The 55,534-nt window shown below is 66.4% G+C and carries 56 protein-coding genes and 2 tRNA genes (1 of these 58 running past the window's edge); 42 read left to right on the top strand and 16 right to left on the bottom strand.

The genetic code is table 11. From position 1 onward, the window contains the following. Positions 1-38 precede the first annotated feature (38 nt). Positions 39-245: a hypothetical protein gene (locus tag ACQR0U_RS13100; protein WP_434843276.1), complete on the top strand. Its 207-nt coding sequence runs from the start codon at positions 39-41 to the stop codon at positions 243-245. A 14-nt stretch (positions 246-259) separates the two neighbouring features. On the opposite strand, the gene ACQR0U_RS13105 is transcribed toward ACQR0U_RS13100, so the two are convergent. Next, positions 260-334: transfer RNA gene (locus ACQR0U_RS13105), tRNA-Thr, on the bottom strand. A 351-nt stretch (positions 335-685) separates the two neighbouring features. Between ACQR0U_RS13105 and ACQR0U_RS13110 the strand changes: the two genes are divergently transcribed. The 14 genes from ACQR0U_RS13110 (at position 686) to ACQR0U_RS13175 (ending at position 12,473) form a co-directional block, all read left to right on the top strand. Further along, on the top strand, positions 686-868 hold the full coding sequence (locus ACQR0U_RS13110; protein ID WP_316165560.1) for a hypothetical protein: 183 nt from the start codon (positions 686-688) through the stop codon (positions 866-868). A 43-nt stretch (positions 869-911) separates the two neighbouring features. After that, positions 912-2,612, top strand: a complete 1,701-nt coding sequence (locus ACQR0U_RS13115) for an FAD-dependent oxidoreductase (protein WP_410052261.1) — start codon at positions 912-914, stop codon at positions 2,610-2,612. Between the two features lie 149 nt (positions 2,613-2,761). Then, positions 2,762-4,051 (top strand): UDP-N-acetylglucosamine 1-carboxyvinyltransferase, encoded by a 1,290-nt coding sequence (gene murA, locus ACQR0U_RS13120; protein WP_316201998.1) that lies wholly within the window; start codon positions 2,762-2,764, stop codon positions 4,049-4,051. A gap of 24 nt (positions 4,052-4,075) precedes the next feature. Next, positions 4,076-4,525: a DUF2948 family protein gene (locus ACQR0U_RS13125; RefSeq protein ID WP_316201999.1), complete on the top strand. Its 450-nt coding sequence runs from the start codon at positions 4,076-4,078 to the stop codon at positions 4,523-4,525. A gap of 87 nt (positions 4,526-4,612) precedes the next feature. After that, positions 4,613-5,908, top strand: coding sequence for a histidinol dehydrogenase (hisD, locus tag ACQR0U_RS13130; RefSeq protein ID WP_316202000.1), 1,296 nt, complete (start codon positions 4,613-4,615; stop codon positions 5,906-5,908). Further along, positions 5,905-6,411: a UPF0262 family protein gene (locus ACQR0U_RS13135; RefSeq protein ID WP_315717869.1), complete on the top strand. Its 507-nt coding sequence runs from the start codon at positions 5,905-5,907 to the stop codon at positions 6,409-6,411. The genes hisD and ACQR0U_RS13135 overlap by 4 nt, the downstream gene beginning before the upstream one ends. A 54-nt stretch (positions 6,412-6,465) precedes the next feature. Then, complete coding sequence (locus tag ACQR0U_RS13140; protein ID WP_315717868.1) at positions 6,466-6,936, top strand: low molecular weight phosphatase family protein; 471 nt, start codon at positions 6,466-6,468, stop codon at positions 6,934-6,936. Positions 6,937-7,117: 181 nt separating this feature from the next. Further along, complete coding sequence (locus tag ACQR0U_RS13145; RefSeq protein ID WP_006613056.1) at positions 7,118-7,747, top strand: Maf-like protein; 630 nt, start codon at positions 7,118-7,120, stop codon at positions 7,745-7,747. Positions 7,748-7,798: 51 nt separating this feature from the next. Next, on the top strand, positions 7,799-8,005 hold the full coding sequence (gene yacG, locus ACQR0U_RS13150) for a DNA gyrase inhibitor YacG (protein WP_315751356.1): 207 nt from the start codon (positions 7,799-7,801) through the stop codon (positions 8,003-8,005). A 174-nt stretch (positions 8,006-8,179) separates the two neighbouring features. After that, positions 8,180-8,255: transfer RNA gene (locus tag ACQR0U_RS13155), tRNA-Phe, on the top strand. Between the two features lie 772 nt (positions 8,256-9,027). Then, positions 9,028-9,309, top strand: a complete 282-nt coding sequence (locus ACQR0U_RS13160) for a type II toxin-antitoxin system RelE/ParE family toxin (RefSeq protein WP_315751358.1) — start codon at positions 9,028-9,030, stop codon at positions 9,307-9,309. Between the two features lie 11 nt (positions 9,310-9,320). Then, the gene (locus tag ACQR0U_RS13165) at positions 9,321-9,626 is read left to right on the top strand and encodes a HigA family addiction module antitoxin (RefSeq protein WP_315751360.1); all 306 of its coding nucleotides are present in this window, start codon (positions 9,321-9,323) and stop codon (positions 9,624-9,626) included. A 1,255-nt stretch (positions 9,627-10,881) separates the two neighbouring features. Beyond that, positions 10,882-11,634 carry an aquaporin Z gene (aqpZ, locus tag ACQR0U_RS13170; RefSeq protein ID WP_434843275.1) on the top strand — a complete coding sequence of 251 codons (753 nt, stop codon included), beginning with the start codon at positions 10,882-10,884 and terminating at the stop codon, positions 11,632-11,634. A gap of 134 nt (positions 11,635-11,768) precedes the next feature. Continuing rightward, the gene (locus ACQR0U_RS13175) at positions 11,769-12,473 is read left to right on the top strand and encodes a hypothetical protein (protein WP_434843274.1); all 705 of its coding nucleotides are present in this window, start codon (positions 11,769-11,771) and stop codon (positions 12,471-12,473) included. 27 nt (positions 12,474-12,500) lie between these two features. Here ACQR0U_RS13175 and ACQR0U_RS13180 read toward each other — a convergent pair whose 3' ends face one another. After that, positions 12,501-12,911 (bottom strand): flagellar basal body rod protein FlgC, encoded by a 411-nt coding sequence (locus ACQR0U_RS13180; RefSeq protein ID WP_315716344.1) that lies wholly within the window; start codon positions 12,909-12,911, stop codon positions 12,501-12,503. Positions 12,912-13,027: 116 nt separating this feature from the next. Then, positions 13,028-13,261, bottom strand: a complete 234-nt coding sequence (locus tag ACQR0U_RS13185; protein ID WP_434843273.1) for a hypothetical protein — start codon at positions 13,259-13,261, stop codon at positions 13,028-13,030. A 388-nt stretch (positions 13,262-13,649) separates the two neighbouring features. On the opposite strand from ACQR0U_RS13185, the gene ACQR0U_RS13190 reads away from it, so the two are divergent. The 10 genes from ACQR0U_RS13190 to glgA all read left to right on the top strand — a co-directional run bounded on the left by ACQR0U_RS13190 (position 13,650) and on the right by glgA (position 25,444). Next, positions 13,650-14,597, top strand: a complete 948-nt coding sequence (locus ACQR0U_RS13190) for a sugar-binding transcriptional regulator (RefSeq protein ID WP_315826532.1) — start codon at positions 13,650-13,652, stop codon at positions 14,595-14,597. A gap of 163 nt (positions 14,598-14,760) precedes the next feature. Beyond that, positions 14,761-16,092, top strand: coding sequence for an ABC transporter substrate-binding protein (locus ACQR0U_RS13195; RefSeq protein WP_434843272.1), 1,332 nt, complete (start codon positions 14,761-14,763; stop codon positions 16,090-16,092). Between the two features lie 304 nt (positions 16,093-16,396). Continuing rightward, entirely contained in the window at positions 16,397-17,269 is an 873-nt protein-coding gene (locus ACQR0U_RS13200) for a carbohydrate ABC transporter permease (protein WP_315716340.1), read from the top strand. A gap of 2 nt (positions 17,270-17,271) precedes the next feature. Continuing rightward, a complete protein-coding gene (locus ACQR0U_RS13205) occupies positions 17,272-18,102 on the top strand; it encodes a carbohydrate ABC transporter permease (RefSeq protein WP_434843271.1) in 831 nt (276 codons plus the stop codon). A 14-nt stretch (positions 18,103-18,116) separates the two neighbouring features. After that, positions 18,117-19,124, top strand: coding sequence for an ABC transporter ATP-binding protein (locus ACQR0U_RS13210; RefSeq protein WP_434843270.1), 1,008 nt, complete (start codon positions 18,117-18,119; stop codon positions 19,122-19,124). Positions 19,125-19,171: 47 nt separating this feature from the next. Then, positions 19,172-19,945 carry an SDR family NAD(P)-dependent oxidoreductase gene (locus tag ACQR0U_RS13215; RefSeq protein ID WP_315826535.1) on the top strand — a complete coding sequence of 258 codons (774 nt, stop codon included), beginning with the start codon at positions 19,172-19,174 and terminating at the stop codon, positions 19,943-19,945. 29 nt (positions 19,946-19,974) lie between these two features. Continuing rightward, on the top strand, positions 19,975-21,624 hold the full coding sequence (locus tag ACQR0U_RS13220; protein WP_434843269.1) for an FGGY-family carbohydrate kinase: 1,650 nt from the start codon (positions 19,975-19,977) through the stop codon (positions 21,622-21,624). Further along, complete coding sequence (locus ACQR0U_RS13225) at positions 21,624-22,571, top strand: carbohydrate kinase family protein (protein WP_434843268.1); 948 nt, start codon at positions 21,624-21,626, stop codon at positions 22,569-22,571. Before ACQR0U_RS13220 ends, ACQR0U_RS13225 begins: the two co-directional genes overlap by 1 nt. Positions 22,572-22,715: 144 nt before the next feature. Next, entirely contained in the window at positions 22,716-23,981 is a 1,266-nt protein-coding gene (gene glgC, locus ACQR0U_RS13230; protein ID WP_315751380.1) for a glucose-1-phosphate adenylyltransferase, read from the top strand. Then, positions 23,978-25,444 carry a glycogen synthase GlgA gene (gene glgA, locus ACQR0U_RS13235; RefSeq protein ID WP_434843267.1) on the top strand — a complete coding sequence of 489 codons (1,467 nt, stop codon included), beginning with the start codon at positions 23,978-23,980 and terminating at the stop codon, positions 25,442-25,444. Before glgC ends, glgA begins: the two co-directional genes overlap by 4 nt. A gap of 26 nt (positions 25,445-25,470) precedes the next feature. Here the strand turns inward: glgA and ACQR0U_RS13240 are convergent, their stop codons facing one another. Further along, positions 25,471-26,508 (bottom strand): zinc-dependent alcohol dehydrogenase family protein, encoded by a 1,038-nt coding sequence (locus ACQR0U_RS13240; protein ID WP_316226667.1) that lies wholly within the window; start codon positions 26,506-26,508, stop codon positions 25,471-25,473. A 255-nt stretch (positions 26,509-26,763) separates the two neighbouring features. Here ACQR0U_RS13240 and ACQR0U_RS13245 point away from each other — a divergent pair, with 255 nt between their 5' ends. Then, positions 26,764-28,236: an N-acyl-D-amino-acid deacylase family protein gene (locus tag ACQR0U_RS13245; RefSeq protein WP_316165547.1), complete on the top strand. Its 1,473-nt coding sequence runs from the start codon at positions 26,764-26,766 to the stop codon at positions 28,234-28,236. A gap of 5 nt (positions 28,237-28,241) precedes the next feature. Here ACQR0U_RS13245 and ACQR0U_RS13250 read toward each other — a convergent pair whose 3' ends face one another. The 4 genes from ACQR0U_RS13250 to ACQR0U_RS13265 form a co-directional block, all read right to left on the bottom strand. Beyond that, positions 28,242-29,120 (bottom strand): caspase family protein, encoded by an 879-nt coding sequence (locus tag ACQR0U_RS13250; protein WP_315751388.1) that lies wholly within the window; start codon positions 29,118-29,120, stop codon positions 28,242-28,244. Between the two features lie 32 nt (positions 29,121-29,152). Then, complete coding sequence (locus ACQR0U_RS13255) at positions 29,153-29,581, bottom strand: hypothetical protein (protein ID WP_315716329.1); 429 nt, start codon at positions 29,579-29,581, stop codon at positions 29,153-29,155. A 94-nt stretch (positions 29,582-29,675) separates the two neighbouring features. Continuing rightward, positions 29,676-30,146: a hypothetical protein gene (locus ACQR0U_RS13260; protein WP_315716328.1), complete on the bottom strand. Its 471-nt coding sequence runs from the start codon at positions 30,144-30,146 to the stop codon at positions 29,676-29,678. Positions 30,147-30,165: 19 nt separating this feature from the next. Next, positions 30,166-30,627 (bottom strand): DUF1843 domain-containing protein, encoded by a 462-nt coding sequence (locus ACQR0U_RS13265; RefSeq protein WP_315716327.1) that lies wholly within the window; start codon positions 30,625-30,627, stop codon positions 30,166-30,168. A 79-nt stretch (positions 30,628-30,706) separates the two neighbouring features. Here ACQR0U_RS13265 and ACQR0U_RS13270 point away from each other — a divergent pair, with 79 nt between their 5' ends. Together ACQR0U_RS13270 and ACQR0U_RS13275 are read left to right on the top strand one after the other, a co-directional pair. After that, positions 30,707-32,179 (top strand): radical SAM protein, encoded by a 1,473-nt coding sequence (locus ACQR0U_RS13270; RefSeq protein ID WP_434843266.1) that lies wholly within the window; start codon positions 30,707-30,709, stop codon positions 32,177-32,179. A gap of 112 nt (positions 32,180-32,291) precedes the next feature. Next, positions 32,292-32,750, top strand: coding sequence for a hypothetical protein (locus ACQR0U_RS13275; protein WP_315716325.1), 459 nt, complete (start codon positions 32,292-32,294; stop codon positions 32,748-32,750). 360 nt (positions 32,751-33,110) lie between these two features. Here ACQR0U_RS13275 and ACQR0U_RS13280 read toward each other — a convergent pair whose 3' ends face one another. From ACQR0U_RS13280 to ACQR0U_RS13290, 3 genes are read right to left on the bottom strand one after another with little or no spacing between them, the layout of a single operon-like run. Next, the gene (locus tag ACQR0U_RS13280; RefSeq protein ID WP_315716324.1) at positions 33,111-33,860 is read right to left on the bottom strand and encodes a CoA-transferase; all 750 of its coding nucleotides are present in this window, start codon (positions 33,858-33,860) and stop codon (positions 33,111-33,113) included. Further along, entirely contained in the window at positions 33,857-34,675 is an 819-nt protein-coding gene (locus ACQR0U_RS13285; RefSeq protein ID WP_315716323.1) for a CoA transferase subunit A, read from the bottom strand. Before ACQR0U_RS13285 ends, ACQR0U_RS13280 begins: the two co-directional genes overlap by 4 nt. Positions 34,676-34,732: 57 nt before the next feature. Beyond that, positions 34,733-35,794: a LacI family DNA-binding transcriptional regulator gene (locus ACQR0U_RS13290; RefSeq protein ID WP_315716322.1), complete on the bottom strand. Its 1,062-nt coding sequence runs from the start codon at positions 35,792-35,794 to the stop codon at positions 34,733-34,735. A gap of 122 nt (positions 35,795-35,916) precedes the next feature. On the opposite strand from ACQR0U_RS13290, the gene ACQR0U_RS13295 reads away from it, so the two are divergent. Continuing rightward, positions 35,917-37,218, top strand: a complete 1,302-nt coding sequence (locus ACQR0U_RS13295) for a M24 family metallopeptidase (protein ID WP_315826546.1) — start codon at positions 35,917-35,919, stop codon at positions 37,216-37,218. Positions 37,219-37,373: 155 nt separating this feature from the next. Beyond that, positions 37,374-38,339, top strand: coding sequence for an NAD(P)-dependent oxidoreductase (locus ACQR0U_RS13300; protein WP_315716320.1), 966 nt, complete (start codon positions 37,374-37,376; stop codon positions 38,337-38,339). Between the two features lie 6 nt (positions 38,340-38,345). Here the strand turns inward: ACQR0U_RS13300 and ACQR0U_RS13305 are convergent, their stop codons facing one another. The 3 genes from ACQR0U_RS13305 to ACQR0U_RS13315 all read right to left on the bottom strand — a co-directional run bounded on the left by ACQR0U_RS13305 (position 38,346) and on the right by ACQR0U_RS13315 (position 41,286). Continuing rightward, positions 38,346-39,659, bottom strand: a complete 1,314-nt coding sequence (locus ACQR0U_RS13305) for a tetratricopeptide repeat protein (RefSeq protein ID WP_316204435.1) — start codon at positions 39,657-39,659, stop codon at positions 38,346-38,348. Between the two features lie 2 nt (positions 39,660-39,661). Beyond that, entirely contained in the window at positions 39,662-40,672 is a 1,011-nt protein-coding gene (locus ACQR0U_RS13310) for an aldo/keto reductase (protein ID WP_434843265.1), read from the bottom strand. Positions 40,673-40,863: 191 nt separating this feature from the next. Next, positions 40,864-41,286: a PaaI family thioesterase gene (locus ACQR0U_RS13315; protein WP_315716316.1), complete on the bottom strand. Its 423-nt coding sequence runs from the start codon at positions 41,284-41,286 to the stop codon at positions 40,864-40,866. 80 nt (positions 41,287-41,366) lie between these two features. Between ACQR0U_RS13315 and ACQR0U_RS13320 the strand changes: the two genes are divergently transcribed. Continuing rightward, the gene (locus tag ACQR0U_RS13320; RefSeq protein WP_315751410.1) at positions 41,367-41,996 is read left to right on the top strand and encodes an NUDIX hydrolase; all 630 of its coding nucleotides are present in this window, start codon (positions 41,367-41,369) and stop codon (positions 41,994-41,996) included. A 25-nt stretch (positions 41,997-42,021) separates the two neighbouring features. Then, positions 42,022-43,203: a hypothetical protein gene (locus ACQR0U_RS13325; RefSeq protein ID WP_316165807.1), complete on the top strand. Its 1,182-nt coding sequence runs from the start codon at positions 42,022-42,024 to the stop codon at positions 43,201-43,203. An 18-nt stretch (positions 43,204-43,221) separates the two neighbouring features. On the opposite strand, the gene ACQR0U_RS13330 is transcribed toward ACQR0U_RS13325, so the two are convergent. Beyond that, on the bottom strand, positions 43,222-43,524 hold the full coding sequence (locus ACQR0U_RS13330; protein ID WP_315716313.1) for a hypothetical protein: 303 nt from the start codon (positions 43,522-43,524) through the stop codon (positions 43,222-43,224). A 173-nt stretch (positions 43,525-43,697) separates the two neighbouring features. On the opposite strand from ACQR0U_RS13330, the gene ACQR0U_RS13335 reads away from it, so the two are divergent. The 5 genes from ACQR0U_RS13335 to ACQR0U_RS13355 all read left to right on the top strand — a co-directional run bounded on the left by ACQR0U_RS13335 (position 43,698) and on the right by ACQR0U_RS13355 (position 48,790). Continuing rightward, positions 43,698-44,174 (top strand): hypothetical protein, encoded by a 477-nt coding sequence (locus ACQR0U_RS13335; RefSeq protein WP_315716312.1) that lies wholly within the window; start codon positions 43,698-43,700, stop codon positions 44,172-44,174. Positions 44,175-44,382: 208 nt separating this feature from the next. Then, on the top strand, positions 44,383-45,345 hold the full coding sequence (locus ACQR0U_RS13340; protein WP_315716311.1) for a TAXI family TRAP transporter solute-binding subunit: 963 nt from the start codon (positions 44,383-44,385) through the stop codon (positions 45,343-45,345). Between the two features lie 156 nt (positions 45,346-45,501). Next, complete coding sequence (locus ACQR0U_RS13345) at positions 45,502-47,595, top strand: TRAP transporter permease (RefSeq protein ID WP_434843348.1); 2,094 nt, start codon at positions 45,502-45,504, stop codon at positions 47,593-47,595. Continuing rightward, the gene (locus tag ACQR0U_RS13350) at positions 47,592-47,966 is read left to right on the top strand and encodes a DUF1850 domain-containing protein (protein ID WP_316170774.1); all 375 of its coding nucleotides are present in this window, start codon (positions 47,592-47,594) and stop codon (positions 47,964-47,966) included. Before ACQR0U_RS13345 ends, ACQR0U_RS13350 begins: the two co-directional genes overlap by 4 nt. A 23-nt stretch (positions 47,967-47,989) precedes the next feature. Next, positions 47,990-48,790 (top strand): SDR family NAD(P)-dependent oxidoreductase, encoded by an 801-nt coding sequence (locus ACQR0U_RS13355; RefSeq protein ID WP_434843264.1) that lies wholly within the window; start codon positions 47,990-47,992, stop codon positions 48,788-48,790. A 147-nt stretch (positions 48,791-48,937) separates the two neighbouring features. On the opposite strand, the gene ACQR0U_RS13360 is transcribed toward ACQR0U_RS13355, so the two are convergent. Beyond that, entirely contained in the window at positions 48,938-49,708 is a 771-nt protein-coding gene (locus ACQR0U_RS13360) for a hypothetical protein (RefSeq protein ID WP_434843263.1), read from the bottom strand. 325 nt (positions 49,709-50,033) lie between these two features. Here ACQR0U_RS13360 and ACQR0U_RS13365 point away from each other — a divergent pair, with 325 nt between their 5' ends. The 5 genes from ACQR0U_RS13365 to ACQR0U_RS13385 form a co-directional block, all read left to right on the top strand. Beyond that, positions 50,034-50,783 carry a tetratricopeptide repeat protein gene (locus ACQR0U_RS13365; RefSeq protein WP_434843347.1) on the top strand — a complete coding sequence of 250 codons (750 nt, stop codon included), beginning with the start codon at positions 50,034-50,036 and terminating at the stop codon, positions 50,781-50,783. Between the two features lie 101 nt (positions 50,784-50,884). Beyond that, positions 50,885-52,267 carry a tetratricopeptide repeat protein gene (locus ACQR0U_RS13370; RefSeq protein WP_316235510.1) on the top strand — a complete coding sequence of 461 codons (1,383 nt, stop codon included), beginning with the start codon at positions 50,885-50,887 and terminating at the stop codon, positions 52,265-52,267. A 123-nt stretch (positions 52,268-52,390) separates the two neighbouring features. Then, on the top strand, positions 52,391-54,295 hold the full coding sequence (locus ACQR0U_RS13375; RefSeq protein WP_315716306.1) for a propionyl-CoA synthetase: 1,905 nt from the start codon (positions 52,391-52,393) through the stop codon (positions 54,293-54,295). Between the two features lie 97 nt (positions 54,296-54,392). Beyond that, positions 54,393-54,665, top strand: a complete 273-nt coding sequence (locus ACQR0U_RS13380; protein WP_315716305.1) for a hypothetical protein — start codon at positions 54,393-54,395, stop codon at positions 54,663-54,665. Between the two features lie 183 nt (positions 54,666-54,848). Then, on the top strand, positions 54,849-55,534 hold the 5' portion of the coding sequence (locus ACQR0U_RS13385; protein ID WP_315751420.1) for an OmpW/AlkL family protein. The gene runs 46 nt beyond the window's last position; only the first 686 of its 732 coding nucleotides appear in the window; it begins with the start codon at positions 54,849-54,851; the stop codon falls past the right edge of the window.

Genomic DNA, 55,534 nt, shown 5'->3' on the forward strand with positions numbered 1-55,534 from the left:
GTATAAATCGTAAGTCCATTGCGCAGGGAGGGCCGGGTGTGTTCGGCCAGACCTGTGGTACCTGCCGCCTGCATTTTTTTTCGCAGGCGGGCCACGGGCGCGGCCAGCGCCCGGCCTTCCCTGCGCCCTCGATTTCCGGAGAGGGCGGTGCTGCAGCAGAGCTCGGACGCAAATTGCGCCGCGAGGCCGATGACGCGCATCTGCGCGTGGCAAGTGGTCCCGAGGCGTCGCCGAAGATCATGTAGGGGGAAGAATGCCCTGGTGCTGCCGGACAGGATTGAACTGTCGACCTCTCCCTTACCAAGGGAGTGCTCTACCACTGAGCTACGGCAGCAAAGGGACTGGCGGGGACCGGCCCGAAAGCCGCGACCGAACGCGGGCGGTTCTTGCCACAAGGTCCCCGCCTGCGCAAGCGCGGCTCGCCTGGTTTTCCGGGAAAGACGTCCGCGTGATGCATCGAAAGGGAGCGAAAGACCTTCGAATCGGAGTGAAATCGCCCGTTCGCGGCGGATTCTCGCGGTTTGCCGCTCGAGGTGCCCAACTGGCCGCAGCCGCGGCGGCAACTCCCCATCCGGGCAGGCGACGGCCGGCCGGGCGGAACCTAGCGTCTGCGTCGCCAACGCCTCTTGGCTTTCGCACCTGCGGCCCCAATTGTGCCTCTGGTATGGGGTGACCGGGGGAAGGGATGACGGATAAGACCGGGAAGGCGGCGCCGAAGGGTGCGCGCGAGGAGCGGCTGAAGCAGGCGCTGCGCGAGAACCTGAAGCGGCGCAAGGCGCAGAGCCGCGAGCGCAGCCAGGCGGTGACGGTCGAGAAGGACGGCTTGGACGAGGCCGCTGCCGACGGCCGGGACGATTCGAAGCATTGAGCAGATGGCAGGCGGGGTGGGCGTGATGGCAGCGGATGAAGGGATGACGGCGGATGCGGCGGCACAACGGGCGGAGCTCGCGAAGACGCTGCCGCGCTTCGACCAGACTTTTCCGGAGCTGACGCCCCAGGAGATCGCGCGCCTGCGCGGCTTCGGCGAGATCCAGACCTATCGTGACGGCGAGCTGCTGTTCGAGACCGGCAAGCCCGGCCCCGGCATGTTCGTCATCCTCAAAGGCCATGTCGCGATCACCCAGCGTGACGGCCTCGGTCACGTCACCCCGGTGATCGACCAGGGGCCAGGGCAGTTTCTGGCCGAGATCGCCCAGCTCTCCGGCCGCGTCGCGCTGGTCGATGGCCATGCCGAGGGCGACGTCGAGGTCATCCTGATTCGCCCCGAACGGTTGCGCGCGCTGTTGATCGCCGAGGCCGAGCTCGGTGAGCGCATCATGCGGGCGCTGATCCTGCGCCGTGTGAATCTCATTCAGGGCGGCGCCGGCGGCCCGGTCATGATCGGGCCGCCGCAATCGGCGGCGATCGCGCGGCTGCAGAGCTTCCTCACCCGCAACGGCTTTCCGCACCATCTGCTCGATCCCGCCGTCGATCACGACGCCGCCGACCTGATCGCGCGCTATTCGCCGACCCCGGCCGAGCTGCCGCTGGTGGTGGTGTCCGACGGCAGCGTGCTGCGCAATCCCAGCGAGACCGAGCTGGCGCGTGCCGTCGGGATGATCGGCGGGCCGCGCGGCGAGAAGATCTACGATGTCGCGGTCGTCGGCTGCGGGCCGGCGGGCCTTGCCACGGCGGTGTATGGCGCCTCCGAAGGTCTTTCCGTCGCGGTGCTGGACTCGCGTGCGTTCGGCGGCCAGGCCGGCGCCAGCGCGCGCATCGAGAACTATTTCGGCTTCCCGACCGGCATCACCGGCCTCGCGCTGACCGCGCGCGCCTTCAACCAGGCGCAGAAGTTCGGCGCCGAGATCATGATCCCGGTGTCGGTCAATGCGCTCGACTGCGAGCGCAAGGCCGGCGCCTTCGTGCTGGCGCTCGAGGGCGGCGACGAGGTGCGGGCGCGCTCGGTGGTGGTCGCCAGCGGCGCGCGCTATCGCCGGCCTGATCTTGCCCGGCTCAAGGAGTTCGAGGGGCGCGGCGTGTGGTACTGGGCCTCGCCGATCGAGGCGCGGCTGTGCGCGGGGCAGGAGGTTGCGCTGGTCGGCGGCGGCAATTCCGCGGGGCAGGCCGCGGTGTTTCTGTCGGGGCACGTCAAGAAGGTGCGGATGATCATCCGTGGCGGCGGGCTTGCCGCGTCGATGTCGCGCTATCTCATCGAGCGCATCGAGGCGACGCCGAACATCGAGCTGTTGTTCAACACCGAGGTCGTCGCGCTCGATGGCGGGGCCGACACCGGCCTCGAACGCATCACCCTGAAGAGCCGGCTGTCCGGCGAGGAGACGCCGGCCGACATCAGCAATCTGTTTCTGTTCGTCGGCGCCGATCCCGCCACCGGCTGGCTCGACGGCTGCGGCATCACGCTCGACCGTGCCGGCTTCGTCGTCACCGGCGCGCAGTCGGAGCAGAATGCCGGGCGGATGGTGTCGCCGCTCGAGACCTCGGTGCCCGGCGTCTATGCGGTCGGCGACGTCCGCTCCGGCTCGGTCAAGCGCGTCGGCGGCGCCATCGGCGAGGGGGCCCAGGTCGTCGCCGCGCTGCACGGGTTTCTGGCCGATGCGCTGGTGCCGCCGGTCTGATTCGCGCCTTTCCGCCGCGGGGGCCGTACCGTCAGGGGATGAATTCCCGGCGGCTGCGACCTGCCGTTGCGAACTCATCAAATCGCCGTAATGTCGGTCCTGTTGCGCCGACCTTAGCCCAATTTCCCGGCCAGCCCCACAGGACCAGCATGGATCGCATTCGCATCGTCGGCGGCAACCCGCTTCGCGGCACCATCCCGATTTCGGGCGCGAAGAACGCCGCCCTGCCGCTGATGATCGCGGGTCTTTTGACACCGGAGACGCTGATCCTGGACAACGTCCCCCGGCTGGCCGACGTCGCGCAGCTGCAGCGCATTCTCGGCAATCACGGCGTGGACATCATGGCCGTCGGCAAGCGTCCCGGTGACGGCCAGTATCAGGGCCAGACGCTGCAGATCTCGGCGGCCAACATCATCGACACCACGGCGCCGTATGAGCTGGTGTCGCGGATGCGCGCCAGCTTCTGGGTGATCGCGCCGCTGCTCGCGCGCATGCACGAGGCGCGGGTGTCGTTGCCGGGCGGCTGCGCCATCGGCACGCGGCCGGTCGACCTCCTGATCATGGCGCTGGAAAAGCTCGGCGCCAGCATCGAGATCGATGCCGGCTATGTCGTCGCCAAGGCGCCGGGCGGCCTGCGCGGCGGCACGATCAATTTCCCCAAGGTCACGGTCGGCGGCACCCATGTCGCGGTCATGGCCGCGAGCCTCGCCAAGGGCACGACCGTCATCACCAACGCCGCCTGCGAGCCGGAGATCACCGATCTCGCCGAATGTCTCAACAAGATGGGCGCGCGCATCACCGGCGCCGGCACGCCGCGCATCGAGATCGAGGGCGTGGCGTCGCTGCACGGCGCGCGTCACACCGTGCTGCCCGACCGCATCGAGGCCGGCACCTATGCGATCGCCGCGGCGATGACCGGCGGCGATGTCCGGCTCGCCGGCGCGCGGCCGGAGCTGTTGCAGTCCGCGCTCGACGTGCTGACCGAGGCCGGCGCCGAGATCACGAGCGACGCCGAGGGCATCCGTGTCGTCAGAAACGGCCACGGCATCCGCCCGGTGCAGGTGACGACCGCGCCGTTCCCCGGTTTTCCGACCGATCTGCAGGCCCAGCTGATGGCGCTGATGGTCTGCGCGCAGGGCGCCTCGGCGATCACCGAGACCATCTTCGAGAACCGATTCATGCATGTGCAGGAACTCGCACGGTTCGGCGCGCGTATCAGTCTCGACGGCGAGACCGCGCGGATCGAGGGCACCTCTCATTTGCGCGGCGCGCCCGTGATGGCGACCGATCTGCGCGCCTCGGTGTCGCTGGTCATTGCCGGGCTTGCTGCGGAAGGCGAAACCATGATCAATCGCGTCTACCATCTCGATCGCGGCTTCGAGCGGCTGGAGGACAAGCTGAAGGCCTGCGGCGCCACGATCGAGCGCATCCGCGAGTGAAGGCGCTGCCAAGAGGATGAGACCGTGACCGACCGGCTCAAACTGATCGCGCTCGATGCCGACGATCTCGCCGTCATCTCGGCCCATGTACAGGACGCGCGGGTGCAGGCGGCCGACATCATCTGGCGCCAGGCCGAGAAGCGGCTGGTGATCGGCATGAACCGGCTCGACTGGGATCAGGCGCTGCATGGTGAGAGCGAGCCGCGCCGGCTGCTCGCGGCGTTGCGGTTCGACCGGGTGCTGGCCTGCAAGTCGCGCCGCATCGACCTCGCCGCGCCTGACGCCGTGCTGGAGCTGATCGGCATCGAATTCCATGCCGGCGCCGAGCCGCCCGCCGGCAGCGCGCTGCTGCTGTTCTCCCACGGCGGCGCATTGCGGCTCGACGTCGAATGTCTGGAATGCGAGCTGACCGATCTTGGCGAGGACGATCTCGGCACCAGCGATATCGAAGGCGTCCCGCCGCTGACCGGGTAGGCGCCGGTTCAAAGGGTTGACGGCCCCGCGCTGCCGCGCCATTGAGCAGGAGGTCGGGGGCAGCCACCCCTTCGGAAAGTGCCAGAGATGCCCATTCGCCTGTCCCGCGCCAGCACCGATTTCGACACTCAGTTTCGGCAGTTTCTCGCCGCCAAGCGCGAGACCTCCGCCGACGTCGAAGCCGCCGCCCGCGCCATCGTCGACGACGTCGCCCGGCGCGGCGATGCGGCGCTGCTCGAGGCAACGCGCAAGTTCGACCGGCTGGAGCTCGATGCCTCCTCGCTGCGCGTGACGGCCGCCGAGATCGAGGCCGCCTTCAAGGCCTGTGACGCCGCGACCTTGGATGCGCTGAAATTCGCCCGCGACCGCATCGAGGCGTTTCATCTCAAGCAGCTGCCGGCCGACCAGCGTTTCACCGACGAAGCCGGCGTCGAGCTCGGCTGGCGCTGGAGCGCGATCGAATCCGCCGGGCTCTATGTCCCCGGCGGCACCGCGGCCTATCCGTCCTCGGTGCTGATGAATGCCATTCCCGCCAAGGTCGCCGGCGTCGGCCGGCTCGTGATGGTGGTGCCGGCGCCGGACGGCAAGCTCAATCCGCTGGTGCTGGCGGCCGCCCATCTCGGCGGCGTGTCCGAGATCTACCGCGTCGGCGGCGCCCAGGCGGTGGCCGCGCTGGCGCATGGCACCGCGACGATCGCTCCGGTCGCCAAGATCGTCGGCCCGGGCAACGCCTATGTCGCCGCCGCCAAGCGGCTGGTGTTCGGCAAGGTCGGCATCGACATGATCGCCGGCCCCTCCGAGGTGCTTGTCATCGCCGACGACAGCGGCAATGCCGACTGGATCGCCGCCGATCTGCTCGCCCAGGCCGAGCATGACGCCAGCGCGCAATCGATCCTGATCACCGACAGCCGCCGCCTGGCCGATGATGTCGCCCGCGCCGTCGAGGGCCAGCTCAGGACCCTGCCGCGTGCCGCGATCGCCGGCGCGTCCTGGGCCGATTTCGGCGCCATCATCGAGGTCGAGCATCTCGACCAGGCCGTGCCGCTGGCGGACGCCATCGCCGCCGAGCATCTGGAGATCATGACGGCCGATCCCGACGCGTTCGCGGCCCGTGTCCGCAATGCCGGCGCCATCTTCCTTGGTGCGCACACGCCCGAGGCGATCGGCGACTATGTCGGCGGCTCCAATCACGTGCTGCCGACCGCGCGCTCGGCGCGGTTCTCCTCCGGTCTCGGTGTGCTCGACTTCATGAAGCGCACGTCGCTGTTGAAATGCGGCCCCGAGCAGTTGCGCGCGCTGGGGCCAGCGGCGATGACTCTGGGCAAGGCCGAGGGTCTCGACGCCCATTCACGCTCCGTGGGAATACGCCTCAATCTGCCATGACCCAGCACCCGCCAGGCGACGACCGGACCAATCGCATCGTGGCGGTGACGCTCGACGAGGAGTCGATCGGCCGCTCCGGTCCGGACATCGAGCATGAGCGGGCGATCGCGATCTACGACCTCGTCGAGGAGAACCTGTTCGCGCCCGAGGGCGCCGACGGCGCCGGTCCCTTCACCCTGCATCTCGGCATCACCGCCAACCGCCTGATGTTCGACATCCGCAAGGAGGACGGCACGCCTGTCGTAACGCACCTGTTGTCGCTGTCTCCGTTCCGGCGAATCGTGAAGGACTACTTCATGATCTGCGACAGCTACTACCAGGCGATCCGCACCGCGACCCCCGACAAGATCGAGGCCATCGACATGGGCCGGCGCGGCATCCACGACGAGGGCTCGCGCACCTTGCAGGAGCGGCTGAAGGGCAAGGTGCGGGTCGATTTCGAGACCTCGCGCCGGCTGTTCACTTTGATCACGGTGCTGCACTGGAAGGGCGAGGGCCAGTGATGCCGCGGGCCGCCACGCGCGCGTCCCAGCTTTCGGCCAAGGGCGCCTAGGCGCATGGCCGAGGGGCCGCCGCGCGCGCGCCAGCCGCAGGCGGTGCTGTTCGCCTGCGGCCAGAACAGCGTGCGCTCGCCGATGGCCGAGAGCCTGCTGCGCCAGATGTATCCGCAGGCGCTCTATGTCCGCTCCGCCGGCGTCAAGAAGGGTGAGCTCGATCCGTTCGCGGTGTCTGTCATGGCCGAGCTCGGCCAGGACATCTCGCAGCACAAGCCGACCACCTTCGAGGAGCTCGAGGACTGGGAGGGGCTGAATTTCGACCTCATCATCACCCTCTCGCCCGAGGCCCATCACAAGGCCCTGGAGCTGACCCGCACCATCGCCGCCGACGTCGAATACTGGCCGACGCCCGACCCGACCGGCACCGACGGCAATCGCGAGCAGAAGCTCGCGGCCTATCGCGAGGTCTGCGACGGGCTGTTCACGCGGATCCGCAAGCGTTTCGGCAAGCCCGGTCCGGCGGGCTTGTAGGTTCCCGGTTCCACCGCAGGTGTCATCGAACCGAAATACCAACGTCGTCCCCCGCTCAAATTCGCGCCGTAGAGCAGGCTCGTCGCAGCCTTGTCGCAGCCTTCGGGTTGTGGAATGGCAGCCCTTCCGATAGGTTCCGCGCGCACGCCCCGCCGCTTCCGAATCCCCCAGCGAAATCAGCATGCTCGGCCGTCCCAAAATCGTTCTTGCATCCGGCTCGCCGCGGCGTCTGGCGCTGCTCAACCAGGCCGGCATCGAGCCCGACGCGCTGCGCCCGGCCGACGTCGACGAGACGCCGAAGCGTGGCGAGCTGCCGCGCGCCTGCGCCAATCGGCTGGCCCGCGCCAAGGCCGATGCCGCGCTCAAATCCGTCCAGCTCGACGACGAGCTGCGCGGCGCCTTCATCATCTCCGCCGACACCGTGGTCGCGGTCGGCCGCCGCATCCTGCCGAAGGCCAATCTGGTCGACGAGGCCTCGCAGTGCCTGCGCCTCCTGTCCGGCCGCAACCACCGCGTCTACACCGCGATCACGCTGGTGACGCCGAAGGAGGCGTTCCGCCAGCGCCTGGTCGAGACCCGCGTCCGCTTCAAGCGGCTCAGCGAGGACGACATCCAGGCCTATATCGGCTCCGGCGAATGGCGGGGGAAGGCCGGCGGCTACGCCGTGCAGGGCATCGCCGGCTCGTTCGTGGTGAAGATGGTCGGCTCCTACACCAACGTCGTTGGCCTGCCGCTGTACGAGACCACGACGCTGCTCGCCGGCGAGGGGTTTCCGATCCGCTTCGGCTGGCTCAACACCGTCGGAGTCTGACGCCATCCTTGAGGAGGTGCATCGCGCGTCGCGGGCGCCTAGATAGCGGCCATGTCCCAAGAATCGACCCGTTCGACCAGTTCCCCATCCGCCGCCTCCGCCAAGCCCACCGGCCGCTGTCCGATCTGCCGCCGGCCCGCAGCCGAGGCCGTCCGCCCATTCTGCTCGCCGCGCTGCCGCGACGTCGACCTGCATCGCTGGCTCAGCGGCTCCTATGTCATCCCGGCCACCGAGGGCGACGAGGACGACGTCGAATAGGGCCGTGTTTTCATGGCTTTGCCCCAGCGGAGCCGGCCGTCCGGCGGCGGCCCCGGGGCCTTCCGCGCAACTGCGAAAGGAATGTGAAAACTTCGCCTCAGGGCGGTAGACAGCGCCGCCCGCTCTGACTATAACCCGCCGGCTCGCCGGGCTTTTTTGCCCTTCACGAGACCTGCCCAGGTAGCTCAGTTGGTAGAGCATGCGACTGAAAATCGCAGTGTCGGTGGTTCGATTCCGCCCCTGGGCACCACGCTTCGCCCGTTGGGCTACGCGTGGCGCAGCCGCGCTGTAGTCCAACGGGCGAAGCGTGCCCGGCGAAGCCTCTTGGCGAAGCCGGGCGTTTGAGCCCCCCAAGTCTCGCTTGAGACCCGCTCTCTGATCTCCGATCAACCTTGTCAAACAGCCTGCCGCTCGTCGCCGTAGCTCGCGGCCATGCGCTCGCAACCTCGCGGCTGGATTGGCCCGAGCTCTGCTGCATGTGAGCGTCCTCATCAATTGAGAGGGCGCAGGGAAGGCCGAGTGCCGACTGGCACCCATGGCCCCCGTGCGAAAGAAGTGCACGGGGCAGGAACCACAGGCTCAGCCGGAAACAACCCGGCCTTCCCTGCGCGATGGTTTGAACGGCTGCTCCGCGCTCTCCCAGGGGACCGGGCTTGCTTGCCCCCGTCATCGGGATGTCGCCGACCAAGACACCAGCATCGGGGTGTCGGGACCACACGGCTTGACCGTCCACGGAACGACGTTCGTCCGCACCCCAAAGGAGATGCTGCGTCGCCCCGCGGCCACCGCTCCCCGCCGCAACGTCTCGTGACGATCGCGATGCGCCCCTCTCAGTGCGGGCGGGATGGCGGGAAATGTGCAGGTGATTTGCCCGACGACCCAAGGGGAATCAGCACGACGGGCAGTTTGTACAGGGCTGGGATACGCTGGCCGACATACGAGTTGGCAGAAACAGCGCGAGCAGCTCAGAGACATCGCCATTGCTTGACGTATGTATCATTAAATGATACATACGTTGGCACATGATCAGAAGCTTCCGCGACAAGATCACCGAGGCTGTCTTCGACGGCGAGAACCCGAAGGGCTTTCCGTCGGATCTGTCAAAAGTGGCCCGCCGGAAGCTGCGTTACCTCAACGCTGCAGCCGATCTCCGCGACTTGCGATCGCCTCCGGGCAATCGGCTGGAGGCGCTGACGGGGGATCGTCAGGGGCAGCATTCGATTCGCATCAATGATCAATTTCGGGTGTGCTTCGTTTGGACGGCGGAAGGTCCGGCGGACGTCGAGGTCGTGGACTATCACTAAGAGGCACTGCAATGACCAAGAAGCTGAAACCCATGCATCCCGGTGAGGTTCTGCGGGAGGAGTTCCTCGATCCTCTCGGGATCTCCGCGGGCGCTCTCGCCAAGGTGTGTGGCCTGCCGCGGACACGAATCGAGCGGATCGCGAGCGAGCAGAACGGCATCACCGCCGACACCGCGCTTCGGCTCGCCAAGGCGCTCGACACGACGCCCGAGCTTTGGCTCAACCTGCAGACGGACTATGACGTCCAGATCGCGAAGCGCGACCTCGGCAAGACTCTCGACCGGATCGAGACGGTGAACAAGCCGCGAGCGGCGTGACCGGGCCACGGCCGCCGAGCGGTCGCGCACTGCGGCCCGGAGTTTCATGCAGCGTCACCGTAATGCGCAGCTTGAAACTCGCGAGAGCGCGGGTGCTATCAAAACGAAAATCAAAGACGCAATCTCACCCGAGCATCACGACACGCGAACTGACGAAGATGATTGAGGGAGTTTCGACCGTCACGATGTCAGCAATCAGGTCCAAGTTCAGGGCGGACCTCAAACGACCAAGAGAACGAGGCGTGCCGGTGTGCATGTAACGTCGAATTCGTTACCAAGTGTGCACTCCGGAATCACGGTGATTTCCTGAATGCCCTTCTTTTTTGTTGCATGCACGGCCACACTTTGGACACGGCTCTCCGCACCTTATCTCAGGAAACTCCTTCTTGGTTTGTTTCTTTGCAGTGGAGGCCTTCTTGGTAGCGGAGGTCTTCTTTGTAGCGAGGCCGCGTTTGACGTTCCTTTTGGTTGAATCCTTCATTTCAAATACTCTTCATTATTATCGTTGCAACTTTAAGTTCAATTTTGCATTCGCGTATTGATGTAGGTCAATATTTGTCGGGGCAGGGCTAGACGTCGATGTGATCTTTCTCACAGCCCGCCACGCGATGGCGCGTCAATGTCGTCCCATGTGGTCCTGGCACGCCGAACACGCGAGGTGATGACATGCGCTGGAGTGACTCAGCCAAGGGATTTGCGGTCGTTCTGGTGGTGACCGTCGCGGGGTACGTGTCCACGACCTATGTCGACCACCGGTTTGCCGCGCTTGACGCATCCGCGGATGCGACAACGAACCCGCCTCCGACATCCTCCGCTTGCGTCGGCGAAGATGGGCGCTGGCACAATTGGCCGTGGGCGAACGTGCCGATGCTCTCGCCGGCGTGTCGGCAGAATCGATAGCACGTGGCGGATGAGCGGAGCGTCATCCGCTATGCGGGATCATCGATGTCGGCCTGGACCGTCGGCCGCAAGCTCGATGAGCAACCCCTCGCCGATCAAGCTGGTTCACGGCAGGAACGAGCTTCCGCCAGGAATGAGCGCCGACGACTGTTGGCAAGCAGCGTAAGCTGGCGGATGACGCTTCGCTCATCCGCCCTACGAACTACGAACGGTCGGACTCTTTCTGACTCAAAGTCTCAGGCATCCCACGGCCGACCGCGAATCCGCCTTTGACTCCAGGTTGTCGAAGTGATCATCTTCTCCATTGACGGGAGAGGCAGGCTCCAGCCAATCACACGCACCCAGGGAGGCGATGATGAACGGCAACAACAACAAGCTCGTGGCGGAGGCGATCGGGACGTTCTGGCTGACGTTCGGCGGTTGCGGCAGTGCGGTGATCGCGGCCGGCGTGCCGGATGTCGGGATCGGCATGCTCGGCGTGGCGCTGGCGTTCGGGCTCACCGTGGTGACCATGGCCTATGCGATCGGGCACATCTCGGGCTGCCATCTCAACCCGGCCGTGACGGTGGGGCTGGCGTGCGGCGGGCGGTTCCCGACCAGCTTGATCGTGCCCTACATCATCGCGCAGGTGGTCGGCGCCATCGTTGGCGCGGCCGTGCTGTATGCGATCGCCAGCGGGGCGCCGGACTTCAGCACGGCGAGCGGCTTTGCCGCCAATGGCTATGCGGAGCATTCGCCCGGCAAATATGGGCTCGGGGCCTGCCTGCTCAGCGAGTTCGTGCTGACGATGATGTTCCTGTTCGTGATCATGGGCGCGACCCATGGCAAGGCGCCGGTGGGATTTGCGCCGCTGGCGATCGGGCTGGCGCTGACGCTCATTCACCTCATCAGCATCCACGTCACGAACACCTCGGTGAACCCGGCGCGCAGCACCGGGCCGGCGCTGTTCGTCGGCGGCTGGGCGCTGGCGCAGCTCTGGCTGTTCTGGGTGGCGCCGCTGCTCGGCGGCGCGGCCGGCGGCTTCATCTATCGCTGGCTGAGCCCGGAGCCGGCCGGCGAGGTGACCGGCGAGCGGACGGGGCAGGGCGCGGTCGCGAAAAGCGCCTAGGAAGATCTCCTCACGCGGTTGGATCGGGCCGCGTCACGGCGTGGCCGATGCCGCGATCGGGCCGCTCTTGATCGCGGTCGGCTCTGCTGGATAATGCGCGCCTTGTCAGCGTGCACGATTTTGCAGGTGTCGTGATGAGCCGGAGGAACAACGAGCCGCTGTCCGATCGGGTCGCCAGGGCGGCCGAGGCGCTGCTGGCCGACCAGCATTACGTCAGCGTCGCCGACCTGTTCTGTGGCCTCGGCTGGCTCGATGCGTCGCTGCTGGAGCAGTGGCGGCGTGGGCAGGTTGGGTCGCTGGAGGAGGTCACACGCTCCGGACTCCCGCGCATCAGGGAGGCGATGACGCATGTTCGTGCCTGGGCGCTCGCCAAGGGGCTGAGCCCGAGCGAGACCGCCTATGTCGCACAGACGCCACGCCGGCAGCCGCTGCGGTTCAGCCGCAGCAATGATCCGCAACTTGAAGAGCTGTTCCGGACGCATTGGGTCTCGCCGGCGCTCTCCGAGAAGAAGCGCGCGCGTGTGGCAGCGAAGGCGAGCCGGGCGCCGGAGCTGGTGGCGATCGTGCCGACGCGGGACGGCTGGAGCTGTCATCGCTGCGGCGGGACCGGCGATGTCCTCATGATGGAGGATGGCGGTCCGGCGTGTCTCTCATGCGTCGGCCTCGGCGATCTCGTGTTTCTGCCCGCGGGCAACGCGCTGCTGTCGCGGCGGGCCAAGGCGAAGAGCAAACGCCATGCGGTGGTGATGCGCTTCAGCCGGACGCGCGGGCACTATGAGCGGCAGGGGCTGCTGGTGGAGCCGCAGGTGCTGGCCGAACCCGGTGAAGCCATCACCTGAGCGATCCTGTCCGGAGACGGGTCGCGCTCACACCTTCATGTCGATCACGGTGCGGCTCATCTCGTCGCTCGCCTTCAGCACTTTCGCGTTCGCGGCGAAGCTGTATTTGGCGACGAGCTGGCTGATCATCTCCTGCGCGAGATCGACATTGGGCGCGGCGACGAGGCCATCCTTGTTGGCGAACGGCGCGGTGGGATCGTAGCTCGCGGACGTACCCGAGCTCGAACGCGTGATGGTCGTCTGCGTGCCGCCGCCGGCGACGTCGCTCTGCACCAGCTCGAGCGGGTCGTAGGCCTTCGGCGCGCCGGCCGGCAGCGTGCCGTCGGCATTGGGCAGCGCGCCCGTGCTCCTGGCATTGGCGACGTTCGAGGCGGACACCTCGAGCCGGCGCGAGGCGGCTTGCATGCCGGAGACTGCGATGGTGGCGGTGGGACTCATGGCGGCGCTTGCTGATGACGTGATGCGCCAGCTAAGCCCGCGGCGCACCAAGCAAGTGTCAAGACCGCCGATGAGACTCGAGCGTCCGGCTCAAGGTTTTGTTCACCATCACGAACTCAACGCGGCCGGCTCGGATCGTCGCGCAGCAGCGCCAAGGCGCTGGGCACATCCCCGGCTGCCGAGACGAGCACATATTCGCCGCGTGCCGCGTGGACGCCGCCGGTGACCACGACCGCCCGCTTCGGACAGAGGCCGAAGCAGCTCGTCGCGATGACGCGGGCCGGCTTCTCGCCTGCGCGGTTGCCGGGGCTGCCGTGGGATTCCAGCGCGTGCTTGAGGGCCTTCTTCAAGGCCCTGTTCAATGCTTTGGGGTCATCGCTGCGCTTCAGGCAATTGCGGCAGACGAACACCGGAGCGGCGCGGCGGGGGCGGACGAGAGAGGGGAGGGCCATGCCCCCGAGCTAAGCGGCCGGCCGAGCCGCCGCATCCCTCGGGGATGCGCAGCCGTCGTGCGCCGAGCGAGGTTCCGGGACGCTGGGCGCAACCTTCCGAGATCGGGCTATTGCCCACGATCAGAGCATATGATCTGGTCTGGATGACCCTGCCGCGTTCCTCCTGGGGATGGTGGCGCGCCTCGGTTCCCGGCGCCGTGAGCGCCATGGCATAGTGCAGGCCGATCAGCGTCGGGCCGCGCTCGGCCGGGAAGACGTGTTCTGAAAGGGAGGCCGGCTCGGCGTCATGGCGGGCGACAGCGACAAATCACGGCTCGACGATGCCGCTCGCGCCGGCTGGCTGTACTTCATCGCCGGTCATACCCAGGACGAGATCGCCCGGATGCTGCAGGTGTCGCGCGCCTCGGCGCAGCGGCTGGTGTCGCTGTGCCTTGCCGAGCGGCTGATCACGTTCCGGCTCGAGCATCCGATCGCCTCGTGCATGGCGCTGGCCGCGCAGCTCAAGGCGCGCTTCGCGCTGGTGCACTGCGAGGTGGTCCCGACCGATCCGGCCGCGCCGGCCGGCGCGGCGGGGATCGCCGAACGCTGCGCCAACCTGCTGGAGACGACGCTGCGCGCCGAGACGCCGGTCATCATCGCGCTCGGCACGGGGCGGGCGGTGCGCGCCGCGGTCGAGCGCGTCTCGCCGGTCGACCGGCCCGAGCACCAGATCGTCTCGCTGGTCGGCAACATCCTGGCCGACGGCTCCGCCAGCTTCTTCGACACCGTCGGCCGGCTCGCCGACCGCACCGGCGCGCGGCACTATCCGATGCCGCTGCCGTTCCTGATGGGCACCGAGGACGAGCGCGACCGCATGGTCCGGCTCGATGCCATCGCCAAGGTCAAGGCGGTCGCCGACAAGGCCGACCTCAAGCTGGTCGGCATCGGCCAGATGGACCAGAAGGCGCAGATGCATGTCGACGGCTTCGTCACCCGCGACGAGCTCACCGAGATGATGCGGCTCGGGGCCATCGGCGAGATCACCGGGTGGGCCTACGACGCCAACGGCAGGGTGATCGCCGGCGGCACCAACCGCAGGCTCACCAGCATTCCGCCCGAGGTGCCGGCCCGCGCGATGACGATCGCGGCGGCGCTGGGACCCGCGAAGATCCCGGCCATCCGCGCCGCGCTGACCGGGCGGCTCATCAACGGCCTGATCACCGACGAGGCCACGGCGCGCGCCATCCTGGCGTGAATGCCCGCGGTGCTGCTGCGCATTGTTCTATCAAAGGTCGGATCCCTGTCGCGCCGCACAACCTGTGGGCGCCGGCGCACGCTTGACAAAGCCCGATCAGTGTTGTGAACATCAGCCCAGCCCGTGAGCATATATTCAATAACCGCGGGAATGGGAGGAGACCGTGAAGACCATCTTCACTCGGACGAGCACGCTTGCCGCCCTGCTGGGCGCCGCCACGCTGCTGACACATGCGCCCGCACTGGCGGAGACGAGTCTGACGATCGCCACCGTCAACAACGGTGACATGATCCGGATGCAGGGCCTCACCAGCGAGTTCACCAAGGCCAATCCCGACATCTCCGTGAAATGGGTGACGCTGGAAGAGAACGTGCTGCGCCAGCGCGTGACGACGGACATCGCCACCAAGGGCGGCCAGTTCGACATCCTCACCATCGGCACCTATGAGGTGCCGATCTGGGCCAAGAAGAACTGGCTGGTGCCGCTCGACAAGCTCGGCGCCGACTATGACGCGGGCGACATCCTGCCCAAGATCAAGGACGCCGTGTCGGTCGACGGCAAGCTCTATGCAGCGCCGTTCTACGGCGAGAGCTCGTTCGTGATGTACCGCACCGACCTGTTCGACAAGGCCGGGCTGAAGATGCCGGAGAGCCCGACCTGGGACTTCATCGTCGATGCCGCCAAGAAGCTCACCGACAAGCAGGCCGGCGTGTACGGCATCTGCCTGCGCGGCAAGGCCGGCTGGGGCGAGAACATGGCGTTCCTGACCGCGATGTCGAATTCGTTCGGCGCGCGCTGGTTCGACGAGAAATGGCAGCCCCAGTTCAACACGCCGGAATGGAAGAAGACGCTGACGACGTATGTCGAGCTGATGAAGGAGGCAGGCCCTCCCGGCGCCAGTTCGAACGGCTTCAACGAGAACCTCGCGCTGTTCAACTCCGGCAAATGCGCGATGTGGATCGACGCGACCGTGGCGGCCTCGTTCGTGACCAACCCGAAGGAGTCGAAGGTCGCCGACAAGGTCGGCTTCGCGCTGGCGCCGAATACCGGCCTCGGCAAGAACGCCAACTGGCTGTGGGCGTGGAGCCTCGCGGTGCCCGCCGGCTCGCAGAAGGTCGAGGCGGCGGAGAAGTTCATCGCCTGGGCGACCAGCAAGGACTATCTGAAGCTCGTCGCGTCGAAGGATGGCTGGGCCAACGTGCCGCCGGGCACGCGCACCTCGCTTTACAAGAACGAGGAGTACCTGAAGGTCGCGCCGTTCGCCAAGCTGACCCTGGCCTCGATCGATGCCGCCGATCCGAACAAGCCGACGGTCAAGCCGGTGCCTTACGTCGGCGTGCAATACGCTGCGATTCCTGAATTCCAGGGCATCGGCACCGCGGTGGGGCAGCAGTTCTCGGCGGCACTGGCCGGCTCGATGACCGTCGATGCGGCGCTCGCGGCGGCACAGTCCTCCACCGAACGCGAGATGAAGCGCGCCGGCTACATCAAATAGGCGCGTAAAGTTATCAGCTCGACACGAAACTCCTCCCGAGCTGATCACTGGCGGCCATCCCTCCCCACAGGGATGGCCGCTTTTTCTCTCCAACGTTGTTCGAGCTCTCGCCCGGACGACGGTGCGCTCCCTCTCCCCGCAGGCGGGGCGAGGTGCACCGAGCCCGAGGCTTTTATTCTCACGGCGGCGTGGTCATTGCGAGGAGCCGAAGGCGACGAAGCAATCCAGAGTCCCCCCGTGATTGTGGATTGCTTCGCGTCGCTCGCAATGACGGCAGTGTTCATCGAGCAAATGGACAGCGGCAATGGCCACCAGACAGACGCAACTCCTCGCCCGCGCGCTGCTGTCGCCGGCGGTCATCCTGCTGTTCATCTGGATGATCGTGCCGCTGGCGCTGACGGTCTATTTCTCGACCTTGCATTACAGCCTGCTCGATCCCGGCTCGGAGAGCTTCGTCGGCTTCGAGAACTTCACCTACTTCCTCACCGATCCCGCCTTCCTCGCCTCGCTGCGGAATACGCTGGTGCTGGTCGGCTCGGTGCTGCTGCTGACCATCGGTCTCGGCATTCCCCTCGCGATCCTGCTCGACCAGCCCGTGATCGGCCGCAACATCATCCGTCTGATGGTGATCGCGCCGTTCTTCGTGATGCCGACGGTCAGTGCGCTGGTCTGGAAGAACCTGCTGATGCACCCGGTGTCCGGCCTGTTCGCCTGGATCGCGACCTCGCTGGGGCTGACGCCGATCGACTGGTTCACCGACGCGCCGCTGCTCGCGGTCATCTTCATCGTCGCGTGGCAGTGGCTGCCGTTCGCGACCCTGATCCTGCTGACCGCGCTGCAGTCGCTCGACGAGGAGCAGAAGGAGGCCGCCGAGATGGATGGCGCCGGCGCGCTGTCGCGCTTCATCTATCTGACCGTGCCGCATCTGGCGCGCCCGATCACGGTGGTGATCCTGATCGAGACCATCTTCCTGCTCACGGTGTTCGCCGAGATCTTCGTCACCACCGGCGGCGGGCCGGGGTTGCAGACCACCAATATCGCCTTCCTGGTCTATTCTCAGGCGCTGATCCAGTTCGACGTCGGCACCGCCTCGGCCGGCGGCCTCGTCGCGGTGGTCATCGCCAACATCGTCGCCTTCTTCCTGGTCCGCATCGTCGGCCGCAATCTGGAGGCCTGACCATGGCGCGCAAGGTCACCGGACGTCATGTCGCGATCGCGACGCTAGCCGCCTGGCTCGCCGGCTTCGTGATCTTCTTCCCGATCCTGTGGATGGTGCTGGCGAGCTTCAAGACCGAGCTGGAGGCGTTCGCGACGCCGCCGTCGTTCCTGTTCTTCCACTGGACCACCGAGAACTACGTCACCGTGCAGGAGCGCAGCGACTATCTGCACCACGCGCTGAACTCGCTGATCATCGCCGGCGGATCGACCCTGATCGCGATGCTGATCGCGATCCCTGCGGCGTGGTCGATGGCGTTTGCGCCGACCAAGCGCACCAAGGACATCCTGCTCTGGATGCTCTCGACCAAGATGATGCCGCCGGTCGGCGTGCTCGTGCCGATCTATCTCATCTACAAGAACTTCGGTCTGCTCGACACCCGCACCGGGCTGGTCTTCATCCTGTGCCTCGGCAATTTGCCGATCGTGATCTGGATGCTGTTCACCTACTTCAAGGAGATCCCGAAGGACATCCTGGAAGCAGCGCGGATGGACGGCGCCACGATCGGGCGCGAGCTGATCTACGTGCTGACGCCGATGGCGATCCCGGGGCTGGCCTCGACCCTTCTCCTGAACCTGATCCTGGCCTGGAACGAGGCGTTCTGGACCTTGAACCTGTCGACATTGAATGCGGCGCCGCTGACGACCTTCATCGCGTCCTATTCGAGCCCGGAAGGCCTGTTCTGGGCGCGGCTGTCGGCGGCGTCCACGCTCGCGATCGCGCCGATCCTGATCATCGGCTGGTTCAGCCAGAAGCAGCTCGTGCGCGGGCTGACCTTCGGCGCAGTGAAGTAACGAAAGGGCTGACCATGGGACGGATCACGCTGGAAGGTGTGCAGAAATCGTTCGGGCCGGTCCACATCATCAAGGGCGCCGATCTCGACATTCCCGACGGCGCCTTCGTGGTGTTCGTCGGCCCCTCCGGTTGCGGCAAGACCACGCTGCTGCGGCTGATCGCGGGGCTCGAGGACGTCTCCGGCGGACGGATCCTGATCGACGGCAACAATGTCGTCAATGTGCCGCCGGCCAAGCGCGGCCTGTCGATGGTGTTCCAGTCCTACGCGCTGTATCCGCATATGAGCGTGCGCGGCAACATCGCCTTCGGCCTGAAGATGGCCGGGCTGCCCAAGGCCGAGATCAACCAGAAGGTCGAGGCGGCCGCGGCCACCTTGAACCTCACGCCCTATCTCGATCGAAAGCCGCGCGAGCTGTCCGGCGGCCAGCGCCAGCGCGTCGCGATCGGCCGCGCCATCGTGCGCGAGCCCAAAGCGTTCCTGTTCGACGAACCGCTGTCCAATCTCGATGCCGCGCTGCGCGTGCAGATGCGGCTCGAGGTGACGCGGCTGCAGAAGCAGCTCGGCACCACCGCGATCTACGTGACGCACGACCAGGTCGAGGCCATGACCATGGCCGACAAGATCGTGGTGCTGAACGCCGGCCGCATCGAGCAATATGGCTCGCCGATCGAGCTCTATCAGCGCCCCGCCAATCTGTTCGTCGCCAGCTTCATCGGCTCGCCGAAGATGAACCTCATCACCGGCGCGGAAGCGGACAAACACCATGCGACCACGATCGGCGTGCGGCCCGAGCATGTCGCGGTCGTCGACGACGGCGGCGAGGGCTGGCCCGGCAAGGTGGTGATCGCCGAGCATCTCGGCAGCGACACCTTTCTCTACGTCGATGCCGGCGCGCTCGGGACGCTCACCGTGCGCGTCGTCGGCGAGAAACGACTCGGTGCCGGCGACACTGTGACGCTGCGGCCCGAGCCCAGCCGCATCTACCGCTTCGACGAGAGCGGCAATTCGATCTTCGCATGAGAGGTGACGTCCCCTCCGGGCGTCAACGACAACAACGGACCACGACGATGTATCTCGAAAAATTCAAACTGAACGGCAAGACCGCGTTGGTCACCGGCGGCGGGCAGGGCATTGGCCTGGCTTGCGTCGAGGCGCTGGCGGAGGCGGGCGCGCATGTCGTGATCGCCGATCGCGACGCCAAGGCGGCGGCGGACGGGCAGGCGGCGATGAAGGCCAAGGGCTATGACACCGAGACCGCGCTGATGGACGTCACCAACTCGGCTCAGGTCAACGAGGTGGCCGACGATCTGGTCGCGCGCTACGGCGGCATCGACATCCTCGTCAACAATGCCGGCATCGCGCGCAGCGAGACGCCGGCCGAGACCGTCACCGACGAGCACTGGCTGAACGTGCTGGACGTCAATCTCAACGGCACCTTCTGGTGCTGCCGCGCCTTCGGCAAGCACATGCTGGCGGCCAACAGTGGCGCCATCGTCAACATCGGCTCGATGTCCGGCTTCATCGTCAACAAGCCGCAGGAGCAGTGCTTCTACAACGCGTCCAAGGCTGCGGTGCACCATCTGACCAAGTCGCTGGCGGCCGAATGGGGCGCGCGCGGCATCCGCGTCAACGCGGTCGCGCCGACCTATATCGAGACGCCGCTGAACGCCTTCGTGAAGAGCAATCCGCGCATGTACGACGCCTGGATCGGCGGAACCCCGATGGGCCGCATGGGTCAGGTCGAGGAGATTGCCTCGGTGGTGTTGTTCCTCGCTTCCGAGGCGGCAAGTTTGATGACCGGCAGCGTCGTCGTTGTCGATGGCGGCTACACTTGCTGGTAAGCTCGCGTCAGAATTGACGGGAGCGAAACATGCGGCAGGCGTTCATCGGTGTCGATGTCGGCACAACCAGCACGCGCGCCGGGATTTTTGACGGCAACGGCCGGCTGCTTGCCGCGGCGCGGCATCCGATCCAGACTTGGCACGAGGCCGGTGATGTCGTCGAGCAGTCGTCCGACGACATCTGGCGTGCGTGCTGCGCGTCGGTCAAAGCCGCGCTAGCGGAAGCCGCGATCGCGCCGGAGCTGATCAAGGGGATCGGCTTCGATGCCACCTGCTCGCTGGTGGTGCTGGACCGCCAGGGCGCGCCGGTCACCGTCAGCGGCTCCGGCGACGCCAGCCGCAATGTCATCGTGTGGATGGATCATCGCGCGCTGACGGAGGCGCGCGACATCAATGCGACCGAAGACGAGGTGCTGCGCTATGTCGGCGGCTCGATCTCGCCGGAGATGGAGATGCCGAAGCTGCTGTGGCTGAAGCGGCATCTGCGCAAGAGTTTCGATGCGGCCGGCCATTTCTTCGATCTCGCCGACTTCCTCACCTGGCGTGCGTCAGGCTCTCTGGCGCGCTCGATGTGCACCGTCACCTGCAAATGGAATTATCTGGCGCACGAGACGCGCTGGAGCGCGGCCTTCTTTCGCCGTATCGGGCTGGAGGATTTCGTCCGCGAGGATTACGCGCGGATCGGCACCGAGATCGTCGCGCCCGGTACGCCGCTCGGCCGTGGGCTGTCGCAGGACGCGGCCGAACAACTCGGGCTCGTCGCGGGTACGCCGGCCGGAGCCGCGCTGATCGATGCCCATGCCGGCGGCATCGGCGCCATCGGTGGCCGCGCGGCTGACGGCGGGGAGGTCGATGTCTGCGACCGGCTCGCCTACATCATGGGGACTTCGGCCTGCATCATGGCGACGACGCGGGTGCCGTCCTTCGTGTCCGGCGTGTGGGGACCGTATTATCAGGGCATGGTGCCTGGGTTCTGGCTCAACGAGGGTGGCCAGTCTGCCGCGGGGGCGGCGATCGATCATCTGCTGCGCTCGCACCCGGCCGCGGCCGAGGCGACCGCTGCGGCGCGCGCGGAAGGGCTCGACCTGATCACCCTGCTCGAAAAACGGATCATGGCGCGGGTGCCGAATGCCGGCAGCGCGGCGCTGCTGGCGCGAGATCTTCACATTCTCCCGGAATTTCTCGGCAACCGCTCGCCCTATGCCGATCCGGACTCGCGCGCCGTCATTGCCGGCCTTGATCTCGATGCCGATGTCTCCGCGATGGAGCGGCTGTTCATGGCCGGGTTGTGCGGGCTCGCCTATGGCCTTGCCGACGTCATCGATGCCTTCGCCGCCAACGGCGTTACCAGCCGGACGCTGGTCATGGCGGGTGGCGCCTCACGCAGCCCGCTGGTACGCCAGATCATGGCCGATACGACGGGATTGACGGTGGCGCTGCCGGGCACCCAGGAGCCGGTGCTGCTCGGTGCGGCCATGCTCGGCGCGGTCGCCAGCGGCGCTTTCCGCTCGATCGGCGATACGATGGCCTCGATGTCCTCGCTCGGGCGTCTCAGCGACCCGACCGATCCGAACATCGCGGCCTTCCATCGCCGCAAGCGGCGCATCCACGGCTTGCTGCGAGCGCTTGATCGCGAGAGCCGTTCCGTGATGCATGGTGCCGATGAGGAGGCACGCTGATGATCCTGAGCTGCGGCGACGCGTTGATCGATTTCGTCCCGGCCAGATTGGCCGACGGGCGCGATGCCTTGCGGCCAGTGGTCGGCGGCTCCTGCCTGAACGTCGCCGTCGGCGTGGCGCGGCTCGGCGCGCCCACGGGCTTCGTCGGTGGCATCTCGACCGACCTGTTCGGCACCATGATCGCGGCGCATGCCCAAGGCTCGCACGTCGACCTCGGCTACGCCACGCGCAGCCCGGACCAGACCACGCTCGCTTTCGTGCGCCATGTCGGCAGTGAGGCGCAGTATGCCTTCTACGACGCCGAGACCGCCGCGCGGAAATGGACGTTCCGGCCGGGCAGCATCCCCTTTGCCGACATCGATGCCGTCCATGTCGGATCGACCACGCTGATCCACGATCTCGGCGCCGCGCAGACCCGTGCGCTGATCGCCGCCACGCAGGGCGCGGTGACGATCTCCTTCGACCCGAACTGCCGTCCGAATCTGGTGACTGATAAGGCCGGCTACCGCGCTGACATGGATGGGTTCGCCGCGAGCGCCGACCTGATCAAGATGTCGGATGTCGATTTCGACTATCTGCATGGCCACGACGACTACGCTGCGCGGGCGGACGCGCTGCTGGCGCGCGGCACCAGCCTGGTCGTCGTCACGCGGGGTCCCAAGGGGGCGCTCGGCTGGCATGCGCAGGCCGGCGCGGTCGAGGTCGCGGTCCCCGCGATCGAGGTGGTCGATACGATCGGCGCCGGCGACTCCTTCCAGGCGGGGCTGTTGTTCGCGCTGCGCAAGCTCGGCCGCATTGACCGGGAGGCCCTGAGAGGATTGAGCCAGACCGAAATGCGCAAGGCGCTCGCCTTTGCCGCAGCCTGTGCGGCCGTCACCTGCACCCGCGAGGGCGCCGACCCGCCGCGCTGGGACGACGTGGCTGCAACCTGGGATCGCCTGGGCTGAAGCTCCCCATTGCACTCGTCATTGGGAACTGGTTGGCTGTTCCTCCGTCATATGTGAGTACCGGACGAGGAAGCGCGATCGCGAGACTCCTCTGCCCGGGCCGCGGAAATCTTGACGCGACAAAGAGTTGCAGGGAGGAGAACCATGGCACCCGCCGCACGGACCGAGCCGCTGTCCCGTCACGCGCTGGCCTTCGTGTTGGCTGGCGGACGCGGCAGCCGGCTGCTGGAGCTGACCGACCGGCGCGCCAAGCCCGCCGTCTATTTCGGCGGCAAGTCGCGCATCATCGATTTCGCGCTGTCGAACGCCGTCAATTCCGGCATCCGGCGCATCGCCGTTGCGACACAGTACAAGGCGCACAGCCTGATCCGGCATCTGCAGATGGGCTGGAACTTCTTCCGCCCCGAGCGCAACGAGAGCTTCGACATCCTGCCGGCGAGCCAGCGCGTCTCCGAGACGATGTGGTACGTCGGCACGGCCGACGCCGTGTACCAGAACATCGACATTCTCGAGACCTACAACACGAAATACATCGTCGTGCTGGCCGGCGACCACATCTACAAGATGGACTACGAGCTGATGCTGCAGCAGCATGTCGACCAGCGCGCCGACGTCACCGTCGGCTGCCTGGAGATGCCGCGCGAGGAATCCTCAGGCTTCGGCGTCATGCACATCAATGAGGACGACACGATCCGCGACTTCATCGAGAAGCCGGCCGATCCGCCGCCGATGCCGGGCAAGCCCGACAAGTCGCTCGCGAGCATGGGCATCTACGTGTTCGACGCCAAATTCCTGTTCGAGGAGCTGAAGCGCGACGCAGCGGAACCGAATTCCAACCACGATTTCGGCCGCGACATCATTCCCTACATCGTCAGGAACGGCCGAGCCGTGGCGCACCAGTTCTCGCGCTCCTGTGTCCGCGCCGCCCACGATCAGGGCAGCTACTGGCGCGACGTTGGAACGGTGGACGCCTATTGGGCGGCCAATCTGGATCTGACGGACGTCGTGCCCGAGCTCGATCTCTACGATCGCTCCTGGCCGCTCTGGACCTATTCTGAGATCACGCCGCCGGCCAAGTTCGTTCACGACACGGACGGCCGCCGCGGCGAGGCGACCTGCTCGCTGGTCTCAGGCGGCTGCATCGTCTCCGGCGCCCAGGTGCAGCGCTCGCTGCTGTTCACCGGTGCTCATCTGCATTCCTATGCCAAGCTGCAGAACGCGGTGCTGTTGCCCTACGTCAACGTCGCGCGCCATGCGCGCCTGACCAACGTGGTGGTCGACCGTGGCGTGCAGATTCCGGAGGGGCTGGTGGTCGGCGAAGATCCGGAGTTCGACGCCAAGCGGTTCAGGACCACGGAGAACGGCGTGACCTTGATTACCCAGCCGATGATCGACGGGCTCAATTCATGACGCCACTGCGCGTTCTGTCGGTTGCCTCGGAGGTCTATCCCATCGTCAAGACGGGCGGCCTCGCCGATGTCGTCGGCGCCCTGCCGTGGGCGCTGATGGCGGAGGACGTCGAGGTCCGCACGCTGATTCCCGGCTATCCCGCGGTCATGAAGGCGCTGGAGCAGGCCAGCGAGATCAGCTCGCTGCCGAACTTCTTCGGCGGCAACGCCCGGCTGCTCGGCGGCAGCCATGGCGCGCTCGATCTGTTCGTGCTCGACGCGCCGCATCTCTACGACCGCGAGGGCAACCCCTATCTGGGGCCCGACGGCAAGGATTGGCCGGACAATGCGTTCCGCTTCGCGGCACTGGCCCGCGCGGCGTCCTATATCGGGCTCGGCGCGGTGCCGGCCTTCGTGCCCGATGTCGTCCACGGCCACGACTGGCAGGCTGGGCTGGTGCCGGCCTATCTGCTGTACAGCCACCGGCCGCATCCCGGCACGGTCGTGACCGTGCACAATCTGGCGTTCCAGGGCCGCTTTCCGCGCCACTTCCTGCCGCCGCTCGGCCTGCCGCCGGAATCCTTCTCGATCTACGGCCTCGAATATTACGGCGACATCAGCTTCCTCAAGGCGGGACTGCAATTCGCCGACAAGATCACGACGGTGTCGCCGACCTATGCGCGGGAGATCCAGAGCGACGAGCAGGGCATGGGCCTCGGCGGCCTGCTGCGTCAGCGTGCGTCGGACCTCGTCGGCATCCTCAACGGCATCGACACGGCGGTGTGGGATCCCGGCAGCGATCCGGCGATCGCCTCGCGTTTCGGCATCGACCGGATCGAGGCGCGGGCGCCCAACAAGGCCGCGCTGCAGGCGCGCATGGGCCTGCAGGTGGCGCCGGAGACGTTCCTGCTCGGCGTCGTCAGCCGGTTGACCTCGCAGAAGGGGCTCGACCTGCTGCTGTCCTGCCTGCCGACCTTGACCAGTAGCGGCATCCAGCTGGCGCTGCTCGGCGACGGCGAGGCCGAGCTGCGCGACGCGTTCCGTGCCGCGGCCGCGAACGATCCCGCAAAGATCGGCGTCGTCATCGGCTACGACGAGGGCTTGGCGCATCTCATCCAGGCCGGCTGCGATGCGCTGGTCGTGCCGTCACGGTTCGAGCCGTGCGGGCTGACGCAGCTCTGCGCCCTGCGCTACGGCGCGCTGCCGATCGTCACTGCGGTGGGCGGTCTTGCCGACACCGTCATTGACGAGACCGAGGCCGGCGTCGCCGCAACCGGGTTCAAGTGCGCGTCCGTGACAGCGGAGGCGCTCGATCAGACCCTGCGCCGCGCCGCTGCGGCCTTCTACGCCGCGCGCAGCAACGCCTCGAACTGGACCCGCATGCAGCTCAATGCGATGCTGACCGACGTCTCCTGGCGCCACCGCGCCGGCCGTTACGCCGAACTCTACCGGCAGATCGTCGCGCAGCGGCGTCCGGCAGGCTGAGCGCCGCGGCGTACGGGTCGGGAGGCCTATGCCTCGATGAGAACCTTCAACGCATGGGTCTTGGCCGCGGCGCCGAACGTCTCGTAGGCATCGAGGATCTGATCAAGCCTGAAGCGATGGGTGATCAGCCGCTTCGGTTCGAGCTTGCGCGACTGCACCGTCTTCAGCAGCATCGGCGTCGTCACCGTATCGACCAGCCGCGTCGTGATCGCGATGTTGCGGTCCCACAGCTTCTCCAGATGCAGGTCGGCCTTGACCCCATGCACGCCGACATTGGCAATGGTGCCGCCGGGGGCGATGATGTCCTCGCAGGTCACGAACGTGGCGGGCATGCCGACTGCCTCGATCGCGGTGTCGACGCCGCGGCCATTCGTCAGCGCCAGGACCTTCTCGACGGCCTTGCCGTCGGCGTTGTTGACGACGCTGGTGGCGCCGAAGCGGGTGGCGACCTCGAGCCGGCTGTCGTCGAGGTCGATCATGATGATCTCGGCCGGCGAATAGAACTGTGCCGTCAGCAGCGCCGCCAATCCGATCGGGCCGGCGCCGACGATCGCCACCGCCGATCCCGGCTCGACCTTGCCGTTGAGCACGCCGCATTCGAAACCGGTCGGCAGGATGTCGCTCAACATCACCAGCGCATCCTCCTCGGTCCCAGGCGGCACGTGGTAGAGGCTGGTGTCGGCGTGAGGCGTGCGAACATACTCCGCCTGCGTGCCGTCGATCTTGTTGCCGAGGATCCAGCCGCCATGGCGGCAATGCGAATACATGCCGCGCCGGCAATAGTCGCAGGTTCCGCAGGCCGAGATGCAGGAGATGATGACGTGGTCGCCCGGCTTGAACGCGCGCACGGCGCTGCCAACCGCGTCGACCACGCCGACGCCCTCGTGGCCGAGAATGCGGCCCGGTGTACATGTCGGCACGTCACCCTTGAGAATGTGAAGGTCGGTGCCGCAGATCGTCGTCTTCAGGATTTTGACCACCGCATCGCCAGGCTCGATGATGGTCGGCTTCGGGCGCTCGTCGAGAGATTTCTGGCCGGGACCATGATAGACCAGGGCTTTCATGACGTACCTCCGCAGGTTGCTTCCCGGAGGATGGATGGCGCCAGAGAGGTCGCGCGCCGTTGAGGCGTATCAATCCTGGCCAGAGTCCCTATCACTATCGTGTGTCCCGGGTGGCCAGGACGAAAGGCGACGGCGGACGCGCGTCGCGCCTCCAATGCAGTCCAGCCCGGCTCGGATCACATGCGCATCGCTCTGGACGCATCGGTGCGGCTCGCGGATAGTCTCCCGGCTTCCTACAATTCCGCGTGAGATTTCATGACCGACAACCAGCCTTCGTCCGAGTCCTTCGACCTGATCATCCGCGGCGGCACCGTCATCGACGGCACACGTGCGCCACGCTTCGAGGCGGATGTCGGCATCAAGGACGGCCGCATCGTCGCCATCGGCGGGCTTGACGGCCGGCGAGCCACGCGGGAGATCGACGCCACCGGCCTCATCGTTGCGCCGGGCTTCATCGACTCCCACACCCATGACGACAGCGCCGTGCTGGTCGATCCCGACATGACCTGCAAGGTCTCGCAGGGGGTGACCTCCGTCGTGACCGGCAATTGCGGCGTCAGCATCGCGCCGCTGAAGCCGGGCTCGCCGCGGCCGATGCCGCTCGGCTTGCTATCGCCAAGCGAGGGACAGGTGGTCGAGTATGCCGCGTTCGCCGACTACGTCGCCGCGCTGCGCACGGCGCCCGCGGCGGTCAACGTGGCGCCCATGGTCGGCCACACCGCGCTGCGTGCGTCGGTCGTGAGCGACCTCGGCCGGGCCGCGACGGACGTGGAGATCGCCGAGATGCGCGCGCATGTGCAGGAGGCGCTCGACGCCGGCGCCATCGGCGTCTCGACCGGGACGTTCTATCCGCCGGCGGAGGCGGCGCCGACCGAGGAGATCATCGAGGTGTGCCGTCCGCTCACAGGCAGCGGCGGCGTCTATGCCACGCATATGCGCAACGAGGCGAACGAGGTGATCCAGTCGCTGGAGGAGAGCTTTGCCATCGGCAAGGCGCTCGACGTCCAGGTCGTGATCTCGCATCACAAGGTGGTGGGGCCAGCGAATTTCGGCCGCACCAGGGAGACGCTGCCGCTGATCACGAAGGCGATGAGCTGCCAATGCGTCGCACTCGACTGCTATCCCTACAACGCCTCGTCGACCATGCTGCACACCGACCCGGCCAAGCTGCAGGTCAAGGTCGTCGTCGCGGCCTCCGGACCCCATCCGGAAATGGCGGGTCGGGATCTCGCCGACATCGCCGCGGGCTGGGGCGTCGACCGGCTCGAAGCCGCCAAGCGGCTGCAGCCGGCGTCGGCGATCTACTTCGCGATGGACGAGGCCGACGTGCAGACCATCCTCGCCTTCGAGCCGACCATGATCGGCTCCGACGGGCTGCCGTTCGGCGAGCGTCCGCATCCGCGGCTCTGGGGCACGTTCCCGCGCGTGCTCGGCTACTACTGCCGCGAGCTCGAGCTGTTCTCGCTGGAGACCGCGGTGTGGAAGATGAGCGGACTGACCGCGCGGAATTTCGGCGTCGAGGGACGCGGCACGATCGCGGTCGGCAACCATGCCGACATCACGATCTTCGATGCCGCCAGCGTCCGGGACAGCGCGACCTATGATGCCCCCTGCGTGCCGGCCGCCGGCATCGAGGCCGTCATCGTCAATGGCGCGCTGACCTGGTGGCAGGGCACGCACCAGAAGGCGCGTGCGGGGCAGGTGATCACGCGCGGATCACGGCAGTGATCTAGCTAGATCGTGAACGGGCGCTGGCTGTCGTACTCACGATCTTCCTTGCCGGTCCTGTAATGGTTCGGCGATTGCGTCGGCAGCATCTTGCGCTGAATCTGAAGGTGGAAATCGTTGTAGTTGCCCTTGAATTGACCGTTCGCCCAGACCAGCAGCAGCGCCGCGGTGAAGACGCTGTTGATGGCGCCATCGAATGACACCTGATTGTCCTGGCAGCCCGAGATCAGACGGATGCTGGCCTTGGCGACATCGCTCGACTCCGCACCCGGCGCGCCCTTCGCGGCCCGGCCGATGGCTTCATAAAATGCGCGGTTTTGCTCATACGTACGAAGGGCGATATCCTGCGGCAAGAACTTGGGCGCATAGCTGATCCCTTTCGTCGCGGCCCTGCCGGCCACGGCGATATCCAAATTCCCGGCGAAGCCGGCGGCCTGCGCCATCTCGTAGTAGCTCACCTTGGCCACAGTGCCGCTATGGCAGGAATCGGAGAGAATCAGAACACGAACGCCATCGGCGATCGCGCCGTACACGCGATAGAGTTCATCATCGATCATCTGTCCGTCATAGAGGCACCAGGTCTCATCGAGTGCGTCGATCTCGTCACCATCGAGGTCCGGAACCTGGCTGCCGTGGCCCGAATAGGTCAGCAGCAGAATGTCTCCGCTGTTCAAGTCGCGGGCGGCCATCGTCAGCATGTCGGTCACGGCGCCGCGCGTGGCCTGCTCGCTGAGCAGAATGCCGGTCCGATAGCCCGCCGTCTTCGCAATCGCCTCCATCGCGCGCGCATCATTCTCACAGGCGTTCAGCTTGCCGTCCCACCCAGCATAGTGCTTCGGATCCAGCCGATTGAGACCGATATGCAGCGAAATGCCCTTGGCCATTTCCGTCCCCCTGATGTCTCGGCTCGCAAACATCAAGCCGGCGGTTCGAGCCGATTGCCGCTTTCCGTGACCACCCAGGCGCAGACCGCGCAGATCGCATCGCCGTAGTCGCCGTGCCAACGGCAGTTCGCGCGGATCGAACACCGCGGCAGCGCCACGGTCCGCTCATTCGGCAAGAGCTCCAGCCCGTGCTCGTTCAGGATCTTGGCGACGCCACAGCGCTTGCCGTCCCACTTTCCGCAGTCGCGCGCGAGGCACGGCGACGAGAAGCGGAAGCGCTGTTCCGGCGGACGTCCCTGCCGGGCGATCGCGACGAAGGCGGCGTCGACCTCGAAGCGCTCGGGAATGAAATCGATCCGGCCCTCGGCATTGACGATGCCGAGCAGCGTGTTGCCGTCGGCGCAGCGCGAACTCGGGCACATCGGCACCGACTTCGGCTTCACGGATGCTGCATCGGACATCGCCTGAACGCCTCTCGATTAGCTCTCGCCTCGCCCGGCTTGCTTGGTCTGGACATCGCCGTGATCCGAACGTGTGCCGGGCATTCGACCGCACTCAGGGATTATCCAGCTTCGGTCGATAGACAGCTCCGTAAATGTGGGAGCCAGGTCCCGCTCCGAACGCCTTGATCTGCGACAGCGGCGTCGCAACCATGTCGCCGCGCGTATCGAGCTTTGCGATTTCAGCCGTCACCGCCTTCTGAATGGCTTGCTCGATCTCAGACTTCAACTGGCCGGAGAGCGGACCGCCATCGATCTGAGCGACGAAGCGCTCCATCTCCGGCGCGGGCGCCGCCTTGTCGCCTCCACGCTTCGCAATCTCAGCGTCCAAAGCGGCCAGCGCCGCAACAAGATCACCCTGGACGCCGACGATCTGGCGCGCATGGTCGCGCAACGACACCAGATCGTCGATGGATGCGGGCCCTTTGACGGCCGCCGCCAACGCGTTGCCAATGGCAACGCCATAGACCATGATTGCTCCACCGGCGAAGGATGCGATTCCGCCAGCTGTACTCTTCTCGGTCATGATGTCGCCCTCCAGACCTTCAAGGCGCTGACTGAAGATCGATCGTGGCGATCAGACCCGCAGTGGCGCCGCCGTGCGTTCCCCCGAACGATTGGATTTGAGACAACGCCGTGATCTTCAGGTCGCCGCCGCTGTCGTGAGCGGCAATGGCAGCCTTCACCGCATTATTGACGGCCTGCTCGATGCTCTGTCTCGCCTGTGGCTCGATCGGAAGGCCGGTGATCTGCACGGTGAAGCGTTCGGATGGCACCACCTCGGCAGGCGCCGCGCCCTTGGCGGCCGCCTGTCCGCCGCGCTTGACGATTTCCTCGTCGAGCGCGTTCACCGCAGAAACCAGATCGCCTTGAGCGTCGACGATCGCCTTCGCGTGCGAGCGCAATGTGACCAACTCGTCCAGAGTGATACCGCCACTTGCGAGCGCATTGCCGATCGCAAGGCCGTACAGAGGCACCACTCCGCCTGGAACGCCTTCCTTCGCCAAATTCGCCTCCCTCGTCCTCTATACAATCTAAGGTTAGTATTTTACGATACCAATCGTCAACGATGTCGCGGCAAATTTCATGTTCTCTCGTGTACCCCACGCCGATACCGAGATGCCGGTCCGATCAATCCCTTCCGGCGGCTTGCCTACCGCTCAAGCGCGCTATGTGGTCTGGGAGATCACGCTCCTCTGCAACCTGAAGTGCAGCCATTGCGGGTCCCGGGCCGGCGCACCTCGCAATGACGAGCTGACCACCGCGGAATGCATCGCTCTGATTGGCGAACTTGCGCGCGCTGGCACCAAGGAGATCGTTCTGATCGGCGGCGAAGCTTACCTCCGCCCCGATTGGCTGGTCCTCGTCGAGGAGATCACTCGCAACGGCATTGTCTGCGGCCTGCAGACCGGCGCCCGGGCACTCACGGAAGCGAAGATCGAAGCAGCCGCGCGCGCCGGACTCAAGACCGTCGGCGTTTCCATCGACGGCCCGGCCGCTACACATGATCGGCTCCGCGGTATCAAGGGCAGCCACGGCCAAGCGGTGGCCGCGATCCGGAACGCGCGAAAGCATGGGCTGATGGCGACCGCCAACTCGCAGGTCAATCGTCTTACCCTGGGCGGCCTGCGCGACATTTTCGATACGATCATCGACGCCGGGGCCTCCGCCTGGCAGATTCAGCTCACCGTGCCCATGGGCAATGCGGCCGATGCTCCATCCTTGCTGCTGCAGCCCTTCGATCTCGCTGCGCTGATGCCGGAGCTGTTTGCACTGTTCGAAGAGGGCCTCGATCGCGGCCTGCAGCTTATGCCCGGTAACAACATCGGGTATTTTGGCCCATACGAAGCGGCTTGGCGCAGTATCTCCGGACGATTCGAATACTACGGCGGCTGCCAGGCCGGACGGGCTGGCCTGGGAATCGAGGCTGACGGCGCCATCAAGGGCTGCCCGTCGCTCCCTACGGCCGCCTATGTCGGCGGCAATATCCGCGATCGATCATTTACCGACATCTGGAACGACAGCGCCGAACTGCGTTTCATGCGCGATCTCGACGAGAGCCGCGGGCGCCGCTGGGGGTTCTGCGCCAAGTGCTACTACGGTCCGATGTGCCGCGCCGGGTGCAGTTGGACCACGCACGTGCTGTCGGGACGGCCTGGCAACAATCCGTTCTGCCACTACCGGGTATTGCGGCTGGCCGAACGCGGCTGGCGCGAGGTGATCGTGCAGCGGACGAGGCCATCGGGACGACAGCCGTTCGACCATGGCTGCTTCGACATCATGATCGAGGACGCCCACGGCGGCCGATACGGCCAGGAAGTGTACGCGAGCGACGAGTTCCAGGATCTCGCGCCTGACGCGGCGGCGAGGCTGGACCAGCTGCTGCTCTGCGAGTCCTGCAAGCACTTCTTCTATCAGGGAGAGCCGGAATGCCCGCATTGCCACGCAGGCGCGGACGCAACGAACAGTGCCGATGATCACGTGCGGGTCGTGCAACGCGTCATGCAGCACCACAACGAGATCGAACAAATCCTGCGCCGTATCGCGGCGCCCGCCTGACCGAAGGGCGCCTCCGCAGGTTGAGCGGAGTCGTTCGTCGGTACCTGCGGCCGCGGGAAGGCGCTGGCGAAAGTCGTCTGGTCCAATCAAACCCAACCGAGGAGAGTATCCCATGAATGCAAATGAAGACGTCAGAGCCGCGCTGGCGAACATTCCCGTGTCCTGGCTGCACATGCCGGCTCTGGCGTTCGCTGAAGCAGGAGCAGCGGGCGCGAAGGAATTCGGTCCGAAGATCGCGCCCGCCGTGCTGGCGCTCGGCGCTGCAGCCGCAGGAGCGATCATCGGTGGTGGCCTGCAACTCACGCACCAATACCTTCACGACAGCAAAGCCGGACCTGTATCGTATCAGGGCATCGACAAGGTGATCTGCACGGCGACCTTCGCCGAGATCGAAGCAGCCGCAACGCGCATCTACCAGGAGTCCGCCCAGGCCAAGGACGGCAATGCGCTGCAGCAGATCATCGATACTGCGGCAGGCGCGAAGTTCGTTCCGGCGCTGGCGCCCGTTGCCGGAGCGGCGGCGGCCTTCATTGCCGGTGTCTATGCCGGTGCTGCGGCGGCACGTCACTGATCAACGGTGAAACTGATCAACGCTGAAGGCGGCGCGCGGCTTGCCCGTGCGCCGGTTTCACCGGCGCGGGGCATCGCATGATGCCGACCGAGTCGACGGGCGGCTTTGGCCCCCCGGGCATCGTGGACGGCGCGTGCGCCAGACCCGCCGCTACCAGTGGCGGCAAACCGTTCCGGTCGCAGCATAGCTCCGCGGAATGGCGATGGGCCTGAGTTTTCTTACTCGTTCGTCCATTTGAGCCTTGGCGGATTTGCCGAGTTCAAAATGCCCGCCCCGCGGCGCGCGGTGGCCTATCCATCCAATTGGCGATCCAATTTTGGCGTCGGCACCAGCATGGACAGGCGTAGCCTGGATCGCTAGCTAAGCCGCTGCAGCCATCGCGCGCGCGAATTCCGGATAGCATTCGGCGAGCTCGTCGAGGATCCGGCCGCGGATCAGCTCGACCGTCGCCCGGTCCGGCGCGGGCGTGGGCGGCACGATCTCCGGCACCGCATAATCGAATCCGGTGCGATCGCGCACGTCGTCGGCGGAGTAGCCCGGGTGCACCGAGCGCAGCCGGAAGCCGCCGCGCTCGCGGTCGAAATCGAACAGCGCCAGATTGGTCAGCAGCGCCTGCGGGCCGCCGCGCCGCTTCACCTCCGGCGTGGTCGCGGCGGCGCTGACGAAATCCACCTTCGGCACCAACACGCGCGGCGAATGCTCTTCGCGAAACAGGATCACCCGCGGAATGAGATGGTAGAGATAGGCCGAGCCGAACGAGCCCGGCCAGCGCACATCCATCCGCGGATAGTCGCCGGTGCCGACCAGGTTGATGTTGCCGCTGCCGTCGATCTGACCGCCGCCGAGAAAAAACGCGTCGACGCGGCCCTGCGCGGCGCAGTCGAACAGCTCGACGCCGCCATTGGTGAAGAAATTGTGCCGGCTCGAGCCGAGGATCGAGATGCGGACCGGCGGCTTGCCCGCTTGCGCGTTCCGTGCGCGCAGCAGCATCGCGCCGGCCGCCGGGATCGGCGACGAGGCGCCGACAGCGACATGGCGGATGCCATCGAGCAGGTCGGCGATGGTGGTGATCAGCAGCTCCTTGCGCGCGCGTTCATCGTGCATGGTCATGCCACCTGCTTGCTGCGGGCCAGGAAGGCGGAGAGATAGCTGCGAAAGCCCTCGTTGGTGCGCGCCATCGCGGCGTAGCGCGCCAGCTCGGCGCCATCGGTCTCGTATTCGTCCCACAGCGGCAGCGGCCAGGCCCCGTTCGCGGCCACCGCGATGGCATCGACATACAGCGCCGGCAGCACGCCGGCCGCCGAGTCTTCGGTCGCCATCAAATCGCGATCGACGATGCGCTCGACGGTGACCAGCGTGCGCTTCGCCGCATAGGCCATCGTCGCCAGCTCGCGGTAGCGACCGATGCGGACATTGCCGAAGCGGTCGGCCTCAGGCGCATGAAACAGCGCCACGTCGGGCGTGATCGCCGGCACCACGACCACCTTGCCGGGCTCGCCGACCGGACTGTCGATCACCTTCCAATCGGGGCGGACCTGCAGCAGATCGCTGCCGATGATGCCGGCGATCGGCATGAACGGCACGCCCTTCTGCCCGGCCAGCAGGCCGGCATGGATCGCAGGGCAGGTGGCATCGCGCAGGCGGATGCTGCCGTCGCGCACGGCCGAGACGAAGCGCGGTGCGCCGCCGGCCTCGCCGAGCGAGACGGCGCTGGTTTCCACCACCGCGGCCACGCCGGCGCCGATCAGCAGATCGGCCTGGAGGCCTGATATCGGCACGCAGACGAGATGGAGTCCGGTGAGGCCGGCCTCGATCATGGCCGCCGTCGCCGCCATCGAGACGCCGGCACGGTCGACCGGGATCGCGATCGATTGCCCCGGTGCGATGGATGCGACGAGCGCCTCCAGACCGACCATCTCCGTCATCGGCGTATCCTCCCGTAGTTGCTTTGCCGCGCAGTGTAGCGATGCCCCGCGGACCTGTCAGTGCTCGTATGCGATCGTCGAGCCGCGGATGATGAGCTCCGGCGCCAGGACGATGTGGTCGGTCGCTGCCTCGCGCCCGGCAAGGCGGTCGAGCAGCAGCCGCGCCGCGGCTTCCCCCATGTCCCGCTGGGCGATCCGCACCGTGGTCAGCGGCGGCGCGACCATGTCGACGAACGGCATGTCGTTGTGGCCGACCACGGAGATATCACCGGGGCAGGTCAGGCCGCGCGCGGCGATCGCGTCATAGACGCCGAGCGCCAGCAGATCATTGGCGGCGACGATTGCGGTCGGGCGCGTCCGCCGCGCGAGCAGGCGCAGCGCAGCCTCGCGACCCGCCGCCCGCGTATAGGCTTCGACGGCTTCGACCGGCGCATGGCGGGCGGACAGTCCCGCGACGCTGATGCTGGCCTCGAAGCCGGCGCGGCGGTGCGCGCCGGTCGAGACGTGCTGCGGGCCCGCGACGTGACCGATGCGGCGGTGGCCGAGCGCGACGAGATGCTGGACGGCGAGACGCATGCCGGCGGCATCGTCGCTGGCTGCCGAGGGCAGGAGTCCGGCGGCATCGACGCGATTGACCAGCACCACCGGCAGCGCCGCGTCCAGGCAGTGCTTCACGACATCGTCGCGCAAGCTCACCGTCGCCAGCACCAGACCGTCGACGCCGCGGGCAATCAGCCGGTCGACCAGATCCTGCTCCGAGCCCTTGCTGCCGACGTCGACGACGATCGTCGCATAGCCCTCGGCGTTGAGACGATCGGCGATGCCGGACAGCACGGGCGGGAAGCCGGGATCGGCGATATCGGGCGCGAGCACACCGATCAGGCCGCTGCGCCCGGTGCGCAGGCCCTTGGCGGCCATGTTCAGCCGATAGCCGAGCGCGTTGGCGGCGGCCTGGATCCGCTCCACGACATCGCCCGCCACCAGATGCTTCATGGCCGGGCTGAGCGCGCGCGACACCGTGGAGGGATGCACGTCGCAGCGCGCGGCGACATCCTTGATCGTCGGGCGTGAGGACGCCGTTGCGCGCGGGCTCCTTGTCGATGGCGACGTCCGTTTCATCTCCGCTCCCCGATGCCGCAGCGCAGCGACGTTTTGATCGCGCGGTACCTTGACACATTTTGCGTGCGTGCAATAAATCCGGCTCTGCAATCGATTGCAATAGCACAATGGGAAACGCCCACATGACAGCCAGCGCGCTGAAGCCGCATCTGGTCAGCCCGGAGCATCTCGATCCGCATTGGCGCTGGGGGCGGGCGATTCCGTCGCATGGCCATGTCTCGGTGGATTTCGAGCGCCGCGTCGATTTCGACAGGTTGCGGCGCTACCGACTGGCGCGGGCGCGCGCGGCGCTGAAGGCGTCGGGCTATGGTGCGCTGCTGCTGTTCGACGTCAACAACATTCGCTACGTGTCCGGCACCAAGATCGGCGAATGGGAGCGCGACAAGCTGTGCCGTTTCGCGCTGCTGGCCGGCGACGGCGAGCCGATCGTGTGGGATTTCGGTTCGGCAGCCGTCCACCATCGTCTGTTCTGCGACTGGCTGGCGCCGGAGAACTGCCGCGCCGGCATGCTCGGCATGCGCGGCACCGTGCCGCCGGCGGTCGGACTGATGAAGGCGCATGCCGAGGAGGTGATGAGCCTGTTGCGGTCGGCCGGCGTTGCCGACATGCCGGTCGGCGTCGACCTCGCCGAGACCGCGATGTTCTTCGAGCTGCAGAAGGCCGGCATGAAGGTGGTCGACGGCCAGCAGGTCATGCTGGACGCGCGCGAGATCAAGAACATCGACGAGATCATGCTGTTGAATCAGGCCGCGGCCATGGTCGACGGTGTCTATCATTCGATCTACGAACACCTGAAGCCGGGCGTGCGTGAGAACGACATCGTCGCGCTCGCCAACAAGATGCTCTATGAGATGGGCTCCGACGACGTCGAGGCGATCAATGCCATCTCCGGTGAGCGCTGCAATCCGCATCCGCACAATTTCACCGACCGCATCCTGCGTCCGGGCGACCAGGCGTTCTTCGACATCCTGCAGTCCTATCAGGGCTACCGGACCTGCTACTACCGCACTTTCAACGTCGGCCGCGCCACGCCGGCGCAGCACGACGCCTACAAGCAGTGCCGCGAATGGCTCGATCATGCGATCGCGCTGATCAAGCCGGGCGTCTCGACCGACACCGTCGCCAAGGTCTGGCCTAAGGCCGAGGAGTTCGGCTTTCCCTCGGAGATGGCCGCCTTCGGCCTGCAGTTCGGCCACGGCCTCGGGCTCGCGCTGCATGAGCGCCCGATCATCTCGCGGCTGGTCTCGCTGGACAATCCGATGGAGATCAAGACCGGCATGGTGTTCGCGCTCGAGACCTACTGTCCGGCGACCGACGGCTTCTCGGCCGCGCGGATCGAGGAGGAGGTCGTGGTCACCGACAAGGGCTGTCAGGTGATCACGCTGTTCCCGGCCGAGGAATTGCCGATCGCCAACCGCTATTGAGCGAACGAACGGTGCGACCAGGAGAGTGGTCTTCGTGTTTTCGTCATTGCGAGCGAAGCGAAGCAATCCAGGGTGGCAGCCGTGACTCTGGATTGCTTCGTCGCTTCGCTCCTCGCAATGACCGCATCCGTGATAAGTAGGACGAGGAGACGACAATGACCACGACGCATTCGCTCGGCTGGATCGGCATGGGGCGCATGGGCTATCCCATGGCCGAGCGCCTGCTCAAGGCCGGCCACAAGGTGTCGATCTACAATCGCACCCGCGCCAAGGCCGAGCCGCTGGCGGCGAAAGGGGGCGTGATCGTCGATCATCCCCGCGATCTCGCCGCGTGCGACATCGTGTTCACGATGGTGTCGACGGGCAAGGATCTCGAGCAGGTCTATTTCGGCGACAACGGCCTGGTGGCTGCCAGTTCCGGATCGCGTCCCCGGATCCTGGTGGACTGCTCCTCGATCGGCATCGAGCAGTCGGAGGCAATCGCCGCCAGGCTCGTTCGACTGGGCTGTGAGTTCGTGCGCGCGCCGGTGTCCGGCAACGGCAAATGCGTCAAGGCCGGCAAGCTGTCGTCGGTCGTCTCCGGCCCCAAGGCCGCATTCGAGGTCATCGCACCCTATCTGGCGAAGATCGCTGTCTCCGGCGTGTCCTATGTCGGCGAGGGCGAGCTCGCGCGCATCTGCAAGATCGCGCACAATGTCTTCCTCGGCGTCGTGATCCAGAACCTCGCCGAGATCACCATCCTGGCGCAGAAGGCCGGCGTGCCGCGCCATGCCTTCCTGAACTTCATGAACGCCAGCGTCATGGGCTCGACTTTCACGAAGTACAAGAGCAACGCGCTGGTCAATCTCGACTGGACCACGACCTTCACGCCGCCGCTGCTGCGCAAGGATCTCGATCTCGGCCTGTCGGCGGCGCGCCAGCTCGACGTCGCGATGCCGGTGACGGCCGCGACGCGCGAGGCATTGCAGGCCCATGTCGGCGCGGCCTCGCTGCAGGCCGATCCTGCCGCCTATCTGGAGAAGGATTTTGCGGCGCTGCTGGAGACCGTGGCGCTGGCGGCCGGCGTCAAGCTGGCGCCGGAGAACGTGCCGATGCCGACCGGGCTGGAGACCGAGGGATAATCCGGCTCAGCTCGCGGTGAGCGCCCGCCAGCGGGTGTCGCGCGCGGAGGGGCGGCGGTGCAGGCGGGCATCGAGCAGGTCTCGCGCCTGAGCCAGCGCGCCGCTGCGGATCAGTGCCAGGATGTAGGTGTCCTCGATCACCTCGCGCTGGGCGTGGCTGCCGCCGATGCGGGGGAGGTCGCCGATGACGGGCGCAAGCTCGCGCGCGCATCCGCGCCAATTGTCATCGGCGAACGCACGCAGTGCCCGCAACATGTGCGGCACGATGCGCCCGGCCGGCAGCCTGCCCTCGGCCTGCCGCCGCTCGATCGCGGCAAGGCGTCCCTTGAGCGCGGCGCTGTCATGCGTTGCTGCCGCGATCATCACCAGATGCATCTCGGCGAAGGCGAGGGTCGAACCCGTGAAGCGCGTGCTCGCATAGGCCGCCGTGTCGGCCCATGCGTTGGGCGGCACCGGTTGCTCGTCAGCCATCAGCCGCCACAGCAGCGAGGCGCAGTCGGACAGGGTGTTGAGCGGGGGCGCCGAGTCCATCGTCGGCACCAGCACGTCGGTATAGACCGCCCGCGCCTTGTCGGTATCGCCCCGGTCCAGCGCGCCGAGCGCCTGGTGCCAGCAGATATGGCCATGCAGCATTCCTGTGCGGTCATAGTCGCCGATCCACCCCTCGACGAGCGCATCGGCCTCGTCCACCGCGCCTTCCTCGAACATCGCATGCAGCAGCGCATGCACGGCATAGGCGTTGTGCCGGCGCAGCGCGAAGCTGCGCTCGGTGACGGCGCGGCCCTTCGCCAACTCGCCGGCCTCGGTCAGGGCCCAGCCATGGTTGGACATGAACCACCAGTCCTCGCCATAATCAGCGGCGAAGCGGTCGCAGAGGTCGCGGCGGGCGGCATCGTGATCGGCGCGGCCGGAGAAGGCGAGCAGGCCGAAAGCGCCGAGCGGGAGCGCCATGATCATGGCGTCCCGCGGCCAGTTCGCCAGATGCGCCAGGGTCGATGTCAGAGCGTCAGTGCTGCGTCCCTCGATGGCGAGCACCAGGGTCGCGACATGGCTCTGCTCGCGCGGGGTGCCGCGCTTGGCAGCGAGGTCGCGGGCGCGTGCGATGGTCTGCAGCGCCGCCTCGCGCTGCATGTAGATCGCGTGGATGCGGGCACGCGCCGCGTGCGCCAGCGCGAACTCCGGATCGAGCATGATCGCCCGCTCGAACGCGTCAATGGCCCCGGGCCAGAATGCGAGCAGCAGATCCATGCCCTCGCGATAGGCTGCGGCCGCGTCAGTGGAGGCGGTCGACAGTGGCAGGCCGTAGCGATCCTCCTCCATCTTTAGCCCACCCGCGGCCTGCGGCCCTCGATCGGATAGGCCGGATCGTTGTAGCCCGGCGTCGAGGCGTGACCGGTCACGACCAGCCGGTCGATCAGCGCCTCGTCGTCGGCGGCAAAGGGATAGTCGAGCGCGCGGATGTAGTCGTCCCATTGCGCCTCGGTGCGCGGACCCGCGATCACGGAGCTGATGAAGGCCGAGTTGAGCACCCAGGACACGGCGAACTGTCCCGGCGTGAAGCCCTTCGTCTCGGCGTGACGCTTGATCTCCTGCGCCAGCTTCAACGATTCGGGCCGCCACTCGGTCTGCATCATCCGCGTATCGTTGCGGCCGGCGCGGGTGTCCGTGTCCGGCGGCGCATCGGGGCTGTACTTTCCGGTGAGCACGCCGCGCGCCAGCGGGCTGTAGGGCACGACGCCGAGGCCGTAATAGCCGCAGGCCGGCAGGTGCTCGACCTCCGGCATCCGGTTCATCGCATTGTAGTACGGCTGGCTGACGACAGGGCGGTCGATGCCGATGGCGTCGCAGAGATTGCAGATCTCGGCGAGCCGCCAGGCGCGGTAGTTGGAGACGCCGAAATAGCGGATCTTGCCGGCACGCATGAGATCGCCGATCGCGCGCACGGTTTCCTCGAGCGGCGTCGCGTGATCTTCCTTGTGCAGGTAGTAGATGTCGATGTGACCGGTGCCGAGCCGCCGCAGGCTTTCGTCGGCAGCCCGCAGCACCCAGCGCCGCGACAGGCCGGCGCGGTTGGGATCGTCGCCCATCGGGTTGGCGAGCTTGGTGGCGACGATCCAGCGGTCGCGCTCGCGCGCGATGGCGCGGCCGACCACCTCTTCCGAGACGCCCTTGTTGTAGGCATCCGCGGTGTCGATGAAGTTGACGCCGGCGTCGCGCGCTTTGGCGATGATGCGGGCGGATGCCGGCTCATCGGTGGGACCGCCGAACATCATCGTGCCCAGGCAGATCGGCGACACTTTCAGGCCGGAACGGCCGAGCTGGCGATAGTCCATTGATGCCTCATTCTTGCCACACGCGCGCATGGGTTTGATAGGACGATAAACCCATCAACGCGTCTTTGCGAGCGCAGCGACGTGTCCGCCGAAGCCCTTGGGGCGTAGGCGGAAGCAATCCAGAGTCCCTTCCGCCACCCTGGATTGCTTCGTCGCTGCGCTCCTCGCAATGACGGCGGAGCGAGTGACCCCTATTCGCTCTTCAAGATCTTGAACACGCCCGAGGCCATCGCGATCACGCGAGGTCCGGCCGTGACCTCGGTGGTGATGAACACCAGGCTGCGGGTGATCCGCACCACATGCGGCCGCGACACCAGGGTCTCGCCGATCTTGCCGGACTCGACGAAATGCGTGTCGAACTGGATCGTCGCCATGTGCTCCTTGCCTGCGGCGTAGCGGGCCGTCATGCCGCAACTGCGGTCGGCCAGCGTCATGATCACGCCGCCCTGGACCAGGCCGCGGCGGTTGTGGTGCTTGTCCTCGGTGACGATGGCGTACTCGTGGACACCGCCGACGACCCGCTGCCACAGCGGGCCGATCAGATGCAGGAAACCGGAGGTGTCGACGATCTCCCAGCCGTCGGACGTCATCCTGGCCGCGGCCGATTTCGTCATCGCTGAAGACCCTTCCCGTTGTGGCCCGAGCCGGCCTGGAGGTCGTTTCATCTGTCGCCGGCCTGGTGTAGTCAAGCTGCATGCCGATGCCGTTCGACGATGCCACCAGGCGGAAAATCGCAAGCTGCTGCGCGGGCTTCGTGCGGTTGGAGGCGACTGCGGCGGCGGCCTCGCTGAAGCGCGCGGCGGTGGTGATCGCGCTGGCCCCCCACCACGAGACCGGCAACACGGCGCTGCTGCTCACTCTGCGTGCCGCAGGGCTGCGCAGCCATGGCGGGCAATGGGCGCTGCCGGGCGGACGCTGCGACGCCGGCGAAACGACGGTCGAGGCCGCCCTGCGCGAGCTCGCAGAGGAGCTCGGGCTGATCCTGGCGCCGGACGCGGTGCTGGGCCTGCTCGACGACTACCCGACACGGTCGGGCTATCTGATTACCCCGGTCGTGGTATGGGCGGGCGATGGCCGCACGCTGCGACCGAATCCGGACGAGGTCTCCTCGGTGCACCGGATCGGCCTGGATGCGATCACGGCGGACGACGCGTTCGACTTCACCGTGATCCCAGAGAGCACGCGGCGCGTGATCCGCTTTCACGCCCGCGAGGGCCTCATTCACGCGCCCACCGCAGCGCTGATCTATCAGTTCCGCGAGGTGCTGTCCGGCCGCGACACCCGGGTGCATGAGCTGGAACAGCCGGTGTTTGCCTGGAAGTAGCCGCCGTTTCGGCTACAAGGGCGGCATGCTTCATCAGCCGATTCGCACGCTTGTCCTGATTGTCGCCTGCGCGGTCGCGGGCGCACCGCCATTGCTGGCCGGGGAACCCGCGCCAGTCGCAGCTCCGCGCGATGCCTTGGCCCAGATGGCCTCGCCCGCCGCGATCGCGGAGTACCAACGCAGGCTCGCCGAATATCAGCAGGCGCGTGCGGTGTTTGACCAGGAGGCGGGCGCCTATTGGAAGGCGATCTCGGATAAGCGCCGCATCCGCAACGCCAAGCGTCGCGACCGCCAGCCGATTGGGCTCGACGACTATGTGCTGGAGCAGCCGCCGGTCTACACCGGGCCGAAGCGGCCGGTGAACCCCGAGCCGGAACCTGAGGGCGAGCCGCGCGAGCGCAAGTACATCCCCGTGGTCGCCGACCTCGTGAAGGCGGCACAGGAGCATTTCCAATGGTCGCCGCAGCGCCCTGCCAACGACATCGATTTCAAACGCGCCTATGCGCGCTTCGCCGCGGCGTCGGGACTGACGCGCGAGCAGGCGGTGCGCGTCTATGCCTTCGAGACCGGCGGCAACGGCAAGCACGACTCGCAATCGGGCTTCAAGGGCAACCGCGCGATCTCGACCGCGATCGGCTACAATCAGCTCTTGACCACCAACAGCGTCGAGCTGCTGGCCGAGCAGGGGCCGCTGTTCATCCGCCTGCTCGGCGAACGCGTGGCTCGGACGTCCGGCCCGGCACGCGGCGCGATGGAGCACAAACTCGCGGTCCTGAAGAAGATGGTCGCGATTGCGCGCTCCGTGCCGGACGACTGGTCGGCGCATGAGAAGATCGGCAACACGCCGCAAGGCTGGGCCATGCATGCGATGGTGCTCGACATCGACGTCGGGCCGATGCTGCAGACCCACAAGCTCTTGACCTCGGTGCTGTTCGCGCGCGCCAAGGGCTACATGAGGCCGCTTTCGGCCGCCGAGCTCGAGATGATGAATCTCACCGGTGACGGCACGGGCTTCGACATGGTGACGATGCCGCTCGAGATGCGCGATCAGGTTCCGACCGCCAACTTCTTCCAGCGCGGCGGCTACGAGCGCAATCCGGTCGCCGTTCGCCACAACACCGTGGCGAAGCTGCTTGCAGTGACGGATTCCAGGATGGACTCGCTCAGCAGCCTGCCCGGCGCCAAGGAACTGGCGGCCGCGTTCTGAGGCTGCGCTCGCTCGCCTTTACTCATCCGCGCCGAACGAGAAGCTGCCGTCGCCGTCGAGATAGGGGGCCGTCCGCATGTAGAGCTGACCGTTCTGGCCGACGAAGAACAGCGTGCCCTTCGGTACCTTCTTGGCGCCCTTGAGCAGCATGTCGGCGTTCTTGGTGCCCATCTTGTAGGCGAGCGTCCGGCCATCCTTGCCATAGGCGTAGCCCATGTCGGGCTTCAGCTCCCACGGCTCCGGTGGTGCCGCGCGCACCGCGCTGGTCAGTGCACCCAGCGCACCGAGGGCGATCAGGGCTTTCAGAACCAAGCTCTTCATGTCCTCCTCCAATCGATGTCGTCTCGAACAAATCACGAACGCTGACGCGACGTCAACGTCGCCCCGTCGCAGTGCAGTGATCGTTGGGCGGATTTTCCATTCGCCGATCTCGCGATTATCCTGCAGCGTGGTTTAGAAACATAGGCCAAGAAAACAATTTGGGGATGATTCGGATGAGCCTTGTCACGAAGATCGGTTGGGTTGCGGCGTTGTCGCTGGTGACGTTGGCATCCGCCCGGGCCGACGACTTCAAGCTGTCCAACAACCAGCGCATCGCCTGCAGCCGCGGTCTCTCCGCCGGCAAGCTCAATACGGCCGTCTGCAAGTCCTACGCCTACCTCTTCAACGTGAAGACCTCGGAATATTTCCGCTGCCAGGTCTCACTGTCGCTGACCCGGGACAACAAGGAAGTCATCAACGTCCAGACCGACGGCGGCTGCACCAGGAAGCCGCGCGTGTTCGACACCGATTCCAAATATGAGTTCGACGCCACCGAGACCGAGCCGGCGAACACCAATTCCTTCTTCGGCAATGGCGGCTATTCGATCTGGGTGGCGGATACGACCCAGCAGAAGGTGCGCGGCTGCATGACGATCTCGTCCGGGCTCGGCTCGGACATCTCCAAGTGCCTCGACATGACGTTCCAGTGACCGGCGGCCTTGCGAGCGAGGCGGCCCGCTCCTCTGGGCTGCACCTGCGGTTCAAGCTGGTGGTGCTGTCAATGTAAGATTGAACGCGGGGCGCATCGGTCCCGGCCTCGCGCCGTGGGAGCGGGAGAGGCTGGTGCGCCAGTCTTTCGGATGGGTTGACCCCGCGCCCGCAGCCGTCCAATTTGCGGCAAAATCAATGGGAGGATCCATGCGCTTCTCGAAAATCTCTGGCACTGCAACCGGTTTCATTCTGGCAGCCGCCTGTCTGCTCGCGGCGCCAGCGGCGCAGGCCCAGAGCTTCATCAACGTGCTCACCGGCGGCACGTCGGGCGTCTACTATCCGCTCGGTGTCGCGATCGGGAAGATCTACGGCGACAAGATCCCCAATGTGAAAACCCAGGTGCAGGCGACCAAGGCCTCCGTCGAGAACCTGATCCTGCTGCAGCAGGGCCGCGGCGAGCTCGCCTTCGCGCTCGGCGACTCCCTGAAGGCCGCCTGGAACGGCGAGGAGGAGGCCGGTTTCAAGACCAAGCTGGACAAGCTGCGCACGATCGGCGCGATCTATCCGAATTACATCCAGATCGTCGCGACGGCCGAGTCCGGCATCAAGACGCTGGCGGATCTCAAGGGCAAGAGTCTGTCGGTCGGCGCGCCGAAGTCCGGCACCGAGCTCAACTCGCGCGCGATCCTCGCCGCCGCCGGCATGAGCTACAAGGATCTCGGCAAGGTGGAGTATCTACCGTTCGCCGAATCGGTCGACCTGATGAAGAACCGGCAGCTCGGCGCCACCTTGCAGTCGGCTGGCCTTGGCGTCGCATCGTTGAAGGATCTGTCGACCTCGTCGCCGATCACCGTGGTGTCGGTGCCGAAGGAGGTCGTCGACAAGATCGGGCCCCCGTTCGTCGCGGCGACCATCCCGGCCAACACCTATACCGGCCAAGACAAGGACGTGCCGACCGCGGCCGTGATCAACTATCTCGTCACCAGCTCGGCGGTATCCGACGATCTCGCCTATCAGATGACCAAGCTGATCTTCGAGTCGCTGCCGGAGCTCGCCAATGCGCACGCCGCCGGCAAGGAGATCAAGCTGGAGACGGCGGCGCAGGACAGCCCGGTGCCGCTGCACCCCGGCGCGATCCGCTACTACAAGGAAAAGGGCATCCTGAAATAAGGACGCTGCTCGCCCGGCCTGCCTTGTAGGCCGGATCATTCGCAACCGGCTGCGTGGGAAACATTCCGCGCAGTCTTGTCGTTCAGGTGATTGCGGCCATGGTCAGCAGCGCCTGATGGGCGCGTTGGGGGGATCATGACGATCGAAGCCGTGAACATGGAAACGCCGGTCAAGGTCGAGTTCGACAATTTCGAGCACGGCTTTCCGGAAGGCTTCGGCCCCGGCCGCTGGGGCTATCTCGCCTACGGCATCGGGCTCGCCTTTGCGATATTCCAGCTCTACGTCGCCGCCTTCAACTATCTGCCGAGCCAGGTCGTGCGCGGCGTCCATGTCGGCTTCCTACTGCTGCTGACCTTCGGCCTGATCGGCAACTTCACCGCCAGGACCGACGCCGGGCGCATCGCGGGCTGGACCATCGGCGCCATCGGCTTCCTGTGCGGCCTCTATCAGTGGATTTTCTATGCCGACCTGATCGCGCGCGACGGCGATCCGACGCGCACCGATCTCGTGGTCGGAACCCTGCTGGCGGTACTGATCTTCGAGGGCACGCGCCGGCTGATGGGGCTCGCGCTGCCGCTGATGTGCGGCGCCTGCCTGTTGTACTGGTTCTTCGGCCAGTATCTGCCGGCGCCGCTCAACCATCGCGGCTATGATTTCGATCAGGTGATTACACACCTCTCCTTCGGCACCGAGGGCTTCTACGGCGTGCCGATCTACGTCTCGGCGACCTACATCTTCCTGTTCATCCTGTTCGGCTCGTTCCTCGAGCATGCCGGCATGATCCAGCTGTTCACCGACGTCTCGCTCGGCCTGTTCGGTCGCACCCGCGGCGGTCCTGCCAAGGTCGCGGTGTTCGCCTCCGGCATGATGGGCACGATCTCCGGCTCGGGCGTCGCCAATGTCGTCACTGTCGGCCAGTTCACGATTCCGCTGATGATCCGGTTCGGCTACCGCCGCGCCTTTGCGGCCGGCGTCGAAGCCACCGCGTCGATGGGCGGACAGATCATGCCGCCCGTGATGGGCGCGGTCGCCTTCATCATGGCCGAAACCCTGGGCGTCGACTACTCGGTGATCGTCAAGGCGGCGGTCATTCCAGCCATTCTCTATTTCGCCTCGGCGTTCTGGATGGTGCATCTGGAGGCCGGCAAGCACGGCCTGACCGGCATGAAGCCGTCGGAGATCCCGAGCGCCTGGAAGGCGCTGGTGGCGCGCTGGTATCTCGTGCTGCCGCTCGCCGCGCTGGTCTACATGCTGTTCGAGGGTTTCACGCCGCTGTATGCGGGCTCGATGGGACTCGCGCTGACGGTGGCGCTGATCCTGGGCACCTCGATCACCATGGGCTTCTCCAACCAGGTGCTGCGCTACGTCTTCTGGATCGGGCTCGCGCTCGTCGTCGGCGCGCTGTCGCGCAACGGCCTGCAGATCATTCCCGTCGCCTCCGTCGTCGTTGCGCTCATCGTCATCACCGGCTTCGTGCGCGGCGGAATGGGCACCTTGCACGCCTGCCGCGATTCTCTGGCTGAAAGTGCGAAGTCGGCGCTGACCGTCGGCATGGCCTGCGCGATCGTCGGCGTCATCATCGGCATGATGACGCAGACCGGCGTCGGCTCGATCTTCGGAAGCTGGGTGATCGGCCTCGGCAAGACCAGCCTGTTCGCGGCGCTGATCATGACCATGCTGCTGTCGATCCTGCTCGGCACCGGCATCCCGACCATCCCGACCTACATCATCACCGCGGCACTGGCGGCCCCCGCGCTCGCCAAGCTGGGCGTGCCCCTGATCGCGAGCCACATGTTCGCGTTCTACTACGGCATCATGGCCGACCTTTCGCCGCCGGTCGCGCTGGCCGCGCTGGCGGCCGCCCCGATCGCCAAGGAGAATCCCGACAAGATCGGCTGGGAGGCGATGCGGATCGCGCTCGCCGGCTACGTCATTCCGTTCCTGTTCGTCTACTCGCCCGCGCTGATGCTGCAGCCGGGTGACCCGATGGAGACGCAACTCGGCTTCATCGGCGCGGTGGCGTATGCTTCCGTCAAGGCGCTGATCTCGATCGGCCTGTTCGGCATGGTGGCGATCGGCTTCCTGTACGTGCGCATGACCCTGGTCGAGCGCCTGCTGGCGTTTGTCGCGTCCGTCTGCCTACTCGGCGAATTTCCCTACAGTGACGTGCTGGGATTTGCCCTGGCGGTGGTGATCGTGGCGTGGCAGTGGCGGCAGCGGCCGCCGGCTGCCGTGGTGGCCTCCGCTTGAGCCTCTGCCTCGCGTCATCGGGTGTGGTGAAGGCGCTGACGCTCGCCGGATTCACTTTGGCTTGGACCCACTCGGTTGAGAAGACCGCGTGGCAGGAGGATTGGCGCGTCACGGCCGATGGTCTCGAACTGGTGCAGGCGCGCGTCAAGGGCTCGGGCGCGGGCATGGAGCCGCCGCCGGAGGCGCGGCTGGTCGACGGCTGGTTCCAGTGGCAGACCCAGCGGGGGCCGCTGTCGCGGATCGTGCTCGCCAATTCCGGCGCGGCCGGCGAGTGGCGCATCTGCGCGGACGGGCAATGCCGGACGCTGTCGGACATCTTCGGCCATGACATCGGCGCAGCGACCATCACGATGAGCGCCTGTACCGAATAACGAATAAGCGACGGGAGAACGCGATGGATCGTCTCAGGGGCAAGGTGGCGCTGGTGGTCGGTGCGGGCTCGATCGGGCCGGGCTGGGGCAACGGCAAGGCCACGGCCGTGACCTTTGCGCGGCAGGGCGCCAAGGTGTTCTGCGTCGACCGCAACAAGGCCGCCGCCGCGGAGACCGCCTCGATCATTTCAGGCGAAGGCGGGCAGGCCGAGGCGTTCACCGCCGATGTCTCGAAGGCCGTCGAGGTCGAGGCGATGGTGAAGGCTTGCGTTGCCGCCTATGGCCGTATCGACGTGCTCGACAACAATGTCGGCATCGCCGAGATGGGCAGCGTCGTCGATGTCGAGGAGGCCGAGTGGGATCGCGTGTTCGCGGTCAACCTCAAGAGCGCCTATCTCGCCATGAAGCACGTCATTCCGGTGATGATCGGGCAGGGCGGCGGCTCCATCATCAACATCTCTTCTGTCGCCTCGATCCGCCAGGTCGGCATCTCCTATGTCAGCTATGGCGCCAGCAAGGCGGCGATGAACCAGATGACGCGCACGACCGCGGTCGAGTTCGCGCCGAAGCACGTCCGCGTCAATGCGATCCTGCCCGGGCTCATGAAGACGCCGATGGTCGAGCACTCAGCGGGGCTGGCCGCGAGCTACGCCAAGGGCGATGTCGAGGAGATGTGGCGCAAGCGTGATGCGCAGGTGCCGATGGGGCACATGGGCGACGCCTTCGACGTCGCCAATGCCGCCTTGTTCCTCGCCTCCGACGAGTCGCGCTATGTCACCGGCACCATGCTGGTGGTGGATGGCGGGCTGACCTGCCGGAGTTAGGTCTCGCCGCGCGCGTCATTGCGAGCAACGCGATGTGTCCGCCGTCGCTCGAAGAGCGAAGGCGGAAGTCTCCAGGAAGCCCTGGATTGCTTCGTCGCCTTCGGCTCCTCGCAATGACGCGTGTTACAGGAGAGATCAGCGCTGCGGCTATTGCGCCATCGCCAGCATGCCGCCTGCAATCGCATGCCACGTCGAGGTCATGCTGATCGGCCAGTTCAGGAGCTTCACGGCGATCAGCGCCAGCCCGCCATAGACGTAGACCCGGTGGACGCGTCCGAACGTGCGGCGGTCGTGGACGATCGCGACGACGAGCAGCAGGTAGGCGACGAAGGCCGGTGGGATCGTCACGAACACCGGCGGCGGGCCGAGCGGGCCGGGCGGCGCCAGGAATGTCAGGAACCAGCGCGCCACGGCGGCGTCGAGCAGCGAGATGCCGGCGAGCAGCATCAGCCGCTTGTGCGTTTCCGGCCGGCGCAGATGGACAACCGCGAGCGCAAAGACCACGGCAAAGAAGGCGATGCCGCTGAGGGGCACGATGGCAAAGGCGATGCCCTCGTTGGCCTGACCCATCGCCGCGGAACGCTTCATCGCCTCGATGGCAACGAGGAAGCCAAAGATCGTCATCGCCGTGGCGAGCGATACGCCGAAGATGCCGAGCGAGCGGTGCCACGCCGTGCGTCCGGATGCGGCAAGCCAGCTCTGCAGCGCGAAATACAAGGTCCAGGTGAAGAACAGGAAGCCGTGGAAATGAATCACGGGCGCGCCGGCAAATGAGCCGCGGGCCAGTGGCAGCCAGTAGGTCGGTGCGAAGCCGATGATCGCAATGGCCATGCAGGCCAGAGCCATGTTGAAATAGAAATAGCGCGCAGGGGACGCAACGACGCCGCGTGCGCGCGAATTGTCGGTCAGAATAGTCATGCGGTTGTGTCTGCGGGGACCGCCACAGGTTCAAATGGCGACCGAGGGCGTCGCTGGGGTGCGCATCCACAACATCTTGAGGGGAATGCGCGGCACGATCACGTGCATTTCAGTCGAGGCCGCAATCCGCTCGCGAGCTCCCGTTCGCAAAGGTCGCCTTCTCCCGGAAAGGGACTGTCGCACCGCTGCTGCCGCTGTATAGTTGAAGTGCCGCGGCGGGGATTGCGCCCCCCGCGCGCCGTGCCGGATCGCCCACGACTTGAGAGAGCCATCTGCCTTGACCGCATCCGTCTCCTCATGGGCTGCCGCCGATCGCCGGGATGGGGTGCTGCGCCTGGCCGCGCTGGTCACGCTCGGATGGCTGGTCTCGACCCAGGCCCATGCGGTCGGCGCGGCCGAGCCCGGCAAGGAGCCGGCGGTGGATGCCGGTGCCTGCATGGCGGCCTCGGAGGCGCGCGATGGCGACAAGGTGCTCACCGAATGCGGCGCCGTGATCGATAATCCCAAGGCCGCGAGGGCCGATCGCATCAACGCACTGATCGCGCGCGCCTCGATCTTCATCACCAGGGGTGAGATCGATCGCGCCATCGCCGATTACGGCGTGACCTTGCAGCTCAACCCGACGCTCGCCAGCATTTTCAACGCGCGCGGCGAACTGCATCGCAAGAAGGGCGACCGTTCGAAGGCGCTGGCCGATTTCGCCGCTGCGCTGCGGCTCAATCCGGATCACGCCAGCGCCCGCAGCAACTACCACGCACTCGCAGTGGAGCTCGAGCGCCTGGGCGCGCAGATGGCCGTCGCGGGCCGGCCTAGCTTCAATTGCGCCACGGCGCGTCGCGCCGTGGAGAAGGCGATCTGCGCCGATCCGGAGCTCGCCAATCTCGATCGCGAGATCGACGGCGCGCAGGCCCGCGTCGTTCGCGAGGCGGCCGCCCCCGCCGCAGCCCGCGCCCTGCAGCGCGAGCAGGACGCGTTCATCGCGCGGCGCAACGCCGGCTTTGGCAAGCCCGGCTACGATCTCAAGAAGGCGATGCAGGACCGCCTGCGGCGGCTGAACGGCGTCGACGGCTATTAACCATCGGCGTGGCCGCTTGAACCGGGTTCCGGCCGGAGACGACAACGGGGAAGATCAGCGTCTCACCCGCAACAGTCGAAATTCGAGCCGAGTCCATGCCGATGCACGCTTTCATTCGTTCGATTTCATCCTGCTCATCCTACCTCGCGCTGGGTCTTGCAGCCGGTCTTGTCCTTGGCCTCGGGGCCCAGCCTGCATTCGCCGCGGACCCCGAATGCGCTTTGGGCAGCAAGGCGCCCCCGTCCGAGCTCATCACCGCCTGCTCGACCGCAATCGAGCAGGCATCGAGTTCGCCGAAGGATCAATCCATCGCCTTGGTTGCCCGCGCCGATGCCCGTGCGCGTACCTCGGGCGGCCTGACCCAGGCCCTGAAGGACCTCGACCGTGCCATCGCGCTCGACGGCAAGAATGCGCGCGCCTATCGGCTGCGTGGCGACCTGATGCGCGAAGCCGGTGGCGATGCCGGCAGGGCGGCGGCCGATCTGAGCATGGCGATCTCGCTCGATCCGAATGACGCCGAAGCCTATGAGCTGCGTGGCGTTGTCTATACCGAGCAGCGCCGTCTTGATCGCGCTCTGGCCGACTACGACCAGGCGATCCGGCTGAAGCCCGACTACGCGCAGGCCTTTGCCGACCGCGGCGTCGCCTTCTACCTGCGCGGCGACAACGAGAAGGCCGTGCGCGACTATGACGAGGCGATCCGGCTCGACCCGAAACGGCCGCGCACATTCACCAACCGTGCCGCGGCCTACAAGAAGCTCGGCCAGATGGACAAGGCGCTGGCCGATGACGATGAGGCGATCCGGCGCGATCCGAAGGTGTCGGAATATTACGACAATCGTGGCCTCACCTACGCCGCCATGAAGGAGTACGACAAGGCGATCGCCGATTATGATCAGGCGATCAGGATGGAGCAGCGGGCAAATTTCTTCACCAACCGCGGCGATTCCCATCAGTTCAAGGGCGAGCTCGGCGCGGCGCTCAGCGACTACGACGCCGCGCTGCGGCTCGATCCGAATTTCGCGCTCGCCTACAACAACCGGGCGGTGCTGTACAAGAAGATGGGCGAGCGCGCCAAGGCGCTGGCCGACTACGAGGCCGCGCTGCGGCTGGATCCCGGCAACGACAATGCCATCGCCGGCCGGCGCGTCATGCTGGCCGAGATCAAGAAGTTCGGCGCCGAGCCGCCGCGTCCGTTGAACGCGCCGTCAGAGCGAAGCGGTCCGTCGTTCGATTGCGCCACGGCCGCGCGCGAGGTCGAGAAGGTCATCTGCGCCGACCCGCAGCTCTCGGTGCTCGATCTCGGCATTTCCGAAAGCTATGCCCGGCGCTTGAAGTCCTCCCGCGGCCGCGCCGCTGCCGAGCTGCGCGGAACGCAGCGTGACTTCATCGCGGAGCGCAATGCCCGGTTCGGCAAGCCCGGCTACGACCTTCGTCTAGCCCTGCAGCGTCGCCTGGATACCCTCCGCGATGGAGCGCATTGATCCGGCCCGGAAAATGGCGCGGACGTCCGGGCCTGCCTGATCTGGATCAATTCATGACGGCTTGAACTGTCGCTTTGTCCCGTGACAATACTCGGGAATAAACACAGATCTTGGGGAAACGTCATGAGCGCTGCGAGCCGCTATCACGAGGTCCATGCACGGTCGCTGCAGGACCCGGAAGGGTTCTGGGCCGAGGCCGCCCGCGCGATCGACTGGATCGAGCCGGCCAAGACCATCTTCGATCCCGCGATGGGCGCCTACGGCCGCTGGTTTGCGGGGGCCGTCGTCAATACCTGCTACAACGCGCTCGACCGCCACGTCGCCGCCGGCCGCGGCGATCAACTGGCGCTGATCCACGATTCGCCGCTCGCCAGCTCGGTCACGAAGCTCACCTATGCCGAGATGCTGAAGGAGGTGCAGACGCTCGCCGCGATCATGCAGGATTTCGGCGTCGGCAAGGGCGACCGCGTCATCCTGTATATGCCCATGGTGCCCGAGGCGATGGTCGCGATGCTGGCCTGCGCGCGCATCGGCGCGGTGCATTCGGTGGTGTTCGGCGGCTTCGCGGCCAAGGAGCTCGCGACCCGCATCGACGACGCCACGCCCAAGCTCGTGCTGTCGGCGAGCTGCGGCATCGAGCCCGGCCGCATCGTGCAATACAAGCCTCTGCTCGATCAGGCGATCGAGCTCGCCGACAACAGGCCCAAGGCCTGCATCGTCCTGCAGCGTCCCGAGCATGTCTGCGAGCTGAAGCCCGGCCGCGATTACGACTGGGCGGCGCTGCGCAAATCTGCGCTCGCCAATGGCAAGCTGGCGCCGTGCGTGCCGGTGCTGGCGACCGATCCGCTCTACATCCTCTATACTTCCGGCACGACCGGCAAGCCGAAGGGCGTGGTGCGGGACAATGGCGGGCACCTCGTCGCGCTGAAATGGTCGATGGAGAATCTCTACGGCATCAAGCCGGGTGAGGTCTGGTGGTGCGCCTCCGACATCGGCTGGGTGGTTGGCCACAGCTACATCATCTACGGCCCGCTGATCCATGGCGCGACCTCGGTGATGTATGAGGGCAAGCCGGTCGGAACGCCCGATGCCGGCGCGTTCTGGCGCGTCATCAGCGATCATAAGGCGGTCGCTCTGTTTACCGCGCCCACGGCATTCCGCGCCATCCGCAAGGAGGATCCGGAAGGTACTTTCTTGCGCAAATACGATCTATCGCATTTCCGCACCCTGTTCCTGGCCGGCGAGCGCGCCGATCCGCCGACGGTGGAATGGGCCGAGCAGCAATTGAAGGTGCCGGTGATCGATCATTGGTGGCAGACCGAGACCGGCTGGTGCATCGCCGGCAATCCGGTCGGCCTTGGCCTGTTGCCCGTGAAGCACGGCTCGCCGACGGTGCCGATGCCGGGCTACCAGGTCGACATCGTCGACGAGGCCGCCAAGCCGGTGCCCGCCAACACCATGGGCTCGATCGTGATCAAGCTGCCAATGCCGCCCGGCTGCCTGCCGACCCTGTGGCAGCAGGAGGACCGCTTCAAGGAATCCTATCTCAGCGAATTCCCCGGCTACTACAAGACCTCAGACGCCGGCTACAAGGATGAGGACGGCTATGTCTTCGTGATGGGCCGCACCGACGACATCATCAATGTCGCCGGCCACAGGCTGTCGACCGGCGGCATGGAAGAGATATTGGCCTCGCATCCCGACGTCGCGGAATGCGCCGTGCTCGGCATCAAGGATGCGATCAAGGGCGAGGTGCCGTGCGGCTTCATCGTGCTCAAGGCCGGTGTCTCGCGCAGCCCGTCGCAGATCGAAAAGGAGATCGTGGCGCTGGTACGCGACAAGCTCGGACCGGTCGCTGCGTTCAAGCTCGCCATCACCGTCGGCCGGTTGCCGAAGACGCGCTCCGGCAAGATCCTGCGCGGCACGATCAAGAAGATCGCCGACGGCGAGCAATGGAGCATGCCGGCCACGATCGAGGATCCCAAGGTGCTCGAGGAAATCGGCGAGGCGCTGAAGAGCCGCGTCTGACACGACGCCGCTGAAAAGTGACCCGGGCTTGACCCGGGCGCCCATTCTCGTCAAGCAACGGCGGAGACCAGCCCGATTGACGAGAATGGAACGTTCGATGCGACAGACCTCCGCCCGCCTGGCCCTGGTGCTGATGGCCGTATTTTCGCTCTCGGCCTGCGCCTCCCGCAACCAGGGTCCGGCGGTGGCGCTCGGCAATGACGACGATGATGCGGTCTGTCAGGCCGGTGGCAAGGTCGCGCCGGGCTCCGCCGAGTATGTCGCCTGCCGCAAGGACCGCGACGTGCAGCGGCAGCGCGCCGAGGCACGTGCCGACCGCCGGCAGCGCGATCTCGGCGAATACATGATGAACCACCCCGACCGGCCCTGAGCGCCACTGCAAGCGCCTCTCATGGCGCGTGACTTCGATGCAACAGTTGCGTGACATCGGCGCTGCAACAATGCCGATTGATTGAGATCAAATCCAACTCCATGGCGTCCCTGCCACATCTGTGACCGCAAGGCGCGGCCGTGCCCGCGCAGATGTTGCTCAAGGGTGGCTATGGGGATCTCGATGAACAGGATGTTGAAACTCTCGTCGTCGCTGCTGGTGCTGGCGGCGATCTGCGGAGCCATGGGCTCGGCGCAAGCGGCCGACCTGCAGGCGGCGCCGGTCTACACCAAGGCGCCGGTGGTCGAGGCGTGGAATCCGTGGATGCTCCGCGTGCGCGCGCTCGGCGTGCTGCCGGATGCTGGCGGCTCCACCGTGAACGTGACCGGCGTGCCGGCGCTGTCGTCGCCGAACTCCGGCCTGTCGATCTCCAACTCGGTCGTGCCCGAGCTCGACATCAGCTACTTCTTCACCAAGAACATCGCGGCCGAGCTGATCCTCGGCGTCACCCGGCATTCCATCGGCGGCACCGGCTCGCTCGACGGCCTCAACATGGGCAAGGCCTGGCTGCTGCCGCCGACGCTGACCCTGCAATATCACTTCACCGATTTCGGCGCGTTCAAGCCGTATGTCGGCGCGGGTGTGAACTACACGGTCTTCTTCAACCAGAGCGCCGCGAACCAGGTGTGGAACGGTCTTGCCGTCACCAACCTGCACATCTCCAACCAGTGGGGCGCCGCGGTCCAGTTCGGCTTCGACTACATGCTCGACAGGCACTGGGGCCTGAACGTCGACGTCAAGAAGCTGTGGCTGCAGCCGAACTACTCGGCGACCGTCAACGGCGCAATTCCGGTCACCGGCCGCGCCAA

Source organism: Bradyrhizobium sp. HKCCYLRH3097 (assembly GCF_051167875.1).
Taxonomy (GTDB): domain Bacteria; phylum Pseudomonadota; class Alphaproteobacteria; order Rhizobiales; family Xanthobacteraceae; genus Bradyrhizobium.

Coding starts and splice junctions, on each gene's coding strand:
- ACQR0U_RS13110 (WP_316165560.1), top strand. CDS start 686: ATGACGGATAAGACCGGGAAGGCGGCGCCGAAGGGTGCGCGCGAGGAG.
- ACQR0U_RS13115 (WP_410052261.1), top strand. CDS start 912: ATGACGGCGGATGCGGCGGCACAACGGGCGGAGCTCGCGAAGACGCTG.
- murA (WP_316201998.1), top strand. CDS start 2,762: ATGGATCGCATTCGCATCGTCGGCGGCAACCCGCTTCGCGGCACCATC.
- hisD (WP_316202000.1), top strand. CDS start 4,613: ATGCCCATTCGCCTGTCCCGCGCCAGCACCGATTTCGACACTCAGTTT.
- ACQR0U_RS13135 (WP_315717869.1), top strand. CDS start 5,905: ATGACCCAGCACCCGCCAGGCGACGACCGGACCAATCGCATCGTGGCG.
- ACQR0U_RS13140 (WP_315717868.1), top strand. CDS start 6,466: ATGGCCGAGGGGCCGCCGCGCGCGCGCCAGCCGCAGGCGGTGCTGTTC.
- ACQR0U_RS13145 (WP_006613056.1), top strand. CDS start 7,118: ATGCTCGGCCGTCCCAAAATCGTTCTTGCATCCGGCTCGCCGCGGCGT.
- yacG (WP_315751356.1), top strand. CDS start 7,799: ATGTCCCAAGAATCGACCCGTTCGACCAGTTCCCCATCCGCCGCCTCC.
- ACQR0U_RS13160 (WP_315751358.1), top strand. CDS start 9,028: ATGATCAGAAGCTTCCGCGACAAGATCACCGAGGCTGTCTTCGACGGC.
- ACQR0U_RS13165 (WP_315751360.1), top strand. CDS start 9,321: ATGACCAAGAAGCTGAAACCCATGCATCCCGGTGAGGTTCTGCGGGAG.
- aqpZ (WP_434843275.1), top strand. CDS start 10,882: ATGAACGGCAACAACAACAAGCTCGTGGCGGAGGCGATCGGGACGTTC.
- ACQR0U_RS13175 (WP_434843274.1), top strand. CDS start 11,769: ATGAGCCGGAGGAACAACGAGCCGCTGTCCGATCGGGTCGCCAGGGCG.
- ACQR0U_RS13180 (WP_315716344.1), bottom strand. CDS start 12,911: ATGAGTCCCACCGCCACCATCGCAGTCTCCGGCATGCAAGCCGCCTCG.
- ACQR0U_RS13190 (WP_315826532.1), top strand. CDS start 13,650: ATGGCGGGCGACAGCGACAAATCACGGCTCGACGATGCCGCTCGCGCC.
- ACQR0U_RS13200 (WP_315716340.1), top strand. CDS start 16,397: ATGGCCACCAGACAGACGCAACTCCTCGCCCGCGCGCTGCTGTCGCCG.
- ACQR0U_RS13205 (WP_434843271.1), top strand. CDS start 17,272: ATGGCGCGCAAGGTCACCGGACGTCATGTCGCGATCGCGACGCTAGCC.
- ACQR0U_RS13210 (WP_434843270.1), top strand. CDS start 18,117: ATGGGACGGATCACGCTGGAAGGTGTGCAGAAATCGTTCGGGCCGGTC.
- ACQR0U_RS13215 (WP_315826535.1), top strand. CDS start 19,172: ATGTATCTCGAAAAATTCAAACTGAACGGCAAGACCGCGTTGGTCACC.
- ACQR0U_RS13220 (WP_434843269.1), top strand. CDS start 19,975: ATGCGGCAGGCGTTCATCGGTGTCGATGTCGGCACAACCAGCACGCGC.
- ACQR0U_RS13225 (WP_434843268.1), top strand. CDS start 21,624: ATGATCCTGAGCTGCGGCGACGCGTTGATCGATTTCGTCCCGGCCAGA.
- glgC (WP_315751380.1), top strand. CDS start 22,716: ATGGCACCCGCCGCACGGACCGAGCCGCTGTCCCGTCACGCGCTGGCC.
- glgA (WP_434843267.1), top strand. CDS start 23,978: ATGACGCCACTGCGCGTTCTGTCGGTTGCCTCGGAGGTCTATCCCATC.
- ACQR0U_RS13240 (WP_316226667.1), bottom strand. CDS start 26,508: ATGAAAGCCCTGGTCTATCATGGTCCCGGCCAGAAATCTCTCGACGAG.
- ACQR0U_RS13245 (WP_316165547.1), top strand. CDS start 26,764: ATGACCGACAACCAGCCTTCGTCCGAGTCCTTCGACCTGATCATCCGC.
- ACQR0U_RS13250 (WP_315751388.1), bottom strand. CDS start 29,120: ATGGCCAAGGGCATTTCGCTGCATATCGGTCTCAATCGGCTGGATCCG.
- ACQR0U_RS13255 (WP_315716329.1), bottom strand. CDS start 29,581: ATGTCCGATGCAGCATCCGTGAAGCCGAAGTCGGTGCCGATGTGCCCG.
- ACQR0U_RS13260 (WP_315716328.1), bottom strand. CDS start 30,146: ATGACCGAGAAGAGTACAGCTGGCGGAATCGCATCCTTCGCCGGTGGA.
- ACQR0U_RS13270 (WP_434843266.1), top strand. CDS start 30,707: ATGTTCTCTCGTGTACCCCACGCCGATACCGAGATGCCGGTCCGATCA.
- ACQR0U_RS13275 (WP_315716325.1), top strand. CDS start 32,292: ATGAATGCAAATGAAGACGTCAGAGCCGCGCTGGCGAACATTCCCGTG.
- ACQR0U_RS13280 (WP_315716324.1), bottom strand. CDS start 33,860: ATGACCATGCACGATGAACGCGCGCGCAAGGAGCTGCTGATCACCACC.
- ACQR0U_RS13285 (WP_315716323.1), bottom strand. CDS start 34,675: ATGACGGAGATGGTCGGTCTGGAGGCGCTCGTCGCATCCATCGCACCG.
- ACQR0U_RS13290 (WP_315716322.1), bottom strand. CDS start 35,794: ATGAAACGGACGTCGCCATCGACAAGGAGCCCGCGCGCAACGGCGTCC.
- ACQR0U_RS13295 (WP_315826546.1), top strand. CDS start 35,917: ATGACAGCCAGCGCGCTGAAGCCGCATCTGGTCAGCCCGGAGCATCTC.
- ACQR0U_RS13300 (WP_315716320.1), top strand. CDS start 37,374: ATGACCACGACGCATTCGCTCGGCTGGATCGGCATGGGGCGCATGGGC.
- ACQR0U_RS13305 (WP_316204435.1), bottom strand. CDS start 39,659: ATGGAGGAGGATCGCTACGGCCTGCCACTGTCGACCGCCTCCACTGAC.
- ACQR0U_RS13310 (WP_434843265.1), bottom strand. CDS start 40,672: ATGGACTATCGCCAGCTCGGCCGTTCCGGCCTGAAAGTGTCGCCGATC.
- ACQR0U_RS13315 (WP_315716316.1), bottom strand. CDS start 41,286: ATGACGAAATCGGCCGCGGCCAGGATGACGTCCGACGGCTGGGAGATC.
- ACQR0U_RS13320 (WP_315751410.1), top strand. CDS start 41,367: ATGCCGATGCCGTTCGACGATGCCACCAGGCGGAAAATCGCAAGCTGC.
- ACQR0U_RS13325 (WP_316165807.1), top strand. CDS start 42,022: ATGCTTCATCAGCCGATTCGCACGCTTGTCCTGATTGTCGCCTGCGCG.
- ACQR0U_RS13330 (WP_315716313.1), bottom strand. CDS start 43,524: ATGAAGAGCTTGGTTCTGAAAGCCCTGATCGCCCTCGGTGCGCTGGGT.
- ACQR0U_RS13335 (WP_315716312.1), top strand. CDS start 43,698: ATGAGCCTTGTCACGAAGATCGGTTGGGTTGCGGCGTTGTCGCTGGTG.
- ACQR0U_RS13340 (WP_315716311.1), top strand. CDS start 44,383: ATGCGCTTCTCGAAAATCTCTGGCACTGCAACCGGTTTCATTCTGGCA.
- ACQR0U_RS13345 (WP_434843348.1), top strand. CDS start 45,502: ATGGAAACGCCGGTCAAGGTCGAGTTCGACAATTTCGAGCACGGCTTT.
- ACQR0U_RS13355 (WP_434843264.1), top strand. CDS start 47,990: ATGGATCGTCTCAGGGGCAAGGTGGCGCTGGTGGTCGGTGCGGGCTCG.
- ACQR0U_RS13360 (WP_434843263.1), bottom strand. CDS start 49,708: ATGACTATTCTGACCGACAATTCGCGCGCACGCGGCGTCGTTGCGTCC.
- ACQR0U_RS13370 (WP_316235510.1), top strand. CDS start 50,885: ATGCACGCTTTCATTCGTTCGATTTCATCCTGCTCATCCTACCTCGCG.
- ACQR0U_RS13375 (WP_315716306.1), top strand. CDS start 52,391: ATGAGCGCTGCGAGCCGCTATCACGAGGTCCATGCACGGTCGCTGCAG.
- ACQR0U_RS13380 (WP_315716305.1), top strand. CDS start 54,393: ATGCGACAGACCTCCGCCCGCCTGGCCCTGGTGCTGATGGCCGTATTT.